This is a genomic window from Pseudomonas sp. S11P7, assembly GCF_023195435.1.
GTDB lineage: Bacteria > Pseudomonadota > Gammaproteobacteria > Pseudomonadales > Pseudomonadaceae > Aquipseudomonas > Aquipseudomonas fluorescens_G.
Genome location: NZ_JALPKS020000002.1, coordinates 2,556,901 through 2,614,571, shown reverse-complemented (window position 1 = coordinate 2,614,571; position 57,671 = coordinate 2,556,901). Strand labels below are relative to the sequence as shown.

Genomic DNA, 57,671 nt, shown 5'->3' with positions numbered 1-57,671 from the left:
CGCACTGATGTTGCCGGCCAACACGCTCGGTATCTGGGATATCCAGGAAACCGTGCGCAAGAGCTACGTGCTGATTTTCTGATTATTTGATCCTTTGATTGCCTGCCAACAAGAAAGACAACCCACACAGGAATCGATCCATGATCCGCAAGACCCTCGCTCTGGCACCGCTGATGCTCGCCGTTTCCCTTGCTCAGGCCGCGGAAACGGTCAAGGTTTACAACTGGTCTGACTACATCGCGCCGGACACCACCAAGAACTTTGAAAAAGCCACCGGCATCGGCGTGACGTACGACGTCTACGACAGCAACGAAACCCTCGACGGCAAGTTGATGACCGGGAAATCCGGTTACGACGTGGTGTTTCCGTCCAACCACTTCCTGGCCCGGCAGATTCAGGGCGGGGCGCTGAAGAAGCTCGACAAGAGCCAGTTGCCGAACTGGAAGAATCTCAACCCGGTGCTGCTCAAGGCGCTGCAGACCAATGACCCGGGCAACGAACACGGTTTTCCGTATCTGTGGGGCAGCACGGGCATCGGCTATAACATCGCCAAGGTCAAAGCGGTGCTGGGCGACAATGCACCGGTGGACTCCTGGGATCTGATCTTCAAGCCCGAGAACATGGAGAAACTGCAGAAGTGTGGGGTGGCGATTCTCGACAACGGTCCGGAATTGCTGCCGGCGGCGCTCAATTATCTGGGGCTGCCGCACCACAGCAAGAATCCCGAGGACTATAAAAAAGCCGAAGCGTTGCTGATGAAGGTCCGGCCGTATGTGAGCTATTTCCATTCGTCGAAATACACCAGTGATCTGGCCAATAGCGATATCTGCGTGGCGGTGGGGTTCTCCGGGGACATTTTGCAGGCGGAGAACCGCGCGAAAGAGGCGAAGAACGGCGTCGAGATTGGTTATGCGATTCCCAAGGAGGGCGCGGCGATCTGGTTTGACATGGTCGCCATGCCGGCTGATGCGCCGGATGAGAAGGCCGGGTATGCGTTCATGAATTATCTGTTGCGGCCGGAGGTGATGGCCGGGATCAGCAATTACGTGCATTACGCCAATGGCAATGAGCAGGCGGATGGGTTGATTGATCCGGCGATCAGGAACGATACCAAGGTTTATCCGAGTCCGGAGATGATGGGCAAGCTGTTTGCGCTGGAGGCGATGCCGTTGAATATTGACCGGATTCGTACGCGGGTTTGGAACAAGATTCGTACCGGGAGTTGATCAGCTGGCCGGGCACGCAGCCCGGCCAGCTTGCTTTTGGAGGTATTGGAATAACGTAATCTGTTTTTATACCTGTCATATCTGACAGGTTTCAGCTGGATCATTTTCCTTTCTAATGAAAAAACGAAGATCGCACCGGTCTTCGAAAAGAAAAGGAAAAGGAAAATGTCTAAGCTCGAAATTTTTTCTGAATCACCCGTTAGCCATGAAGGCCAAAAAGGAGAGGTTTCAGGCACGATCAAGGGGAAGGTGAAAAACCTGAAGACGGGAAACGTTCACGACTTCAAGGATCCTTGGATTTGGCGTGATACACAGCAAGGTACATTGCGCTTTCATGGCGTCGTGGGCGATCCAGAAGCGCCAGGCGAACAGGTCGCGATCGGGTTACAGCTTTCGAGCGCTTCGCAACCGGGTGGTGATTTCAAGGTGGGCGATCCGGAAATCCTCCATCTCAGCTATACCAAATATGGTAATCCGGACGTTTATTTTCGCGCTGAGTCAGGTTTGGTGAAGCTCCAGAGACAAGCAAATGATCGTATCAATGGCTCGCTCAAGTTCGAAACGATCACCATTGGCGCAAACCAATATGCTGTTGATGTGATCTACGACATCGGCGCGCCTTGATCGATTTGTCCGAACGAAAAAACCGTGGGAGTGAGCTGCTCGCGCAGTCGGTCTGTGATTCAGCATCAATGTTGTTTGATCTGACGCCTTCGCGAGCGAGATCACTCCCACAATGCTTTTAAGCGTTTAACTGGTTGATATCAATACACTGGCATCGCACAAGTCAAATGCAGGAAAGTGAGACGCGCCTAACAAAAAACAACTTACCCTTATTTAATATTCAAATAGAAAATCGTCAGACAATTAGGCAGAAGCTCCGCAACTAAAACATTCTTTTGACCCCGCACGCTTTGTTTACGGCAGTTTTGCGAAACAGCCCGATTTGATCTCAAAAAAATCCTTTACGGCAGATTTCAAATTGTGTCAGGTTTCTTACGCCTTCATTGGGCGAGTGATAGGACGATCTCGCCAGGGATCGTCCTATCGGACAAAAACTGTTCCATTGCTTAACAAGGAAGTGTGTTTATGTCGAAAGTCAAAACCAATGCTGTTGATGCCGCCGAGCAGGCATTTCAGTTGGCCGCCTTCAGTTCGGCGTACAACCAGATCAACAGCTTCAGCCATCAATACGATCGTGGCGGTAATCTCACGGTCAATGGCAAACCCTCCTTTTCCGTCGACCAGGCCGCTACGCAGTTACTGCGTGACGGTGCGGCCTATCAGGACAAGGACGGCAGCGGCAAGATCGAGCTGACCTATACGTTCCTGACCTCGGCCTCGTTCAGTACGATGAACAAGCACGGGATCAGCGGTTTCAGTCAGTTCAGTGCGCAGCAGCAGGCTCAGGCCAAGCTGGCCATGCAGTCCTGGGCCGATGTCGCCAACGTCACCTTCACCGAGAAAGCCTCGGGCGGTGACGGGCACATGACCTTTGGCAATTACAGCGGTGGTCAGGATGGCGCTGCGGCGTTCGCTTATTTGCCGGGGACCGGTGCCGGTTATGACGGTACTTCGTGGTACTTGATCAACAGCGGCTATACGCAGAACAAAAACCCGGACCTGAACAACTACGGCCGTCAGACCCTGACCCACGAGATCGGTCACACCCTCGGTCTTGCGCACCCCGGTGACTACAACGCCGGCAACGGCAACCCGACCTACAACGATGCGACCTACGGGCAAGACACCCGCGGTTACAGCGTCATGAGTTACTGGAGCGAAAGCAATACCAGTCAGAACTTCAGCAAGGGCGGGGTGGAAGCGTATTCTTCCGGGCCGCTGATGGACGATATCGCCGCCATCCAGAAGCTCTACGGCGCCAACATGAACACCCGTACCGGTGACAGCACTTACGGGTTCAACTCCAACACCGGGCGCGATTTCCTCAGCGCTTCGTCGTCCAGCGACAAAGTGGTGTTCTCCGTCTGGGATGCGGGCGGTAAAGACACGCTGGATTTCTCCGGCTTCACGCAGAACCAGAAAATCAACCTCAATGACGCCTCGTTCTCCGACGTTGGCGGTCTGGTCGGCAACGTGTCGATTGCCAAAGGCGCGATCATCGAGAATGCCATTGGCGGTTCCGGCAGTGATTTGCTGATCGGCAACAGTGTGGCCAACGAGCTCAAGGGCGGTGCCGGTAACGACATCCTCTATGGCGCGGGCGGTGCCGACAAACTGTGGGGCGGTTCGGGTTCCGACACGTTTGTGTTCGCGGCCAGTTCCGATTCCAAGCCGGGGGCGATCGATCAGATCCTCGATTTCGTCAGCGGTCTGGACAAGATCGACCTGACCGGCATCACCAACGGCGCAGGCCTGCACTTCGTCAACAGCTTCACCGGTGCGGCCGGCGATGCGGTGCTGACCTCGTCGGGCGGCAACAGCCTGTTGTCGGTGGACTTTTCCGGGCACGGCGTGGCTGACTTCATCGTCAGCACCGTTGGCCAGGCAGCCACCAGCGACATCGTGGCGTGATGTAAAAGGGCAAAGCGGCGCGTCATGCGCCGCTTTGTCCGCTTGCATCGTGCCGGACTGTAAGCAAGGCTACACGCCGGAGCGATTATTCCCATGATCAGTAAAGCTTTTACCTACAAGGCAGGGGGCGTGGCTAACGGCGGCGTTCATCATGGTTTCAGGAGAAACGAGCATGGCAAGCAGCCTCAGACTGGAAGAGCCGGCGGTATTTGCCGGGCAGTGGCAAGCGACATTGTCCGCGGCAGGCGATGATCGGCAAGCGCAAAAGCAACAGGACAAACCTTCGAACACCTGCACGGTGGAGTTGCGCACGAACCAGACGTTGGGTGAAGGCGCCGACTGTCTCGGCGCGTGGCTGGAACAAACGCCGATCGGCTGGTTTACGGACCCTGACGGCCTGTCGATTACCGGCAAAGAAGGCTCAAGAATCCAGTTCTTCAGCCGACAACGTGAAGGGCTTTATCTGAGTACTTTGAAATCAGGCCTGATCATTACCCTTGAGCGCACAGCGCCTTGAGCGAAATGATCCAGCCAAAAGCGAAGTTTGAATATAAAGCGCTGCATCGGCGTTATAAGCGACCTTCAATTGGCAACTGCACCGTAGTTCAAGGCGCTAGTTGTTATGAAAGTGTAAGCGCCAGGCAAAAAGGCAAGTTCCGCCAGGGTGCGGATTATCAATTCGAATTTCGCCAATGAATGGCGAGAGATAGTTTTCAGGAATACTCAATGAAGATGGCGAAGGCCCCAGCCACCGCTCCCTTGTTCAAGGCTTTGGCTGACTATAAAAGCATTCTGATCAGTGTCGGTTGCTTCACGGCGCTGATTAACGTGCTGATGCTGGTGCCCTCCATCTACATGCTGCAGGTCTATGACCGGGTGCTGTCGTCGCAGAACGAAACGACCCTGGCGATGCTGTCGCTGATGGTGGTCGGGTTCTTCGCCTTTATCGGCCTGCTGGAAGTGGTGCGCAGTTTTATCGTCATCCGCATCGGCAGTCAGCTGGAACGCCGTTTCAACCTGCGGGTTTATCAGGCCGCGTTCGAACGCAACCTGTTCAAGGGCGAGGGCAATGCCGGGCAATCGCTGGGCGACCTGACCCATATTCGCCAGTTCGTCACCGGCCCGGCGTTATTCGCGTTTTTCGATGCGCCGTGGTTCCCGGTCTATCTGTTCGTGATCTATCTGTTTAACGTCTGGCTGGGCGTGCTCGCAACCGCCGGTGCGCTGTTGCTGATCGCACTGGCATGCCTGAACGAGTACATGACCAAAAAGCCGTTGGGCGAAGCCGCCGGTTTTTCGCAGAAATCCAGCCAGTTGGCCACCAGCCATTTGCACAACGCCGAAACCATTCAGGCGATGGGCATGCTCGGTTCGCTGCGCAAGCGCTGGTTCCAGGTGCACTCGCGCTTTCTCGGTTTACAGAATCAGGCCAGTGACACCGGCGCGGTGATCAGCTCGCTGAGCAAAACCCTGCGTCTGTGCCTGCAATCGCTGGTGCTGGGCCTCGGCGCCTTGCTGGTGATCAAGGGCGACATGACCGCCGGGATGATGATCGCAGGTTCGATTCTGATGGGTCGTGTGCTCAGCCCTATCGACCAGTTAATTGCGGTGTGGAAACAGTGGAGCGGGGCGAAGCTGGCTTACCGTCGTCTTGACGCGCTGCTGCAAGCGTTCCCGCCGAGTGACGACGCCATGGCGCTGCCGGCGCCGAAAGGCCAGATCACCTTCGAACAGGTCAGCGCCGGCCCGCCGGGCCAGCGTAACGCGACCTTGCACATGGTCAATTTCAACCTTGCCGCTGGCGAAGTGCTTGGTGTGCTCGGCGCTTCCGGCTCGGGTAAATCGACCTTGGCGCGGGTACTGGTCGGCGTGTGGCCGACGCTGGGCGGCACCGTGCGCCTGGATGGCGCGGATATTCATCGCTGGAACCGCGATCAGCTCGGCCCGTACATCGGCTATCTGCCGCAGGACATCGAACTGTTCAGCGGCAGCATCGCCGAGAACATCGCGCGTTTCAGCCAGGCCGACCCGCAGCAAGTGGTGGCGGCGGCGCAGCAGGCCGGCGTCCACGAGATGATCCTGCGTCTGCCGCAAGGCTACGACACGCAACTGGGCGAGGACGGCAGTGGCTTGTCCGGCGGCCAGAAACAGCGCGTTGCTCTGGCACGCGCAATGTACGGCTCGCCGACGCTGGTGGTGCTCGATGAACCCAATTCCAACCTCGACACCGTCGGCGAAGCAGCGCTGGCCAGTGCGATTGCCGCGCTCAAGGCGCAGGGCACCACGGTGGTGCTGGTGACGCATCGGTCTTCGGTGCTGGCCCAGGCCGACAAGTTGCTGGTGCTCAACGATGGTCGGCTGCAAGCCTTCGGCCCAAGCCAGGACGTGCTCAAGGCGCTCTCCGGCAACCCTGAACAGCAACGTGAAAAAGCCGCACAGGCACCGGGCGGGCTCAGCATGAGCCGACAGTATCAGCCCTCGACGAGGAATTCGGGTGTATGAGCAGCGCAAGCATGAACACTGAAAACGAAGCGAACATGGAACACGCCTACCTCAGCGAGCGCCCGGAGCGCGACGCAAAATTCTTTGCGCGCATGGGCTGGATTCTGGCAATCGTCGGCGCTGGCAGTTTCTTCACCTGGGCGGCACTGGCGCCGCTCGATCAAGGCATTCCGGTGCAGGGCACCGTTGTGGTGTCCGGCAAGCGCAAAGCCGTGCAGTCGATGAGCAGCGGCGTGGTCAGCCGGATTCTGGTGCGCGAAGGCGAAATCGTGAAGCAGGGCCAGCCACTGTTCCGTCTCGACCAGACCCAGGTCGCCGCCGACGTGCAGTCGCTGCAAGCGCAATACCGGATGGCCTGGGCCAGCCTCGCACGCTGGCAGGCCGAGCGTGACAACCTCAAGCAAGTGGCTTTCCCGGCGGAGCTGAGCAGCGACCCGGACCCACGCCTGGCGCTGGTCCTGGAAGGTCAGCGGCAACTGTTCAGCAGCCGTCGCGAGGCGTTTTATCGCGAGCAGGCCGGATTGCGCGCGAGCATCGAAGGCGCCACCGCGCAACTGGCCGGCATGCGCCGCGCCCGCACTGACCTGAACGCGCAAGCCGATTCGCTGCAACAGCAACTGAGCAACCTGCAGCCACTGGCCGACAACGGTTACATCCCGCGCAACCGCTTGATGGAATATCAGCGGCAACTGTCGCAAGTGCAGCAGCAACTGGCCGAGAACACCGGCGAGAGCGGCCGGGTCGAGCAGGGCATCCTCGAAACGCGCCTGAAGCTGCAACAGCACAGCGAGGAGTACCAGAAGGAAGTGCGCACACAACTGGCCGATGCGCAGTTGAAAAGCGTAACGCTGTCGGAGCAACTGACCTCGGCCGGTTTCGACCTGCAACACAGCGAGATTGTCGCCACCGCCGACGGCGTCGCGGTCAACCTCGGCGTGCACACCGAAGGCGCGGTAGTGCGCCAGGGCGAAACCTTGCTGGAGATTGTGCCGCAGGGCACTTCGCTGGAAGTCGAAGGCCACTTGCCGATCAGCCTGATCGACAAGGTTGGCACGCATTTGCCGGTGGATATTCTGTTCACCGCGTTCAACCAAAGCAAAACCCCGCGCGTACCCGGCGAAGTCAGCCTGATTTCCGCCGACCAGATGGTCGATGAGAAAACCGGCGTGCCGTACTACGTGCTGCGCAGCAGTGTCAGCGATCAGGCCATGGACAAACTCAACGGTCTGGTGATCAAACCCGGCATGCCGGCGGAAATGTTCGTGCGCACCGGTGAACGTTCACTCCTCAATTACCTGTTCAAACCGCTGCTCGATCGGGCCGGTTCCGCGTTGACCGAGGAATAAGGATGTTCGGCTGTATGACCAAGTTTTCAATGCTGGCGGCGCTGACGTTGCTCGCGAGCCAATCCGCAGTGGCGGCCATGGGGCCGTTTGAGATCTACGAACAGGCGTTGCGCAATGACCCGGTGTTCCTCGGCGCGATCAAGGAACGCGATGCGGGCCTGGAAAATCGCGCCATCGGCCGCGCCGGGCTGTTGCCACGCATCGGTTACACCTACAACAAGGGCCGCAACTCGTCGAAAGCCACCTCCCTCGACGCGCGCGCTCGCAATAACACCGACGAGCGCAACTACAGCAGTTACGGCTCGGCACTGACTCTGCAACAACCATTGCTTGATTACGAGGCGTACGCGGCGTATCGCAAAGGCGTGGCGCAGTCGCTGTTCGCCGATGAAGCCTTCCGTGGCAAGAGCCAGGAATTACTGGTGCGTGTGCTCGACAACTACACCAAGGCGCTGTTTGCCCAGGACCAGATCGACATCGCACTGGCGAAGAAAAAGGCCTACGAGCAGCAGTTCCAGCAGAACGAACACATGTTCAAGCAGGGCGAGGGCACCCGCACCGACATCCTCGAAGCCGAGTCGCGCTACGAACTGGCGACGGCCGAGGAAATCGAAGCGCGCAACGAGCAGGACGCCGCGCTGCGTGAGCTGGGCGCACTGGTCGGCGCGCCGGCGGTGGATATCGGTGATCTGGCGCCGCTCAATCAGAACTTTCAGACCTTTGCCTTGCAACCGGCCAATTACGACACCTGGCACGAGCTGGCAGTGAGCAACAACCCCAACCTCGCGTCGCAACGCCAAGCCGTGGAAGTCGCGCGTTACGAAGTGGAGCGCAACCGCGCCGGGCACTTGCCGAAAGTCAGCGCCTACGCCTCGATGCGCCAGAACGAATCGGAAAGCGGCAACACTTACAACCAGCGTTATGAAACCAACACCATTGGTTTTGAAGTCAGCGTGCCGTTGTATGCCGGCGGCGGCGTATCCGCCTCGACCCGTCAGGCCAGCCGCACGATGGAGCAGGCCGAATACGAACTCGACGGCAAGACCCGCGAGACGCTGATTGAACTGCGTCGTCAGTTCAGCGCTTGCCTGTCCGGGGTGAGCAAACTGCGCGCCTATCAGAAAGCCCTGAGTTCGGCCGAAGCGCTGGTGGTGTCGACCAAGCAAAGCATTCTCGGCGGTGAGCGGACCAACCTCGATGCGTTGAACGCCGAACAGCAACTGTTCACCACCCGCCGCGATCTGGCGCAGGCGCGGTATGACTACTTGATGGCCTGGACCAAGTTGCATTTTTACGCCGGGACCTTGAACGAGCAGGATCTGGCGCGGGTGGATGAGGCGTTTGTGGTCGCCGGGCAGCCCTCACCCTAACCCTCTCCCAGAGGGAGAGGGGACCGACCGAGGCGCTTGCGATATATGCATCGACCTGAACGACCGCGTCGCACGCGATATTTGAATCAATGAAGATCGGCTCCCTCTCCTGGGGGAGAGGGCTGGGGTGAGGGGAAGCAGGCGACACCGTAAAAAAGCCTGCACAAAAAACAATAAAAGCGAGAACTGAACATGGACGTACGCATCAAGCCGGTTTCGGTCGGCACCCTGCTGTTTGCAATCTCGACAACAGCGGCCCACGCCGCTTACCTCGAAGCCGGCCAACCCGGTGATCCAGCCAGTTGGCGCAGCGCCGAATTCGTTCGCGATTGGGGCCTGAGTCGCCTGCAAGCCGAGTACGCCTATGCCGCCGGCATCACCGGCCAAGGCGTGAAAATCGGCGCCCTCGATTCCGGCTTCGATGCCGCCCACCCCGAATTCAGCCGCGACCGCTACCACCCGGTACTGGCCAGCGGCACTTACCTCGACGGTTCAGCGTTCAACGTCGACGGCACGCTCAACCCCAACAACGATTCCCACGGCACCCACGTGGTCGGCACCATGGGCGCCGCGCGCGATGGTAGCGGCATGCACGGCGTGGCGTACAACGCGCAGATCTACGTCGGCAACACCAACCAGAACGACAGTTTCCTGTTCGGCCCGAGCCCCGATCCACGCTATTTCAAAGCGGTGTATGACGCGTTGGCCGATGCCGGCGTGCGCGCGATCAACAACAGTTGGGGCAGCCAGCCGCCGGATGTCAGCTATCGCACACTGGCCGACCTGCACGCCGCTTATGCCCAGCACTGGAACCAAGGCACCTGGCTGGACGCGGCGGCGGACGTTTCGCGCCGTGGCGTGATCAACGTGTTCAGCGCCGGCAACAGCGGTTACCCGAACGCCAGCGTGCGCTCGGCGTTGCCGTACTTTCAGCCGGATCTGGAAGGCCACTGGCTGGCGGTGTCCGGGCTGGATCAAAGCAATCAGCAAAAGTACAACCAGTGCGGCATCGCCAAATACTGGTGCATCACCACCCCCGGCGCGAAGATCGACAGCACCATTCCTGGCGGCGGTTATGCGATCAAGTCCGGCACCTCGATGGCCGCGCCACACGCCACCGCCGCACTGGCGCTGGTGATGGAACGCTATCCGTACATGAACAACCAGCAGGCGCTGCAAGTGCTGCTGACCACCGCGACGCAACTGGATGGTTCGGTCACCGATGCGCCAAGCGAACGAGTCGGTTGGGGCGTGGCCAATCTGAACCGGGCGATGCACGGACCGGGGCAGTTGCTCGGCGCGTTTGACGCCAGTCTTGGGGCTGGGCAGAGCGATGTCTGGAGCAATGACATCTCCGACAAGGCGCTGATCCAACGGCAAAACGAAGACCTCGCCGAGCACAGCGCCTGGCAGCAGACCCTGCAAGACAAGGGCTGGCAGAACGGCGTTCCAGTCGGTGCCAGTCAGCAGGATCAGACCGATTACGCTGTGGGCACGGCACGCGATGCGGCGGCAGCGGGGCGCGTGTATCAGGGCAGCCTGAGCAAATCCGGCGCCGGGCATCTAATCCTCAGTGGCGACAACACCTATCGCGGGCCGACCACGGTCAACGGCGGACTGCTGACGGTCAACGGCTCGCTGACGTCAGCGGTCACGGTCAACGACAGCGGCAGCCTCGGCGGCTCTGGACGCATTGCCGCGCTGTCGGTGAAGAACGGCGGGAGGGTGGCGCCGGGCAATTCCATCGGCACCTTGAACGTCGCCGGTGACGTGACGCTGGCCCCCGGCTCGACTTATGCGGTGGAGCTGTCGCCCACCGGCAGCGATCGCATCGTCGCCGGCGGTACGGCGACTGTCAGTGGTGCCACCGTCAGCCTTTCACTGGAAAACAGCCCGACGCTGCTCAGCACTGCCGAAGCGCAAAGCCTGCTCGGCCGCCAGTACAACATTCTGCAAGCAGCTGGCGGCATTCAGGGCCAGTTCGGCGCAGTAGTGCCGAATTACCTGTTCATCGGCGGCAGCCTCGATTACGCGGCCAATGGCATTCAACTGAACATCGAACGCAACGCGACGTCGTTCGCCAGCGTTGGCCAGACGCCAAACCAACGCTCGGTGGCCGCTGCCGTCGAAGGGCTGGGCGCCGGTAACGCGGTGTTCGAAAGCCTGCTGCGTGCGCCAGACGCGCCCACTGCGCAACAAGCGTTCCAGCAGTTGAGCGGCGAAATCTACCCCGCGCTCGGCACGATGCTGATCAATGACAGCCGCCAGATTCGCGACACGGTGGGCGAGCGCCTGCGTGACAGTAATGCGGGGCAAAGCAACGGCTGGATCAAAGCCCTCGGCGCGTGGGGCTCGACGGATTCGAGCCACGATACGGCGGGCTACAACACCTCGATCGGTGGCCTGCTGGCGGGTGTCGATGGCGCACTGGATGAGCAGACCCGCATCGGTCTGGTGACGGGCTACAGCGACAGTTCGCTGAGCATGGGAGCGGGCACGCACTCTTCGGCCAAGGTCGACAGCTATCACCTCGGCGCCTACGCCGGGCACGAAATCGGCGCTTGGCGCTTGAGCACTGGCGCGGCCTACAGCTGGCATCGCGCCGATGTGCAGCGCGATCTGCATTACGGCGACGTCAGCGGTAAACAGAAAGCCAAGGTCGACGCGGCAACCACACAAATGTTCGGCGAGGCGGCCTACCGAGTCGACCTGCAACCGTTGGCGCTGGAGCCGTTTGCCAACCTGGCCTATGTGCATCTGGACACTGAAGGTTTTACCGAGAAGGGCGATGCGGCAGCGTTGAAAAGCTCGGGCGATCAGCGCGACGCGCTGCTCAGCACCCTCGGTGTACGGGCGCGCAAGACCTTCAATATCTCGAGCGGGCAAGCACTGGACGTGAGCGGCAGCCTCGGCTGGCAGCACAGCCTCAGCGACATCGATTCCGAGCAGCGCCTGCGCTTTGCCAGCGGCGGCACGCCATACGCGGTGGAGAGTTCAGCGCTGGTTCGCGACGCCGCGCTGCTCGGCGTACAGGCCAGCCTGGCATTGAGCAAGGACGTGCGGGTCAACCTCGATTACCACGGACAACTGGCCAGTCGCGAAAAACTGCACGGCGTCGGCCTGAGCCTGAACTGGCAGTTCTAATCGCTACGGGCGTTGATCGTTCCCACGCTCCTGCGTGGGAATGCAGCCCGTGACGCTCCGCGTCACTGGACGCGGAGCGTCCCTTGAGGCATTCCCACGCGGAGCGTGGGAACGATCAACACGTGCGGATTGACACGGATTTTTCGCAACAACACTAAGGAAGGTCGCTGGATGAACAACAACAATACCCCCGCGCAAACGGGTGGCCGCTTTGCCCTGAAAACCCTGACGCTCGCCGTGCTTTGCGCCCTCGGCACCGCCCACGCTGCGCCTTACGTGGAGAACGGACGCGCGGGCGATCCGTCGAGCTGGCGCAGTAGCGAATTCCAGGCCGACTGGGGCCTGCGCGCGATCGGGGCCGATTACGCCTACGCCGCCGGCTACACCGGCAAAGGCGTGAAACTGGGTATCTTCGACCAGCCGGTTTACGCCGCGCACCCGGAGTTCTCCGGCAGCAACAAAGTCGTCACCCTGGTCACCCGTGGGATCCGCGAATACACCGACCCGTACATCCCGGTCAAAGCCGGGGACGCGTTCCTCTATGACGGCTCGCCCACGGTCGGCTCCAACGGCAAACTCGGCGCTCACGGCACGCACGTCGGCGGTATCGCCGCTGGCAGCCGCGACGGTGGCGTGATGCACGGCGTGGCGTTCGGCGCGCAGATCATCAGCGCCGACAACGGCGACCCCGGCCCTGAAGACGGCATCGTGCGCGGCAACGACGGCGCGGTGTACAAGGCCGGTTGGGATGCGCTGATCGCCAGCGGCGCGCGAATCATCAATAACAGCTGGGGCATCGGCATCACCGACCGCTTCGATCTGGGTGGCCGCGATCCGGCGTATCCGCACTTCACCGTCAACGACGCGCAGTTGCAGTTCAACGAGATCCGCACGCTGCTCGGCACCAAACCCGGCGGCGCCTATGACGGCGCCATCGCCGCCGCGCGCAGCGGCATCGTCACGATTTTTGCCGCAGGCAACGACTACAACCTGAACAACCCCGACGCGATCGCCGGCCTCGGCTATTTCGTTCCGGACATCGCGCCGAACTGGATCACCGTCGCCGCCCTGCAACAGAACCCGGATCTGGCCAGCAGTAATCCGTACATCATGAGCACGTTCTCCTCGCGCTGCGGCTACACCGCGAGTTTCTGCGTGGCCGCGCCGGGCACGAAAATCTACAGCTCGATCATCGAAGGCACCAGCCTCGACAACCTGACCACCAGCTACGCCAACTACAACGGCACCTCGATGGCCGCGCCGCATGTGGCCGGTTCGGTGGCGGTGTTGATGGAGCGCTTTCCATACATGACCGGCGATCAGGTCGCTACCGTTCTGCGTACCACCGCGACCGACCTTGGCGCACCGGGCATCGACGCCTTGTACGGCTGGGGCATGATCAACCTGCGCAAGGCCATCGACGGGCCGTCGATGTTCGTCACGGAGCAGGACATTCCCGCTGAGTTCCGTATCGACGGCGCTTACGGTTCCGGCCAGTTTGTCGCCGATCTGCCGGGCATCGGCGCAATCATCGATAAGGGCAAACCGACCGAGCGCGTGTGCACCGACATCACCTGCGGCCTCGACACCTGGCGCAACGATATTTCCGGTCACGGTGGTTTGACCAAACAGGGCATCGGCACCCTGGTGCTGACCGGCAATAACACCTACAGCGGCCCGACCCTGGTCAATCAGGGCCGGCTGGCCATCAACGGTTCTCTGCAATCGGCTGTCACCGTGAATGATGGCGGTATCCTCGGTGGCAACGGTCGCATCGGCGCACTGGCGGTCAACAGCGGCGGTACGGTGGCGCCGGGCAACTCCATCGGCACGCTGAATGTCGCCGGCGATGTGACCTTCGCTCCGGGCTCGACCTACGCCGTCGAGCTGTCGCCGACCAGCAGCGACCAGATCGTTGCCGGCGGCAAAGCCGTCATCGAAGGCGCCACCGTGAGCATGTCGCTGGAAAACAGCCCGACCTTGCTGTCCACCAGTGAAGTGCAAAGTCTGCTCGGTACGCGCTACAACATCCTGCAAGCGGCCGGCGGCATTGAAGGACGCTTCGGCCAGGTGTTGCCGGATTACGCCTTCCTCGGCGGCACGCTGGCGTACTCGGCGGATGGCATTCAACTGGCGGTGGGGCGCAACGACGCTTCGTTTGCCAGCGTCGGCCTGACGCCGAATCAGCGCGCGGTGGGTGCGGCGGCTGAGCGTCTGGGCGCCGGCAATGCCTTGTTCGAAACCCTGTTGCTGTCGCCAAACGCGGCGTCGGCGCAGCAAGCGTTCCAGCAACTCTCCGGCGAGATCCATCCGGCGATCGGCACGCTGCTGATCAACGACAGCCGCTACCTGCGCGAAGCCGTGGGCGAGCGTCTGCGTGAGCGCGATCTGTTCAACGCTGACGCGCCGACTGACGATCGCAGCAATGCCTGGGTCAAGGTGCTGGGGTCGTGGGGCAAGAGCGATGGCGGCCACGAGAATGCCGATTCCACCAGCTCGATCGGTGGCTTGCTGGCCGGTGTCGACGGCTTGATTGCTGAAGATACGCGCCTGGGTTTCGTCACCGGTTATAGCGACAGCTCGTTGAGCATGGGCAGCGGCACGCATTCCTCGGCGTCGGTCGACAGCTACCACTTGGGTGCATATCTGGGGCATGAAATCGATGCGCTGCGCCTGACTGTTGGCGGGGCTTATAGCTGGCACCGCATCGACGCCAAACGTGATCTGCAATTTGCCGGTGTCAGCGGCCAGCAGAAAACCAAGCGCGATGCGACCACGGCGCAGCTGTTCACCGAAGCCGCTTACGACCTGCGCCTGCAGCCGATGAATCTGGAGCCGTTCGCCAACCTGTCCTACGTGCACCTCAACACCGACAGCTTCACCGAAAAGGGTGACGCGGCGGCGCTCAAGGGCGGCGAGGACAACCGTGACGTGGTGCTGTCGACCCTCGGCGTGCGCGCCAAGCGCAGCTTCGCCTTGTCCGATCAGCATCAGCTGGAACTGGGCGCGAGCCTCGGCTGGCAGCACAACCTGAGCAGTGTCGACGCCGACAGCCACCTCGCATTCGCCAACGGCAACAGCGCCTTCACCGTGCAGAGCGTGTCGATGGATCGCGACGCGGCGGTGGTCGGCGTGCGCGCCGGTCTGGCGCTCAACCGTGACGTGCGGGTCAATCTGGATTACAACGGTCTGGTCGGTTCGAACGAAAAAGACCACGGTGTGGGGCTGACGCTGGATTGGCAGTTCTAAGCCGAAGTTTCTGAGGGTACCGGCAGCGCTCAAGGGCGCTGCCGTTTTGAAGGAAGAGAGGGCACGACATGGGATTGTTCGATTACAGAGATGCCGATGGCAAAGCGTTGTACAGCGACGCCATCGCACTGACGCTGTATGCCTATGCACCGACTGGCAAGCCTTTGCCAGCGACGGCCTGGGCGCCCGTCGCGGCGACGGCGCTGGGTTATCAGGGCAAGGTCGGCGCGCAGGGCACGTTCTTCGGTGAGCAGGAGGGCTACACCAGCGCCGAGGCCGAAGTGCTCGGCAAATACGATGCCGCCGGCAAGCTGATCGGCATCGGCATCGCCTTTCGTGGCACCGGCGGGCTCGGTTACAGCGACACCTACGGCGACATGAAAAACAACCTGCTGGCCGCCTTCGGGCCGTCGGATTACGCCAGCAACTACGCGAAGAATGCCTTCGATAATCTGCTCAAGGCTGTCGCCGCCTTCGCCATTACCAACGGCATCGCCGCCAAGGACGTGTTGATCAGCGGCCACAGCCTCGGCGGGCTCGGGGTCAACAGTGTGGCCGAGCTGAGCGCCAGCCACTGGGGCGGGTTCTTCAAGGATGCCAGTTACATCGCCTTTGCCTCACCGACCCAGAGCAGCACCGGCAGCAACGTGCTGAACATCGGTTATGAAAATGACCCGGTGTTCCGCGTACTCGACGGCACGACCTTCAGCAGCGGTTCGCTCGGCAAACACGACGGCGCGCACGATTCGACCACTGACAACATCGTCAACTTCACCGACAACTACGCGTCTACCGCGCAGAACCTGGTGCCGTTCAGTATCGTCAATCCGCTCAACTGGTCGGCCCACAGTTCGCTGGGTTATGCCGATGGCTTGAATAGAGTGATCGACTCGCAGTTCTACCCGCTGACCCATAAGGACTCGACGATCATCGTTTCCAATCTGGAGGAGGGCTCGCGCGGCAAGACCTGGGTTGAAGACCTGGGCCGCAGCGGCGAGCCGCATGTGGGCAGCACGTTCATCATCGGCACGCACAGCAGCGACTGGCTCAAGGGCGGTAGCGGTAATGATTTTCTGGAAGGCCTGGGCGGTGACGATCGTTTCCGCGATGACGGCGGTTTCAATATTTTGCTCGGCGGTCAGGGGCACAACACCTTCGAGCTGCAAAAGCCGCTGCAGAACTTCAGCTTCGCCAACGACGGCGACGGCACCCTGTACGTGCGCGACGCTTACGGCGGCATCAGCCTGACCCGTGATATCGGTGCGCTGGTCAGCCAAGAGGCGGGGTCGTGGTGGGGCAGCAAGGAGATCACCTGGGGTGTCACGGCCAACGGTTTGAGCAATGGCAGTGAGCTGACCCAGTACAACCACTCACTCAGCGGCGACGGTTACGGCAATGCGCTGCACGCCAGCGCGGACGGTGACTGGCTATTCGGCCTCGGTGGCGACGACCGCCTGATCAGCGATAAGGCGCATGTGACCTTCGTCGGTGGCGCTGGCAACGACGTGATGACCGCGGTGGGCGGCAACAACACTTTCCTGTTCAGTGGTGCCTTCGGTTTAGATGCCATCAACGGTTACCAGGGCAGTGACAAACTGGTGTTCATGGGCGTTGAGGGCGCGGGGCAGGGCTACGACTACAAACAGCATGCCTCGCAGTCCGGTGGCGATACCGTGCTGAAGATTGGCGACTATGCCGTGACCCTGATCGGGGTCGGAGTGGCTAACCTGTCGGACTCGGCGTTCGTTTTCACCTGATGGCACCAGTGCAGGAGATCCAAATGTGGGAGCGAGCCTGCTCGCGAAAGCGCTGTGTCAGCAGACCCGATATTGACTGACAGATCCCATTCGCGAGCAGGCTCGCTCCCACAATGAAAAATCAAAAGCAGTAGTGACAATGCTCCGGTGCGCTTCGCGAGGAGCGCTCTGGCTGTGAGCTATCTCTGAACAATTCCAACAACAAGAGAGGCAATGGCAATGGGTGTGTATGACTACAAGAACCTCGGTACGGCCGATTCCAAAGCGTTGTTCAGCGACGCCATGGCGATCACGCTGTATTCCTACCACAACCTCGATAACGGCTTCGCCAGCGGTTATCAGCACAACGGTTTCGGCCTCGGCCTGCCGGCCACGCTGGTCACTGCATTGATTGGCGGCACCGATTCGCAAGGCGTAATCCCTGGCATTCCGTGGAACCCCGACTCGGAAAAGCTCGCCCTTGAAGCGGTGCAAAAGGCCGGATGGACGCCGATCAGCGCCACGCAATTGGGCTATGACGGCAAGACCGATGCACGCGGGACGTTCTTCGGCGAGAAACCCGGCTACACCAGCGCGCAAGTGGAAATCCTCGGCAAATACGACGCCCAGGGCCATCTCACCGAGCTGGGCATTGCCTTTCGTGGCACCAGCGGTCCACGGGAAATCCTCATCGGCGATTCGATTGGCGACGTGATCAGCGATCTGCTCGCCGCGTTCGGCCCGGCCGATTATGCGAAAAACTACGTCGGCGAAGCGTTCGGCAATCTGCTCGACGATGTCATGGCGTTCGCCAGGGCCAACGGCCTCACCGGCAAGGACATTCTGGTCAGCGGCCACAGCCTTGGCGGGCTGGCGGTCAACAGCATGGCGGATTTGAGCAGCGGCAAGTGGGGCGGGTTCTTCGCTGATGCCAACTACATCGCCTACGCCTCGCCGACCCAAAGCAGCACCGACAAGGTGCTCAACATCGGCTATGAAAACGACCCGGTGTTCCGCGCCCTCGACGGCTCGACCTTCACCGGCGCTTCGGTCGGCGTGCACGATGCACCGCACACCTCGACCACCGACAACATCGTCAGCTTCAACGACCATTACGCCTCCAGCGCCTGGAACGTGCTGCCGTTCTCGATCCTCAACATTCCCACCTGGATCTCGCACCTGCCCACCGGTTACGGCGACGGCATGACGCGGGTGCTGGATTCGCAGTTTTACGACCTGACCAGCCGCGATTCGACGATCATCGTCGCCAACCTCTCAGACCCGGCGCGAGCCAACACCTGGGTGCAAGACCTCAACCGTAACGCCGAGACCCACAAGGGCAGCACGTTCATCATCGGCAGTGATGCCAACGACCTGATTCAGGGCGGCAGCGGCAATGATTATCTGGAGGGTCGCGCCGGCAACGACAGCTTCCGCGACAGCGGCGGCTACAACATCATTCTTGGCGGGCAGGGCAGCAACAGCCTCGACCTGCAAGGCTCAGTGAAAAACTTCGATTTCGCCAACGACGGCGCCGGCAACCTGTACGTGCGCGATGCCAACGGCGGGATCAGCATCACCCGCGACATCGGCAGCATCGTCACCAGGGAGCCGGGCTTTCTCTGGGGGCTGTTCAAGGACGACGTGGTGCACAGCGTCACGGCCAGCGGCTTGAAGGCTGGCAGCAACGTCAGCGCTTACGAGTCCAGCGTAAAGGGCAGCAGCGGCGCCGATACCCTCAAGGCCCATGCCGGCGGCGACTGGTTGTTCGGGCTCGACGGCAACGACCATCTGATTGGCGGCATTGGTAACGATGTGTTTGTCGGCGGGGCGGGCAATGATCTGCTGGAGTCGGGCGGTGGTGCCGATACGTTCCTGTTCAGCGGCGCGTTCGGCCAGGACCGGGTGACCGGTTACACGGCCAACGACAAGCTGGTTTTTCTCGGCGTGCAGGGCGTTTTGCCTGCGGATGATTTCCGTGCGCATGCCAGCAGCGTCGGACAGGACACCGTGCTGACGTTTGGCAATGACTCGGTGACGTTGGTGGGGGTCTCGCTCAATAGCCTGAGTGCGGAGGGTATCGTGATCGCCTGACGTTGATGGGGCGCCGGCAAGCGCCCCATCGCAGGCAGGCGGGTTCCCCTTCAGTCTTCTTCGCGAACGGTGGCAACCTCATCCGCGCGAACCTTCACCTTGGCCCCGGAAATGTCGTCGAACTCATAGAAACCATCTTCGGTTTTGGTCTTCGGCATATCCTTGGTCAGATACTGGGTGCCGTTCTGCAAAGTCACCACGGTTGCGGTCGAGCAACCGCCCAGAGCCAGGGCTGCAGCGATGGCCAAAGGAATGCCCAGTGTCTTGATTTTCATACCCACCTCATGTGCCTCATTCATATGCTGCCGAGCATTGTCGGCTTCTAACGCGGTTGGTGCCACCCGTGCGGGAAAAGTTCGATGGCCCGCTAAAAAAATGCCATTGATCATTTTCCGTTTGCGCCGGGCGGGGCAGAGCTGATATCTGTACGCATAACCAGTATCCGCTTTGCCATGGCCCCGAATCCCGTGACTGCCAACCCCCTCGACGACCCGTTCTATTACCTTAACAACTTCCGCCAAGTGCTTGATTGGCTTGAACTTCGTTATGCCGACGTGATGAGTGAAAGCGAGCATGCCTTCATTCGTGACTTCCAGGCCTTGCCGCGGCCGTCGCAGGGCTTGCTGGTGCGGATGGTCATGCGCAAGGGGGTGCATTTTCGCGCCGGCAAACTCAATTACCTGGAAATCGGCGACATCGTTGAGGCGGCGCAACCGTTACTGAACCATGGCTGGCTCGCAGAACACACGCCGCTGACGCTCGCCGAGTTGTTCGATGTGCTGCTCAAGGCCGAGCTGCTGCAAGCATTCGGCGCCGTCATCCAGCAGCCCAAGGGGCGCAAGGATGACTGGCTGACGCTGCTCGCCGAGCCGTTCAGCGAACCGCGCAGCCTGCGCGACTGGGCGCCGCAGCTGCAAGACCGCCTGTTCAGTCTGACCCTGATGGACCTGTGCGACCGCTTGCGCCTGATGTTCTTCGGCAATCTGTACCAGGACTGGTCGGAATTCGTCCTCGCCGACCTCGGCATCTTTACCTACGAAAAAGTCGAGTTCTGCGCCGATTCGCGCGGCCTGCGCAGTCGTGACGACGTCGACGCCTGCCTCTTCCTGCACCAATGCCAATTGCGCTTTGAAGCCGGTGAGCCGCTTGAGGCCATCGTCGCGCAGGTCAGTGCCTTGCACTTCGACAACCCGTGGCTGCAACGGCGGCGCGGCAAGGTGTTGTTCCAGATCGGCCAGTATTGCGAGCGCATCAGCGAATTCGCCCTGGCCCTGAGCATTTACCGCGACTGCGGCTATCCGGGCGCACGCTTGCGCATGCTCCGTGTGCTGGAGCGCAGTGGCGAATACCCACTGGCGCTGGAACTGGCGAGCCTCGCGCAGCAGGCCCCGGAAAGCGCCGCCGAGCAACAGGGGTTGCAGCGTATCGTGCCGCGCTTGCGGCGCAAGCTCGGTGGGCCGCCGCTCAAACGCGCAGCCGCGAGAGCGGTCGAGCGTCTGGATCTGCATTTACCCAGAGTCGATCCGACGTTGTCCGTCGAGTATTACGTACAGGCGCACCTGCACGACGACGAAGGCCCGGTGCATTACGTGGAAAACAGCCTGATCAATTCGCTGTTCGGCCTGCTGTGCTGGCCAGCGATTTTCGCGCCACTGCCCGGTGCGTTCTTTCACCCGTTCCAGCGCGGCCCGGTGGATTTGCTCAATGAAGACTTCCAGCAGCGCCGCGCCGAGCTGTTTCAGGCCTGCCTGAGCGAACTCGACGATGGCCGTTACATCGCGACCATCCGCGAACGCTTCGTTGCCAAGTGGGGCATTCAGTCGCCGTTCGTGTTCTGGGGCGCATTGAACGAGCAACTGCTGGAGCAGGCGCTGGCCTGTCTGCCCGCCGAACATCTGAAGCACTGGTTCAACCGCTTGCTGCTCGACATCAAGGCCAACCGTGCCGGCATGCCCGATCTGATCCAGTTCTGGCCGCAGCGCAAGACCTATCGAATGATCGAAGTCAAAGGCCCCGGCGATCGCTTGCAGGACAACCAGCTGCGTTGGCTGGAGTTCTGCCACGAACACCAGATGCCAGTGGCGGTGTGTTACGTGCAATGGGCGGAGCAGAGCGCTTGAGCTACAGCATTGCCGTGCGCGCACTGTGCGAATTCACTGCCAAGAGCGGTGACCTCGACTTGCGTTTCACCCCGTCACCCACGGCGCTGGAAGGCATCGCCGGGCATCGCACCGTCGCGTCGCGGCGCAGCGAGAAGTACCAGAGCGAGGTGGCGCTCGAAGGCGAGTTTCGCCAGTTGAAGGTCAAGGGCAGGGCGGACGGCTACGACCCGGCGGCCAACTGCCTGGAAGAAGTCAAAACCTACCGCGGCGACCTGAGCAAACAGCCCGCCAACCACCGCCAGTTGCATTGGGCGCAGGCGAAGATCTATGGCTGGTTGATGTGCTGCAAGCTCGAGCTCCAGCAAATCAATCTGGCGCTGGTGTATTTCGACATCGTCAGCGAGAAGGAAACCTGCCTGGTCGAGTCGTTCGACGCCGAGTCGCTTGAAAACTTCTTCGAGCAGCAGTGCGGCGTGTTCCTGCTCTGGGCCGAGCAGGAAATGGCCCATCGCGAAGCGCGCAATCAAGCGGCGCAGCAATTGGCGTTTCCCCATACGGATTTTCGCCCCGGCCAACGGCATCTGGCCGAATCGGTGTTCAAAGCGGTCAGCACCGGTCGCTGCCTGATGGCGCAGGCGCCAACCGGCATCGGCAAGACCCTCGGCACGCTGTTCCCGATGCTCAAGGCGCTGGCGCCGCAGCAACTGGACAAGGTGTTCTTCCTCACCGCGAAAACCCCGGGGCGCAAACTGGCGCTGGATGCCAGCCAGGTGTTGTTCAAACAGTCGCCGGCCTTGCCCTTGCGGGTGCTGGAAATGGTCGCGCGGGACAAGGCCTGCGAGCACCCGGACAAAGCCTGTCACGGCGACTCCTGCCCGCTGGCACAGGGCTTTTACGATCGCCTGCCAGCGGCGCGCGAGGCGGCCAGTCGTCTGCGCTTGCTTGATCAAGCGGCGATGCGCGAGGTCGCCGCGCAACATGCGGTGTGTCCGTATTACCTGAGCCAGGAAATGGCGCGCTGGGCCGACGTGGTGGTGGCCGACTACAACTATTACTTCGACTTCAGCGCGCTGCTGTTCGGCCTTGCTCAGCTCAATCAATGGAAGGTCGCGGTGCTCGCCGACGAGGCGCACAACCTCGTCGAGCGCGGCCGGCAGATGTACAGCGCCAGCCTTGATCAGTTCGTGCTGGGCAGCGTGCGCAAAACCGCCCCCGCACCGCTGAAGAACAGCCTGCAACGCCTCAACCGCGAATGGAACGCCCTGCACGCGCCGCAAACCCTGGCGTATCAGGCCTACGACAAGGCGCCGGAAAAACTTCTGCAGGCGATCTCGCTGTGTTGTGCCGCCATTGGCGACTACCTCAATGAACACCCGCAAGGCCTCGACAGCGGCTTGCAGAACTTCTATTTCGACCTGCTGCAGTTTGCCCGCGTGGCGGAGCTGTACGACGCGCATTACCTGTTCGATATCAGCAAACGCGACCTCGATCGCAAAAAGCCGCTGTCGCAGCTGTGCCTGCGCAACGTGGTGCCGGCGGCGTTCATTGGTCCACGGCTGACGGCGGCGCGCAGCAGTGTGCTGTTTTCCGCCACGCTCAGCCCGCGCAACTATTACGCCGACTTGCTCGGCACACCCGCCGACACCGTGTGGATTGACGTGGAATCACCGTTCCACGCCGAACAGCTGAACGTGCAGATCATCAGCCGCATCTCCACCCGGTTCAACCATCGTCAGGCGTCGCTGGAGCCGATCGTCGAGCTGATCGCGCGCCAGTTCAGCGAGCGCCCCGGCAACTATCTGGCGTTCTTCAGCAGTTTCGACTATCTGCAACAGGTGGCGGCGCTGATGGCCGAGCGTTATCCGCAGATCACCCTCTGGCAGCAATCACGGGGCATGGTCGAAGGCGCGCGGCAGGCGTTTCTCGATCAATTCACCGCGCACAGTCAGGGCATCGGCTTTGCTGTGCTCGGCGGTGCGTTCGGCGAGGGCATCGATCTGCCCGGCGCGCGCTTGATCGGCGCGTTCATCGCCACACTGGGGCTGGCCCAGCTCAACCCGGTCAATGAACAGCTGAAACGGCGCATGGCGGCGATTTTCGGTGCCGGTTATGACTACACCTATTTGTACCCCGGCCTGCAGAAAGTCGTGCAGGCCGCTGGCCGGGTCATCCGCACCCGTGAGGATCGCGGCGTGGTCATGCTGATCGATGACCGCTTCGCCGAACGCCGGATCAAGCAGCTGCTGCCGCGCTGGTGGGCGATCAAACATGAAACCACGGCTTCCCAAATCGACGGATTGCCGCATAATTTCGCTCATGACAACGGCCGGTGAGCAAGATGAGCGAAAACCCTAAAAGCGCTGAGATCGAGAACATGCGTTTTCGCCTGCTGATCGATTCGGTGATCGATTACGCGATCTACATGATCGATCCGGACGGCATCATCACCAGTTGGAACTCCGGGGCCAAACGCTTCAAGGGCTACGAAGAGGCGGAAATCCTCGGCGAACACTTTTCACGCTTCTACACCGCTGAAGACCGCGCCGCCGGTTTGCCGCAACGCGCGCTGAACACGGCGATCAACGAAGGGCGCTTTGAAGGCGAGGGCTGGCGAGTACGCAAGGACGGCACCAACTTCTGGTCGCACGTGGTGATCGACCCGATCATCGACCCGGATGGCCGTTTGCTCGGTTTCGCCAAGATCACCCGTGACCTCACCGACCGCAAAATGGCCGAGGAAACCCTCAAGCAAAGCGAACAGCAGTTCCGCCTGCTGGTACAGGGCGTTACCGATTACGCCATCTACATGCTCAGCCCCGAAGGCCGGGTCAGTAACTGGAACCAGGGCGCACAGCGGATCAAAGGCTATCTGCCAGAAGAAATCATCGGTCAGCATTTCTCGATCTTCTACACCCCCGAAGACCGCGAACTCGGCGAGCCGCAACGCTCGCTGGAAATCGCCACCCGCGAGGGCCGCTTCGAGAACAAGAGCTGGCGCATGCGCAAGGACGGCACACGCTTTCTGGCGCATGTGGTGGTCGATGCGATTCGCGGCGATACCGGCATTCTGCTCGGTTTTGCCAAGATCACCCGCGATATCACCGAAGCCCATCAATCCCGCCAGGCGCTGGAAAAAACCCGTGAAGCGCTGTTTCAGGCGCAGAAGATGCAGGCCATCGGTCAACTCAGCGGCGGCATTGCCCATGACTTCAATAACCTGTTGACGGTGATCCTCGGTAATCTGGAGATCGTGCAAAAGCGCATGGGCGCCGACCCGAAAATCAGCCGTCTGCTGGAAAACGCCACCCAGGGCGCCCTGCGTGGCGTGTCGTTGACCCAGCGCATGCTGGCATTCGCGCGCCGCCAGGAACTCAAGACCGAATCGGTCGACATTGCCCAGTTGGTGCAGGGCATCACCGGTTTGCTGCGCAGCTCGCTGGGGCCGGGCATCCGCATCGAAACGCGCTTTCCCGACGATCTGCAGCCAGTGCTGGCCGACAGCAATCAACTCGAACTGGCCTTGCTCAATCTGGCGACCAACGCCCGCGATGCCATGCCCGACGGCGGCACGGTGATCATCACCGCACAGCCGCAAGTGGCGCTGGAGCTGGGTGATTCGCAGTTGCCGGCCGGACACTACGTGTGCCTGAGTCTGATCGACACCGGGGAGGGCATGGATGCCAACACGCTGGCGTCGGCGCGCGACCCGTTTTTCACCACCAAGGGGCTGGGCAAGGGCACCGGGCTGGGCCTGTCGATGGTCCATGGTTTTATTGAACAGCTCGGTGGCCGCTTCATCCTTAAAAGCGAAAAGGGCCAGGGCACCACGGCAGAGCTGTGGATTCCGGTGGCGCTTGAGGGCGTCGCGAGCAAGCCGCAGGTTTCCTCGGCGCCGCCGGTTTCGGTGCCACGCCTCAGCGTGCTGGTGGTCGATGACGACTCGCTGGTATTGACCAGCACTAGCCTGCTGCTGGAAGACCTCGGCCACCGCGTCCTCGGCGCAACGTCCGGTGAGCAAGCGTTGCGCCTGTTTGATCAATGCGAAGTCATCGACCTGATGATCACCGACATGGCCATGCCGAAAATGAGCGGTGCGCAACTGGCCCACGCTGTGCGTATGCTCAAACCGGACCTACCGATCATCCTCGCCACCGGTTATGCCGAGCGCCTGGAGGGTTTCGCCGCCGAGCTGCCGCGTCTGCCCAAGCCGTTCACGCAGATGGGGCTGGTGGCGATCATTGCGCAATCGATGAAGTGAGGCACTGGTCAATTCGCCTGAACTTGTCCGTCACCGAGGCTTTCGAAAGGTTTTTAACCACCTCGGAGCGCGTTTGTTTTGTCTCGCATATTGACCCATCCCACTGCTGAAGAAGAGGCGCTGACCGAACACAACGCCAAGATGTTCGGCTCGCCCAAGGAACGTCTGGATTTCTATCGGCGCGAAATCCAGTACGAAACCAGCATCCTTGCCAACCGCACCGACGCCTATCTGGCGGCGCAGTCGTTTCTGGTAATCGCTTTTGCTTCGTGCATGGCCAACCTCAACCCTGAGTGGGGCAAGTTGTTCACTTTGGTTGTGCCGCCATTTCTGGCCTTGCTCGGCGTCCTCAGCTCCTTGAATGCCTGGCCAGGCATTCGTGCGGCGTACGAAATCATCGATCACTGGCATTTCAAGCAGAGCCAGTTATTGCAGGCTGAACCGGTGATGGGGCTGGCGTATGACGAATCGCCGCTGTTCAGCGAAGTCGAGTCGAGCCACAAGGGCTATCGCAAGTCGCTGTTGTTTTCGCTGCGCACACCGTGGATCTTCGCGACGTTCTGGATATTGCTGGGGGGTATGCGGTGTTTATCCAGGTGACGAATCCGGGGGATGATGGCTGGATTGAAAAAAGCCCGATTTTATGGTTTCGGGCTTTTTTGTTCGCTTGGATTTTGTAGTTCACTTCAGATCGTACCCCCTCACCCCAGCCCTCTCCCCAAGGGGGCGAGGGAAAGGGAGCAGATCTTCGCAGGATTCAAATTTGGCGTTCACTCGGTATTTCAGGTCGACGCAATTCAAATAGTCACTGCGGTCGGTTCCCTCTCCTTCTGGGAGAGGGCTAGGGTGAGGGGCTTTTCAGGCTCAACTCGCCACTTCAAGCTCACGCTCAACCGCCTGGGAGCGCTGCGACGCCTGTGGAATCGGCGGAAAATCCTCATTCAACACGCATAAATGATCAATCGCATCCTCAAACAGCAAATCGGCCTTCTTGCGTAACGCCCGGTAATGCTCGAACTGCTCCATATCCAGGTTCTCCACCTCCAGCATCGCGTTGGCCGCGCGGTTGAGGGTGTGGGCGTTATCGAACAATTGGCGGTTGCGTTCCAGAGCCAATGCTCTGCAAGCCTTGATTTGCGCAGGAGTCGAACGTTCTTTCATGACCGTAACCTTTTTCTTCGGGATTCCGTTTCATAGGCGTCGCGCCGCAGGGGAATCGAACCTGCCGGGCCGCCGCTTGATGCACTCAGCGACGGTTATGGTTGTGACCGCTGGCAGCGAAGCGGGGATCCATTTTTTTGCAGAAAAAACTTCGATCAATTAACCGTTAAAGCGCCGGATAAAAAATCAGCTTTTTTGTTTTTTGTACTGCTCGTAGCGGGCCAGGATTGGCTGAGTGCTGATGCCGTGCACGAGGATACTCAGCGCCACCACCGATAACGTCAGGTCGGTACACAGGGTGGCGACATTGCTGGTCAGCCCATGATTCAAGGCGAAGAACAGGTAGAACAGACTGCCGATCCCGCGAATGCCGAACCAGCCGATCAACAGCCGCTGGCGGCCTTCGAGCAGCGAACCCCAAGGCATCAGCGCGACGCAGGCCGGGCGAATCAGGCAGAACAGCACAGCGCCCACCAGCAGCGCCCGCCAGTCCCAGTGCGCCAACAGCACCACGCCGAGCAGGGTTACTAGAAACACCTCCATGGCGCGTTCGACCAGCCCGCCGAACGCGAGCATGTCGCCCATCATGATGCCGGCCGCCAACTGGCTGCTTTCAAGCTCATGGGGATCGCCGCGTACGGCGTGTTGCGGTTCGACGTTCTGGTGGCCGACTACCGGTTGCACCAGATGCTCGGCCGGCGGTTGGCTGACGCCGGTGGACTTCACTTCGACCTGACGCAAGCCGAGGCCGGCGGCGAATACCGACAGAAAGCCGTAGCCGCCGATGGCTTCGGCGACCACGTAAGCCAGAGCGATCAGCGCCAAAGCGAGGTAATCATTGGGGCTCAAGGTGCTGTCTTCATTGTGGATACGCAGCAACACCGTGACGCGACCGATACCGCGACCCATCCAGTAACCGGTCAACAGCCCCGCCGGCACTGCCCACAACACGCTTTGCAGCAGCCAGCCTTGCAGCTCGCCGCTGACGTTGTCGCTGTGAATCAGCAGCAACCCGAGAATCACGAACGGGAAGGCGATGCCGTCATTCAAACCGGCCTCGCCGGACAGGCCAAAGCGCACGCTGTCGACATCCCGCGCATCGTTGACCTGCACCAGCGCTGCGAGCACCGGGTCGGTCGGCGCCAGAATCGCGCCGATCAGCAGCGACGGTCCCCACGGCAACTGCAGGCCCCAGTGCAGCAGCAGGCAGACCCCGGCAATCGTCAGCACCATAACCGGGCCAGCCAGGCCGAAGGCGATGCGCCAGGGTTTGTCGGTCAGCGGCAGACGCAGCTTCAGGCCGCACACGAACAGGGAAAACAGCACCGCCACCTCGGTCAGGTGCTCCATCCACAGCGAGGCGTTTTCCAGCGACAGTTTCAGCAGATTGAGGCCGCTCGGGCCGATGGCAATGCCCAGCAACAGGCACACGGCCGAGGTAGTCACTGGCATCCAGCGCAAGTACGACGAAGTCAGCGCCAGTGTCAGCAGAACCGCGCCAAGCACGGCAACCCACACCGTGAAACTCACGAACGGCCGCCATCGAACAGCAAGGTATAGACATTCATGGACTCAACCCGTGGTCGTGCGCAGGTACTCAGGGATGAGCACGTTGAACCACAGCAGAATCATCGATACCAGCAGCGTCACCAGCACCAGCAGGCCGACGCCCCACACCGAGGCGGAGTAGAGCAGGCCTTGCTCCTTGCGCTCGTGCATGAACGTCGGCAGCCCGACAAACAACAGAAACGTCGAATAAATTGACGCCGCGCCGAGCACCAGAATCGCCAGCCAGCGGCTCGGGTACAGCCCGGCAATCCCGGCGACGAAGAAAGGCGTCACGGTGTAAGCGGCAAAACCGATGCATTGGTTGAGCGTCGGCCGCGCGTCAAAGGTGCGCGACATCCAGCGAATGAAACCGCCCATGATCACCACGCCGACGACGATGGTCAGGTACAGCAGAATGCACAGTTGCAAGGCGCTGGCGGTGCTCAATCGCACGTTCTCACCGACCGCCAGACTCCAGCCGACATAGGTGGTGCCAATGAACAGGCACACCGCCGGAATCAGCGCCAGTATCAGCAGGTGCGCGAGGTAGTGTCGGGGGTGGGCTTCTTCTTCGCGGCGGATATCGGTCCAGGCGAAGTTGGGGCGGGTGAACAGCTTGACGATAGGTGCGGACATGACGACCTCCTGATCCTGTTAGCCCGTCGGGCTCTACAGTTATGGAGAGGGCGCCATGCCGCTGGGTTCAGTTTTTCTCGCGGGCGGTCAGAGCATCGGTTTGCCGCCGGTCACGCCGTAGCGCTGGCCGGTGATGTAACTGGCTTTGTCCGAGGCCAGCAGCACATAGATCGGCGCCACTTCCACCGGTTGACCGGGGCGACCAAGCGGCGTGCTGCCACCGAAGTTCTGCACTTCTTCGTCAGGCATGGTCGAGACGATCAATGGCGTCCAGATCGGCCCCGGCGCGACGCTGTTGACGCGGATTTCTTTCGGGCCAAGCATCTGCGCCAGGCCACCAGTGAAGTTGGCAATCGCCCCTTTGGTGGTCGCGTAGGCGAGCAGGGTCGGTTTAGGCATGTCCGAATTGACCGAACTGGTGTTGATGATCGATGAACCAGGGCGCATGTGTTTGATCGCCGCCTGACAGATGCGGAACATGGCGGTGATGTTCACATCGAAGGTCATCAGCCATTCTTCGTCGGGAATTTCTTCGAAGTTTTCGTGGGTCATCTGGAACGCAGCGTTATTGACCAGCACATCGATACGGCCAAAGCGTTCGACGGTCTTGTCGACCAGTGCCTGACACTGGGCTTTTTCGGCGATATCGCCCGGCAACAACAGACACTGACGCCCGGCCTGTTCAACCCAGCGCGCGGTTTCCTTGGCGTCTTCGTGCTCATCCAGATACGCCACGGCCACGTCGGCACCTTCACGCGCAAAGGCAATCGCCACGGCGCGACCGATGCCACTGTCAGCACCAGTGATCAAGGCAATCTTGCCCGCCAGCCGGCCCGAACCGACATAGCTTTGCTCGCCGCAATCGGGATACGGCTCCATCTTGCGCTGCGAGCCAGGCACGGGCTGGGCTTGTTTGGGGAAGGGTGGTTTTGGATAGTTGCTCATCGCAGGGTCTCCTTCGTTTTCAAGGCAAGTGTCTCGGGTTGACCCGGGGCATTTGCCGTGAGTTCGATCGGATTTGCGCTGGCGTCTCTCGAACAAGATGCAAAACCAATGTGGGAGCTTGCGGGCAAGCTGCCACAGGGATCGCGTGCACCACCAGGCCAGCAACCGAAAATCAAAAGCCCCTCACCTAGCCCTCTCCCGGAGGGAGAGGGGACTGACCGGGGTGGATGTGAGAGATACGCCGACTGACATACCGAGTCGAACTCAGATTCTGAAAAGCCCAAAGATCGGCTCCCTCTCCAGGGGGAGAGGGCTGGGGTGAGGGGCAGCCACACCACCAATCCCAAGCCAACCACCTGCTTCTAACCACTCTTTACAATGAGCGAAGCTCGAGTGCTTTTGCCTAACCGGCGACATCGGAAGGCTGAGCGCAGGGATTGATCCGGGCGTGGGAGCGCAGCGACCGTCTGGCGCAGCCAGACACAGCGGAAGGAGGTGCAGCGCAGCAAACCGTAGCCGCTGCGCCCGGATCAGTCCCGGAGCGAAGGGACCCGAGCCTGCGAGGGCCGTACGTAGGAGCAAGCCTTTTTGGGTACTTTTTCGGCGTTTGGAAAAAGTGCCTCGCCGTAAGGGCGAAACCGCCAGCAGCCGTGACCGCAGCAACGGATGTGTACCCAAAACTCAGCGTCTGAAAGCAAGCCATCGCTTGCAGGCAAGCTCCCACAGGGAATCACTTAAAAAGGGAAATCAAGCACTGCGCTGCGCCAGCGCACGCTCCATCCGGCTGATGCCTTCTTCGAGCAACGACCGCGGGCAGCCAAAATTCAAGCGCACAAACTGCCGATGTTGATCACCAAAATCCAGCCCCGCACTCAGCCCGACCTTACCCTGCTCGAGGAAGAACCGCTGCGGATCCGGCAGACCCAGCGCCGAACAATCCAGCCACGCCAGATAAGTCCCCTGCGGCACATTGATCGTCACCCCCGGCAAACGACTGCGCACGGCGTCAACCAGCCAGTCGCGATTGCCCTGCAGATAAACCTTCAACTCGGCCAACCAGGGCGCGCCTTCGCTGTACGCCACGCGAGTGGCCTCCATGCCCAGCGGATTGACGCTGTCGACCATACCGCAACGAGCATGATTGACGCGCTCACGCAGCGCAGCGTTCTGAATGATCATGAACGACGTCTTCAGGCCGGCAATGTTGTAAGCCTTGCTCGCCGACATCAGCGTAATGGTGCGCTGGGCGATCTCGGGGCTCAGCGATGCCGTCGGAACATGCACGCGACCGTCGAAGCACAGCTCGGCGTGGATTTCATCAGAAATGATCCAGGCATCCTGAGCCATGCAGATATCAGCCACATCACGCAGCTCCTGAGCAGCGAACACCTTGCCGAGCGGATTGTGCGGATTGCTCAACAGCAGTGCGCCGCCGCCCACCAGCGCATCACGCAGCCCCGCCAGTGGCGTTGCATAGCTGCCATCCGCCTGAGCGACGAATTCCAGCTCGACCTTGTTCAACCCCCAATGGCCCGGCGCATGACGCAACGGCGGGTAGTTCGGCACCTGCACCACAACGTTCTGCTGCGGCTGCACCAATGCCTTGAGCGCCATGTTGAAACCGGACTCGACACCCGGCAGGAAGATCAGCTCCTGCGGCTTGACCTGCCAGGCGTACTTGGCCCAGAGGTCGGCAATGATCGCCTCACGCAAATTGTCCTGCGCGACGCTGTAGCCCACCAGCGGGTGCAGCAAACGCTGCTGCAAGGCCTCGATCACCACCGGCGGCGCGGCGAAATCCATGTCCGCGACCCACATCGGCAGGACATCCGCCGGGTAACGGCTCCACTTGGTGCTGCCGGTGTGGTGGCGGTCGAATACCTGATCAAAATCGAAAGTCATGCGCGGTCTCGTGAAGGCGGGTTGTTCAGGGGCGTCATGATAAGCCGCATACCCTGCGTGAGCACACAAATCCTCGCGGCCACCTGCAACCTTTGTGGGAGCTGGCTTGCCAGCGATTGCGGTGGATCAGGCACCATCAATATTGAATGCGCCGACGCCATCGCTGGCAAGCCAGCTCCCACAGAGTTTGTACAAAGCCATCAAATCGCGCAGCAAAACACCCGACGGTCGGTTTTCACCCAGGCGCTGCGCTGATTGTCTACAGTGAAAAAGTCGACGCCAAGGCGTCGCAACCGTGATTGTCCAGATAAAACCCGGCACCAGTACCGGGTTCCACCTGATCAGGAGTGCACGATGGATCTCAGCCGTCGTCAGTTCTTCAAGGTCGCCGGTATCGGCCTTGCAGGCTCAAGCCTGGGCGCGTTGGGCATGGCCCCGACGCCAGCCTTCGCCGAGCAGGTGCGCCACTTCAAGCTCGCCCACACCCATGAAACCCGCAACACCTGCCCGTATTGCTCGGTCGGCTGCGGTTTGATCATGTACAGCCAGGGCGATGCCGGGAAAAACGTGGCGCAGAACATCATTCACATCGAGGGCGACGCCGACCACCCGGTCAATCGCGGCACCCTCTGCCCGAAAGGCGCCGGCCTGCTCGACTTCATTCACAGCCCCGGCCGCTTGCAATACCCGCAAGTGCGCAAGCCCGGCAGCAGCGAATGGACGCGAATCAGCTGGGACGAGGCGCTCGATCGCATCGCCGACCTGATGAAAGCCGACCGCGATGCCAATTTCATCGAAAAGAATGCCAACGGGCAAACGGTGAATCGTTGGCTGAGCACCGGGTTCCTCGCGGCCTCGGCGGCGTCCAACGAAGCCGGCTACATCACCCAAAAGGTGATTCGCAGCCTCGGCATGCTGGGGTTCGATAACCAGGCGCGTGTCTGACACGGCCCGACGGTGGCAAGTCTTGCCCCGACGTACGGCCGTGGTGCCATGACCAATACCTGGACCGATATCGCCAACGCGAATCTGATCCTGGTGATGGGTGGCAACGCAGCAGAAGCGCATCCGTGCGGCTTCAAATGGGTGACCGAGGCCAAGGCGCATAACGCTGCGCGGCTGATTGTGGTCGATCCGCGTTTTACCCGGACCGCTTCGGTGGCCGACTATTACGCGCCGATCCGCACCGGTACCGACATCGCCTTCATGGGCGGGCTGATCAATTACCTGCTGACCACTGACAAGATTCAGCACGAATACGTGCGCAACTACACCGACGTGTCGTTCATCGTCAAAGCCGGTTATGGTTTCGAGGACGGCATTTTCAGTGGCTATGACGCGGAAAAGCGCAGCTACACCGACAAGTCCGGCTGGGGCTACGAGTTCGCCGAGGACGGCTTCGTCCGCGTCGACCCGACCCTGCAGGACCCACGCTGCGTCTATCAACTGATGAAGCAGCATTACAGCCGCTACAACATCGAGTTGGCGAGCCAGATCTGCGGCATGCCGGTCGACGCCATGCAGAAGATCTGGGACGAGATTGCCACCTGCTCGACGCCGGGCAAGACCATGACGATTCTCTACGCCCTCGGCTGGACCCAGCACTCGATCGGCGCGCAGATCATCCGCAGCGCGGCGATGGTGCAATTGCTGCTGGGCAACGTCGGCATGCCTGGTGGCGGGGTGAATGCCTTGCGCGGGCACTCGAACATTCAGGGCCTGACCGACCTCGGTCTGCTGTCCAACGCGCTGCCCGGTTACCTGACGCTGGCCAGCGACAGCGAGCAGGATTACGCCCAGTTCATTCACAAACGCACGCAAGTGCCGCTGCGGCCGGGGCAGCTCTCGTACTGGCAGAACTACAGCAAATTCCACGTCAGCCTGATGAAATCCTGGTACGGCGCCAACGCCACCGCCGAGAACAATTGGCTGTTCGATCATTTGCCGAAACTGGACATTCCCAACTACGACGTCCTGAAAATGTTTGACCTGATGAGTCAGGGCAAAGTGAACGGCTACATGTGCCAGGGCTTCAACCCGATCGCCGCACTGCCGGACAAGAACCGCGTGATGGCCGCACTGGCCAAGCTGAAATGGCTGGTGGTGATGGACCCGCTGGCCACCGAAACCTCGGAGTTCTGGAATAACGTCGGGCCGTACAACGACGTGAAAACCGCCGAGATCCAGACCGAAGTCATCCGCCTGCCGACCACCTGTTTCGCCGAGGAAGACGGCTCGCTGGTCAACAGCAGCCGCTGGCTGCAATGGCACTGGAAGGGCGCCGATGGCCCCGGCGAAGCGCAGACCGACATTCGCATCATGAGCGAACTGTTCCTGCGCCTGCGCAAGCGCTATCAGACCGAGGGCGGCAAATTCCCCGATCCGCTGCTGAAACTGTCCTGGCCGTACAAGATCGCCGACGAACCATCGCCGGAAGAACTGGCCAAGGAAATCAACGGCAGCGCGGTGACCGACTTCACCGATGCCACTGGCGCCATGGTCAAGGCCGGTACGCAACTGGCCGGGTTCGGCTTGCTCAAGGACGACGGCAGCACCGCGTCGGGTTGCTGGATCTTCGCCGGCAGCTGGACCGAGGCCGGCAACCAAATGGCCCGCCGCGACAATGCCGACCCGTACGGCATGCACCAGCATCAAGGCTGGGCCTGGGCGTGGCCGGCCAACCGGCGGATTCTTTACAACCGCGCGTCGGCCGACCTTGCGGGCAAACCGTGGGACCCGAAAAAACGTCTGGTCTGGTGGAACGGCAAAACCTGGGGCGGCACCGACGTACCGGATTACAAGGCCGACGTACCGCCGGAAGCCGGGATGAACCCGTTCATCATGAACCCCGAAGGCGTGGCGCGCTTCTTCGCCGTCGACAAGATGAACGAAGGGCCATTCCCCGAGCACTACGAGCCGTTCGAAACGCCGATCGGCATCAACCCGCTGCACCCGCAAAACAAGAAAGCCACCAGTAACCCGGCAGCGCGGATCTTCGATTCGGTGTGGGAAAGCCTCGGCGAGGCCAAGGACTTCCCCTACGCCGGCACCAGTTACCGGCTGACCGAGCATTTCCACTTCTGGAGCAAGCACTGCAAGTTGAACGCGATCGCGCAACCCGAGCAATTCGTCGAAATCGGCGAAGTGCTGGCGAAAGAGAAGGGCATCGCCGCCGGTGATCGCGTGCGGGTCAGTTGCAAGCGCGGCTTTATCGAAGCGGTGGCGGTGGTGACCAAGCGGATTCGGCCGTTGCAGGTCAACGGCCAGGTCGTGCATCAGATCGGCATTCCGCTGCACTGGGGCTTCACCGGCCTGACGCGCCACGGTTACCTGACCAACACGCTGGTGCCGTTCCTCGGCGATGGCAACACCCAGACCCCGGAATCCAAGTCATTCCTGGTCAACGTGGAGAAGCTCTAGTGGAGACCTTATAAATGGCCAGCCAAGACATCATTGCCCGCTCGGCCACCACCACGGTGCCGCCGTCGGTGCGCAATCAGGACGCCGTCGCCAAGCTGATCGACACCACCAAATGCATCGGGTGCAAGGCCTGCCAGGTCGCCTGCTCGGAATGGAACGAGTTGCGCGACGAGGTCGGCCACAACCACGGCACCTACGACAACCCGCAGGACCTGACCGCGGACACATGGACGCTGATGCGCTTCACCGAGCATGAAACCGACGCCGGCAACCTGGAATGGTTGATCCGCAAGGACGGCTGCATGCATTGCGCCGAGCCCGGTTGCCTGGCCGCGTGCCCGAGCCCCGGCGCGATCATCCAGCACGCCAACGGCATCGTCGATTTCAATCAGGATCACTGCATCGGCTGCGGCTACTGCATCACCGGTTGCCCGTTCAACATTCCACGCATCTCGCAAAAGGACCACAAGGCCTACAAGTGCACCTTGTGCTCCGATCGCGTGGCGGTGGGTCTGGAACCGGCCTGCGTGAAAACCTGCCCGACCGGCGCCATCGTCTTCGGCACCAAGGAAGACATGAAGGAGCACGCCGCGGAACGCATCGTCGACCTGAAAAGCCGCGGCTTCGACAACGCCGGTCTGTACGACCCTCAAGGCGTCGGCGGCACCCACGTCATGTATGTGTTGCACCACGCCGACACGCCGAAACTCTACGCCGGTTTGCCCGATCATCCGGCGATCAGTCCGCTGGTGGAGTTGTGGAAAGGTGTCAGCAAACCCTTGGCGCTGCTGGCGATGGGCGCGGCGGTGATTGCCGGGTTCTTCCACTATGTACGCGTCGGTCCCAATCGCGTCGAAGAGGATGAACAGCCGACGCCGCCCGACACCTCGGTGCACGTCGTCGACCCGGCGGTGCACACCTACGATCCACGCGGGGAGGAGCGGCCATGAGCCACAAGACGATCCTGCGTTACAGCGCCAACCAGCGCACCAATCACTGGCTGGTGGCGATCCTGTTTTTCATGGCCGGGCTGTCCGGGCTGGCGCTGTTTCACCCGGCGCTGTTCTGGCTGAGCAACCTGTTCGGCGGCGGCACCTGGACGCGGATTCTGCACCCGTACATGGGCATCGCCATGTTCGTGTTGTTTCTCGGCCTGGTGTTCAGCTTTTGGCGCACGAACTTTTTCATCGCCAACGATCGGCAATGGCTGCGGCGGATCAACCGGGTCATGGTCAACGACGAAGACAGCGTGCCGCCGGTGGGCAAATACAACGCCGGGCAGAAACTGCTGTTCTGGACTTTACTGCTGTGCATGTTGGCTTTGCTGTTCACCGGACTGGTGATCTGGCGCGCGTGGTTCAGCGTGTATTTCGGCATCAGCGTGATCCGCTGGGCGATGCTGTTGCATGCGCTGGCCGGGTTCATTCTGGTGCTGAGCATCATCGTGCACATTTACGCCGGGCTGTGGATCAAGGGCTCGGTCGACGCCATGTTGCACGGCTGGGTCAGCCGCGCCTGGGCGAAAAAACATCACGCGCTGTGGTACCGCGACATGACCCGCGATGAACGTCCTGTGGACGTGCCGGAGCGACCCATCAGTAAAAAGGGCTGACGTTTGCCGACTATTCTGGAACCCGGGGAAATCGAAGCGGCGGCCAGTTCGCCGCCGTTCTTGTATATGCCGCCGCGCAACCTGTTTGCCTTGCGCGCGCAACGGCTCGAGCATCTGGCCGAGGGGCATGCGCTGGCCGAGTATCTGCGTTTGATCGCCGGGTTGTGCCGGGTTCAGCAGCAGGTGTTTGATGATCCGCCGCTGACGGCGCCATTTGATCAGCAGCGCATCGAGGCGTGCCAGCAGCATGGCTTGCCGCCGTTCGCTGCTGACACGCTGGTGCGCGAGGAGGGCTGGCAGGCTTACCTTTCGGCGCTGTTGCAGCGTTATACGCCGTCTGAGCAACCTGCCGTTATCGAGGCAGTGACGACGTTGCGGGTCGCCAGCGCCGGTCAATGGCGTTCCTGGGCTGTCGCTCTGGTCAGCGGCCAGTATTCGCTGGTGCCGGCGCAACTGGTGCCGTTCCTCGGCGCGGCGCTGCAAGTGGCGTGGAGTCACTGGTTGCTCAGCGCCGCCCATCTGCAACTGAAACCCGGCGACAGCCTCAGCCAATGCCCGGCGTGCGGTTCACCAGCGATGGCCGGGGTCATTCGCCATCGCGGCAAACACAACGGCTTGCGCTATCTGGCGTGCTCGCTGTGCGCCTGCGAATGGCATGTGGTGCGGGTCAAGTGCGTGTATTGCGAATCGAGCAAAGGCCTCGACTATCTGAGCCTTGAGGACGATCGCCACGCCGCCAATCAGGCACCGCTGCGCGCGGAGGTGTGCCCCGGCTGCAACAGCTATCTGAAACTGATCTATCTGGAAAACGATGCCGACGCTGAGGCGTTGTCGGCGGATCTCGGCAGTTTGCTGCTCGACATGCGCCTGGCGCAGGACGGCTTTCAGCGCCTGGCGCCGAATCTGTTGCTGGCGCCGGGAGACGAATGACCGGCAGCGTCTACACTCTTGGGCGATAGCGATTGACTCCAGGAGTGGCGGATGTCCCTGCGGTTACCTTCCATTGATGGGCTTTTGCGCCATCCGGCGTGTGGGCCTTTGCTTGAGCGTCACGGCCGCGAGTCGTTGCTGGCGAGCCTTCGGCAATTGCTCGATGAATTGCGAAGCGACGTGTTGAACGGGCAAGTCTCGGCGATTGAAATCAGCCCCGAAGTGCTCGCCGGCAGGGTTGGCGAACGCCTGACCCAGCAGCAGCGCAGTCAGGTGCGCCGCGTGTTCAACCTGACCGGCACGGTGCTGCACACCAATCTTGGACGCGCCTTGTTGCCGGACGAAGCCATCGCTGCGGTGGAGAACGCCGCACGTTATCCGCTGAATCTGGAATTCGATCTGGCCAGCGGCAAACGCGGCGATCGCGACGATTTGATCGAAGGGCTGATCCGCGAACTGACCGGCGCCGAAGCCGTCACCGTGGTCAACAACAATGCCGCGGCCGTGCTGCTGACCCTCAACAGCCTCGGCGCACGCAAGGAAGGCATCATCTCGCGCGGCGAGCTGATCGAAATCGGCGGCGCCTTTCGCATTCCCGACATCATGGCCCGCGCCGGCGTGCGTCTGCACGAAGTCGGCACCACCAACCGCACCCACGCCCGTGACTACGAAGCAGCGATCAGCCCGCGCAGCGGTTTGATCATGCGCGTGCACGCGAGCAACTACAGCATTGAAGGTTTTACCGCTCGCGTGCCGACCGCTGAACTCGCGGCGTTGGCTCACCGGCATGGCTTGCCGTTGCTGGAGGACCTGGGCAGTGGCAGCCTGTTGGATTTGACGCGTTGGGGTTTGCCGGCGGAGCCGACGGTGCGCCAGGCGCTGCTCGATGGCGCCGATATCGTCACCTTCAGCGGCGACAAATTGCTCGGCGGGCCCCAGGCCGGGTTGATCGTCGGCCGTAAAGAACTGATCGCCAAAATCAAAAAGAACCCGCTGAAACGTGCGTTGCGCGTCGACAAGTTGACCCTGGCCGCGCTGGAGGCAGTGCTCGGGTTGTATCGCGATCCTGATCGGCTGGCCGAGCGCTTGCCGAGTTTGCGTCTGTTGACTCGCCCGCAATCGGAAATCTTCGCCCAGGCCTCGCGTTTGCAGCCATTAATGGCGCAGGTATTGGACGAAGTCTGGGCCGTCAGTGCGGTCGAAGCGCTGGGCATGATCGGCAGCGGCAGCCAACCGGTGGCGCGTTTGCCGAGTGCGGCGCTGTGCATGCGCCCGCAGGTGTCCAGCGCCTGCGCGGGCGCTATCTGCTGAATCTTGAAGCCGCGTTGCGCGCCTTGCCGATCCCGGTGCTCGGGCGCCTCGACGACGATGCACTGTGGCTCGACCTGCGTCAGCTCGACGATGAACCGGCGTGGCGTGCGCAACTGCCGCAGTTGCAGGCCGCGCCGTGATCGTCGGCACGGCGGGGCACATCGACCACGGCAAGACGTCGCTGCTGCAAGCGCTGACCGGGCAAACCGGCGACCGGCGCCCGCAGGAACGCGAGCGCGGCATGACCATCGACCTCGGTTATCTCTACGCCGAACTGCAGCCCGGCGCTGGCCTGAGCGGGTTTATCGACGTGCCCGGCCACGAGAAATTCACCCACAACATGCTCGCCGGCGCGCAAGGCATCGATCTGGTGTTGCTGGTGGTTGCCGCCGATGACGGCGTGATGCCGCAAACCCGCGAGCATCTGGCGATTGTCGAACTGCTCGGCATTCCCCGCGCCGTGGTGGCGATCACCAAGTGCGACCGGGTCGAGGCGGGCAGGGTGGAAGAGGTGCAGCGCCAGGTGCTGGATCTGCTCGCACCGGGGCCGTTTGCCGACGCGCCGGTCTTTACCGTGTCGAGCGTCAGCGGGCGGGGCGTGGATGAATTGCGCGCGGCGTTGTTGCAGGCGCAAAACGAGGTGCAGGCGCGTAGTAGCGCAGGTGGATTTCGTCTGGCGATTGATCGAGCGTTCAGCGTGGCCGGCGCCGGGATCGTCGTCACCGGCACGGCGCTGTCGGGCACCGTGTCGGTCGGCGACAAACTCACCCTCGCGCCGTCCGGCAAAACCGTCCGCGTGCGCGGCCTGCATGCGCAGAACCAACCGGCCGAACAGGCGTTCGCCGGGCAACGGGTGGCGCTGAACCTGAGCGGCGAGCGTCTGGAACTGGCGCAGCTCCATCGCGGCCAATGGCTGCTGAGCGAGTGGCTGCACGCGCCGACGCAACGGGTCGATATCGACTTTCAACTGCTGCCCGGCGAACGCACCTTTGAACACTTTCACCCGGTGCATGTACACCTCGGCACCCAAGACGTCATCGCCCGTGTCGCCTTGCTCGAAGGCCCACGGTTGAGCCCCGGCGAACGCATGTTCGCGCAGCTGCTGATCAACGCGCCGGTGCACGCGGTCAAGGGCGACCGGCTGATCCTGCGTGACGCCAGTGCGCAACGCACCTTGGGCGGCGGCACGGTACTCGATCCGTTCGCCCCGGCCCGGCAACGCCGCAGCCCGGAGCGTCTGGCGCAACTGCAAACCCTGGCCAGCAGCGACAGCCTCGAACAGGTCTTGCCGGTGCTGCTCAACCACAGCGCCGGCGGCCTCGATCCGCAACGCCTCGAACGCCAGTTCAATCGCCCGCGCGCATCCTGGTCGTTAGCGCAAAACATCCGCCTGATCGACACCCGCCAAGGCCCGCTGCTGTTCAACGTGCAGCGCTGGGCGCAACTGAAATTCAACCTGCTGCAACGCCTCACGCAATTCCATGAACAAGAACCCGACCAGATGGGCCCCGACCGCGACCGCCTGCGGCGTTTCAGCGGTCTGGCGCTGGAGCGTTCAACATTCATCAGCCTGCTCGACGAGCTGCTCAGCGCCGGCGCGATCCACACCAGCGGCCCCTGGCTGCACCTGCCCGAACATCAGGTGCGCCTGAATGCCGAGGACGAAGCCCTGTGGCAACAACTGCAACCGCTGTTCGACAACGCCGAATACGACCCACCGTGGGTCCGCGACGTCGCCAAAATGCTCGGCCACGACGATGCCGCGGTACGCCTGCTGCTGCGCAAACGAGCGCGGCTCGGATTGATGCATCAAGTGGTGCGCGATCTGTTCTTGAGCGACGAACACCTGCGCCGCATGGCCGGGGTGTTGCTAACACTGGCCGCGGAAAATCCACAGATCCAGGTGACAACCTTCCGCGATGCGCTAGGCTTGGGACGCAAACGCTGTATTCAGTATCTGGAGTATTTCGACCGACTGGGCCTGACCCGGCGCATCGGCGAATCACGGCAGATCCGTTACGACAACGCGCTGGCCAATGCCAACGCGCAATGAGTCAAAGGAAGGCAATCGCGCCCGGTGGCGCGGCCGGGCTTCAAACCCGGTTGGGGACGGCATCCGTTCCCGGGCAGGTTCGACTCCGGCTGCCTTCCGCCAGTTTTCTCAAGGCAGTGGCGGTTTAATGTGGGAGCGAGCCTGCTCGCTCCCACAGGTTTTGAGTGTAGACACACAGTTTGTGATCGACACCAATCCCTGTGGGAGCGGGCTTGCCCGCGAAGACGTCAGCAGCCACAGCGCTTACTCAGGGCTTGTTACTGCGGCAACTCCAGATTATCCAGCACCCGACTCACTGCCAGCTCGCCGAGCATGATCAGTTGGGCAATCCCCAGCAGCGTTCTGCGCTGCGACGCGGGTATGAGGTGGGCGAAGTCATGGGCGATGGTTCTGGCGGAGGCGAGGGTTTCGCTGGCATCGGCCAGCAGTTCCTCGTTTTTGAAGTCTGCGGTGACGGCATACATCCGGCGGGTTTTACGCGGTGGTGGCGTGGAGCCGGGTGCGCAGAGGTAGTGATCGAGGGCGCGGTCGGCGGCTTCGTGGAGTTTGGTGGAGTCGAGGGATTCGTAGGGGGAGGTGGCGTCGGTTTCCGGCGGGTTTGGCGTTAGTTTGGTCATGATGGAGCTCCTTGAGATGTGGAGCCGTTAACCTTCGCTGCTAAACGAAGAGGGTGGCGGCTGTACGCGGGTTAGCAGACCAGGCTCAAGGATCCCGGCGCACCGAAGTGCCCCACGCAAAGCCGCCATAACGTACTGGCGGGACCGCGTGCCTTGAAATTGCCGAGCTGCTAAACCCGATCGCTGATTCGTCAGCGACCGGACCACAATAGAACCCGACCCCAAAGCGCACAAGCCGGCGGATTCTGGCTAGGCTGTAGGCAATGGCGCAAGGATTTGTAGCCTTGGAGGTGTGTCTGGAGGTGTATTTTAAACGGCTTCGTTTAAATGGCGATTTGCCCTGACTCACTGACCCCTTCGCGAGCAGGCTCGCTCCCACATTACGCGTTTCCCTGTGGCAGCGAGCTTGCTCGCGAAAGGGCCACCCCGGTCAGCAGAAACTTCGATGAAGTCCCGCTGCCCATATCGCTGGTTGAATAAATCCGTCCCTTTTCTCCATTGGCTGACTCGTCGCGGTCGCGAACACGCTCCCCCAAGCAGATAGTTTACTTACTGCTGTTATTTAACAATAAGCAGCTTGGCTGTTTTCACGGGATGAATTGAAAATTATCCAGGTGTACCTCTTGCGCGCTTAATACTCCTTCGATTCGTAATCTGAATATTCGTGGAGTCGAAAATCGTACAAAAACACTCTTTCCAAACTCCACTTGAAAGAATTGCGTATCTAAGGCGCTCCCGGATTTGTCATACGTTGTCAAATTAAAATCTGCAGCTGAAATCCCCACAATATAGAAGTTGATGCTGGAGTAGGGTGATCTGAACTGGTAATCCACTATACTGTTGTCGCGTATGATTAATCTTGATCCTTGCAATGTGCCGCCTGGACCGCCTACAGAATGTCGGTCAACCTTTACGCTACCTGTCCCGCTGACCCATGTTAGTTGTCCGCTACGAATCTCATGATATGGCACGCCTTTAGGCTTTACTTCGAAATTATCCGAACGAAAATCCTCGCTTATTGAAAGCTCTATTGGACGCACACCCTTTTCATCAGATATCAATCCATTATGTAAATCCTTGGCCCGAAAATAAAATACAGCATGCCCGTAAAGGTCCGTGACCGATTTTTCCCAGTAACCGGTTGTCGCATTGGTAGGAACTTCACCTAAGGACGAACCAACGCCATTGAGTACTTCGACGATCGACCCTTTTGTGGCGTAGCCGCTTAGTTTGACCGCTCTTTCTAATGTGAAGCGATTTAGTCCCGGGATTTCGATACCGCTCGGTAGGCCTTTTATTGAGGTGATCGTTGGACGGATTTGCTCCGCAATCTTAACGGTGTAAGTGCGTAGCGGAAAGTTCACCGCCTGATCAATATCTGACAATTTTTCAAAGTTAACCTTAAATGTAATCTTCAGAGAGCTTCCATCTTTTAGCTCTCGTAACCACGCGATCTGCGCTTCCGTCACTAACCCTGCCGCCTGCTGATGCGCTGCGCCCGCCCAAAATACTTTTTCGACGGCGTTACCGTTCTTGTCGGTCCCGTTGAAACGGAGCCAGATGCACTGGCCCTGAGTCTGCAACAACCATTTTTCGATTCGCAGTTTTGCGCCTTCAGCCAGTTGACTCACGTCCAGACCATTACCCACCGCACCATCTATGGTTGGCGTCGGCAATCTGCTGTCTCCATCAGCTATCGCCAGCACGTTCAGAGACAGTTCTTTGGAGTCCTGCGGCACTCCGTTGCGGATGACCGTGTAACTCACCTTCACCGTTTTGCCCAAATTAAACGCCACCACTGTATTGGGCAGGGTTATTTCCTTATCCATCTGAGCGGTCACGCTAACCGGCCCTACCGTGACGCTGCCTTCGCCCGGCGTACCCGACCAGGTGACGCTAACTTGGGTGCCGATCATGTCGTTGTAAGCTGGTACTTTCGCGGTCAACGTGTCTTTGGCCGCGAACGGATCAAGGCTGGTGCCCGAAGCTTGTTTAATCGTCGGCGGGGCCAGATCGGGCGCCGCCTCACCAATGATGTCAGCCGTGGCCGTCCTGGATGTGCCGATGACGTTGCCCTTCGGGCGTTCAACCTCAAAACGCACCTGCAAGTTTTTGCCGGAAACGAGCTGATCATTGGGTATATGAACAATGCACGGATCCAGTCCGCCAAAATCACCAGCCGGGAACGCACCCCCTTCTGTCGCCTTTTCTACTGAATCGCCCAACTGGTAATACGCCGTCACCCAGTCGCCTAGCTGGTACAGCGAATGGTTTGGTAGCACCACCACTAACAGTGGGCCGCCATCCAGTTTCTTGAGATCCACTATGTTTGGATCATCCGTGTTATCGGCGGCTTTTTCGCGCAGCAACGGCATAGGCAAGAACACCCGCTCAAGATCAATGTTCGCAAAAATTAACGTTGACCAGCGGCGGTTGTGGGTGGCATTGAGCAGTTGATCGACCACGGTGTAGGAAAACGGGCAATTTTCCAGGCTGCCAATCATTTCGAACTTGGCGCGGTCGATCAGCACCGAGACAGGCTTGTCGACTTCATCGGGTTTGACCGTGTAGGTGAAACGTTCGCGGTTGATCTCGTAGGTGATGGTGTCGTGAGCTTTGCGGTACGGGTAATCGAAGGTGAGCAGGACGCCCTTGTCGACTTCGTCCTTGTCGATGCTCGGCGGGTTGCCCAGTTCGGCGGGCAGGCTGATCGCCAGTGCCGGGTGGTCCCCGGTTCCCGGGACGTTGTTGCCACCGGGCAGGGTGGCGCTGTACAGCGCCCAGAGTTCCGTGGATTCGCTGATATTGCCGGCGTGGTTTTTAAGTTTGTACTGAATGACGTTGATAGCACCGTCGCCCAGGTCAGATTGAAACAGGTCGAAGGTCATGATCTCGTCGACGACGCTCTGCGCCGGACCGTACTGGACACCGTTGAGCCACAGCGTGATTTCTACGTACTGACCGGTGTCCAGAGGCGGGTCGACGAGCACCTTGACGGCGGCGGCGAATGGGTCGTTTGCCCGAGTCACCTCCTTGAAAATCCCCAGTGGCACCCCTTGCACCGGCACGCCGGCCGGCGGCGCAGGGTCGCTGATGACACCGTTGGTGGCCAACGCGATCGTGGCGGGATAAAGGACGAGCGCTTCGTCGTTTCGAGCAATTGCCATGGGACACCTTCCTGGGTGAATGGCCAGAATGAGCGCTGGCCTCGTACAGCGATCAAACACCGGGCGGGGAAGGTTGGCTACTGTCAACTCTGACAGGTGGCGACGAATGGTAAGGGGTGAAATCGCAGTCTTGGGCTGTTCCTGCGCGGCAGCCGAAGACTGCGATCTGCCACTTAGCGCATCAAACCCGCAAACGAATCTGCCGCCCCAACACATCCATCACATCACACCCGTCACGCAGCAACATCGCTGCCGCGTGCGCCAATTGCTGCACGTCGGCGCCTTTGGCCGAGGCGATATCCAGACTGGCCAGGCTTTCCATCATTTGCGTGACTGCGAGAAAACGGCTGGCGGCGCTGCTGTGCAGGACGTCGAGCGGGGCTTGGGTGGAAACCAGCAGAACGGGGATGCTGTGTTCGTTGTGGGTCATCGACAGGTGCGAATTCATGCGTCACCCCTGGCCTGAGCGGCTTGCTGACCGTTGATGGAGGCCACGATCAAAGCGCGCGCGTTGGCGAGCATTTGCTGGCTGGCCCAGCGCAAGGAGCTGCTGTGGTCCGGGCGAGCGACGTTGGGGGCTTGATGGGCGAGGACTTCGGCGCAGTTGAGGTAGACTGATCTGGCTTAATGATTCTGGACACCCCTAAAGGGCGGTAATCTACGCCCAGCGACGAGGTGTGATTTGACCAGACGATATTTTTCGACAGATTTTAAACGGGATGCGGCTTGCCTGGTTTTGGATAAAGACTATTCGGTGAGTGAAGCCTGCGAGGCAATGGGTGTGGGCCCTACAGCTCTGCGCCGCTGGGTTGAGCAACTGCGTGCGGAGCGCAGCGGCAAGACACCTGAGAAGTCCAAGGCCATGACTTCTGACCAACAACGCATCCAGGAACTGGAAGCAAAAATTCGACGGATTGAGCGCGAGAAGGAAATTTTAAAAAAGGCTACAGCTCTCTTGATGTCGGATTCCCTCGATCGGTAAGGCTGATCGAGGAGTTAAGCGAGCAATATCCAAGATCCGAGTTGTGTGGCGTATTTGGTATCAACCGCAGCAGTTATTACGAGCGTCTGAAACAGCGGACAAAAGTGGACGTCGAGCGCGATCGCCTCAAGATCAAGGCTGCTGAATTACATGAGCAAAGTCGTGGATCAATGGGCGCGCGCAGCCTGGCAAAGGCGCTGTGTAACGAAAAGGAGTCGGTAGGTCGTTACATGGCTCGTAGCCTGATGCGCGAGCTCGGGTTGAAGAGCCAGCAACGGCGCAGACATCGTTACAAACCAAGCGGTGCGGAAGCGCAATACGCCCCCAATCATTTGGAGCGTAAGTTCAACGTCGAGGCCCCCAATCAAGTGTGGTGTGGCGACGTAACTTACATTTGGGCCGGTACTTACTGGGTTTATCTGGCTGCTGTGCTCGATCTGCATGCCCGACGCATCGTCGGCTGGGCGATGTCCAGAAGTCCTGATTCGGCTCTGACTTGTAAAGCGTTGAAGTTGGCTTTCGAGTCGCGAGGACGCCCTGAAAACTTGATGTTCCATTCGGATCAGGGTTGCCATTACAGCAGCAAAATGTTCCGTGAAACGCTATCGGAGATGCGCATAAAACAGAGCATGAGTCGACGAGGAAACTGCTGGGATAACGCCCCGATGGAACGTTTCTTTGGCAGCTTGAAATCTGAATGGATACCCAAGGCTGGCTACCGAAACGAAGACGAGGCCAGTACCGATGTGTTGCGCTACCTGACCCATTATTACAATCGGATCAGGCTACACAGTTACAACGGCTATCGAACTCCGGTAGCCATGGAAGCGTTGGCAGCATGAGAAATGACCTAAACCCTATAACCGTGTCCAGTATCGTTTGACCAGATCAGTAGACGGCTGCGTGTTCGAGGGCGTCGAGGAGGGGGAGGTCGGGGCGGACGGTGAAAGGGTGGTGTGTGAATTGGTCGCAAGGAGTCGAGGTTGTGGTTGCTTGCTTCATAAGTGAGGTATCTCTTTCAAAATTGAAGAGAGCTGCCACTTGATCGCCGTCAAACGAATGGGTGGCAACTGTGCGCAGGTTGACGGACCGGTCCTCACAAACCCGGCGCATCCGAGGATGCCCCACACAAGTCACCATATGCAATGAGCGGGCACAAAAGTGCACGAGCAGAGAAAGGCTATGCGCGTAGTGAGAAGTCCAGGCCGTCAAACCCGGTCACGAATGAGTCGTGACAGGGCGCGAGGATAGGGAGTGAGGCCAACCCCGTCAACCGCCGCCAACCTTGCGAACTTGCCTCATCCTTTTGTAGGAGTGAGCCTGCTCGCGATAGCGGTTGTTCAGTCACAAATATCGTGTCTGACCTGCCGCCATCGCCAGCAGGCTGGCCCACAGGTTGATTGCATTTCAAGTCGGTTTGAGCGCGCGCCGCCAACCTCCCGCGATGCGCCAGGCTTGCGGCGCAGACGCTGTATTGAGTTTCTGGAGTATTTTTTACCGACTGGGCCTGACCAGGCGCATCGGCGAATCACGGCAGATTCGTTACGACAACGCGCTGGCCACTGCCAACGCGCAATGAGTCAAAGGAAGGCAATCGCGCCCGGTGGCGCGGCCGGGCTTCAAACCCGGTTGGGGATGGCATCCGTTCCCGGGCAGGTTCGACTCCAGCTGCATTCCGCCAGATTTGGCGAAGTAAAAAAGCGGCCTGTTTTTACGCTCTTTTTAGTTAGGATTTGTCTTGAAGGTGATCGTTCGTTTGTTCCTATAGCGCTTCATCCGTTGATTATGAGACGAATATTTTGGATTTCCTTTGAGTGTGGGCCGCTCATGTGGCGGGAACCCAAGAGATCTTAATTAAACTAAAGCCGAGATCGTTTGGAGTTGGCTCGGCGCCAGGTGTAACTTCCAGCGTGGTAAAGGGCTCTCCCTTTGAAATGTATCTGAAAACTCCTTGACCATCGCCATAGGAGGGAGGCTACCCGATTCGATAACAGAGCCATTGGGCCGTAAGACACGGAATGTATTGTTCACACCATTTACATATCTATAGTGGAAAGTGAAGTTTTTTGTGTTGCCACCAAATGTAAAGTGCAGGAGGGAATTGCGTACGACGAAGAGAACCATCTCGGGCGATTGTATGTCTACGGATGTATAAGCAGTATAACCATTATAAGAAGCTCCGTCGTTGCGCACGGCTGTCAGGGTCATTCCGCTAGTGTATCTTTGAGGTACTTGCGTTGGTATCCTGCCAATCGGAATTCCAGTCCAGGTATGTGAAAATTCGAGACTAAGTGTGCGTGGGGCCGAAACTGGGTTGTTTCCATAAAGTCCTTTGACAGTAAAGCTGTGTGCCCCAGTCAGATTCACATTGGTAAGCGACCATGAACCTGTGTTTGCATCGGCAACGATGCAACTTAATGAATTTTCATAATCCAAGACTTCAACCTTTTGACCGAGTGCAGCAAATCCGCTCAGATTCGCCATTTTTTCGTTGGTTACATCTTTGTCTGGAATTTCGTTGCCACTCGGGGAGCCTTTGACTGACGTCAACGTTGGTGCTGTGGCGGCTGTAACGGTCAATGTTCTGGCCGTGGAGGATTCCTCCTCGCCGTACAACGCCTTGGCGGTAAAACTGTGCGGAGCGACAGTCAGGCCGGTGACGGTCAATGTCCAGATCCCGGTTACCGGATCGGCGGTGGGTTCGCCTTTGGATGTCGTGCCGTCAAGCACCCTGACTTTCTGGCCCTCGGCAGCGATGCCGGTCAGGGTTACGGCTGTTTCGACAATGATTGCACCCTCGGGAATATCATCACCGCTAGGCGAGCCTTTTGCCGAAGTTATCGTCGGTGCAACATCTTCTGTCACCGTCAAATTCCTAACATTCGAATACAACGGATTGCTCGGATAACAAGCCTCGGCGTACAAGCGCCGGGCGCCGAGTGGCACGGTGATCGAGAGCTCCCAGATACCTGTCGTTCTGTCGGCGGTCGCCGTTCCCTTTGTTGCAGCCCCTGAACCAGTGCCGTCAAAGATCTCGACTTGCTGACCCAGGCTTGCGGTGCCTTTGAGTTTCAGTTCGGTGCTGACCGTCGTGGCGCCTTCTGGCACTTCCATATTGCTGGCATCCAATACATTGCTCAGCGTCGGTACAACGATTGCTGTAACGATCAATGTTCTGGCCGTGGAGGATCCCTCGGAGCCGTACAACGCCTTGGCGGTAAAACTGTGCGGGGCGACGGTCAGACCGGTGACGGTCAATGTCCAGATTCCGGTTCCCGGATCGGCGGTGGGTTCGCCTTTGGAAGTCGTGCCGTCAAGCACCCTGACTTTCTGGCCCTTGGCAGCGATGCCGGTCAGGGTTACGGCTGTTTCGACGATAATCGCGCCCTCGGGAATATCGTTACCGCTGGGCGACCCGCTCATCGAAGTGATGGTCGGCACCACATCCTCAACAGCCTTGATCGTATAAGTACGTACCGGAAACGTCTGCGCAGTGGCTTCAGTCGTATCTTTATCGAACGTAACCTTGAACTCGATCTTCAACTCCGAGCCATCCTTTAATCCCCGTAAATCAACGACTGGCGCATAGGGGTACATGCCATTGGGTAGGCCGGCGGAGGGTACGGGCGTCGCGTTATAGGTCTGCGAACTGTACGGCGAGTTATCGGCTTTGGTGCCGACATAACGCATCCAGAGTTTCTGCCCGAGCGCGATAAGCGGCCATTTAGCGATCCGCGTACTGGCGGTATCGACCAATGCGTGGACATCCACCACCTCACCCGGCATACCGTCGATTTCAGGGCGGGGTAAATCCTTCTGTTGCAGTGTCTGCACCGTCAGCGTTAATGACAGCGACGGCACCGGCTCATCGCTGCCACGGCTCACGGTGTAACTCACCGTCACCGGTTTGCCAAGGTTGAAGGCCACCACTGATTGCAGCAGTGGGATCTCCTGCGGCCCGACCGTCGCCACCGGCCACGGCTCAGTAGTATGCGAGCCATCCGCGGGGGTGCCTGCAGCTGCGGCCCAGGTCACCGTGATTTTGTCGTCGACGAGCATGCCAACATAATCGATCACGGCTGTCAGCGCGTTCTGCGCATTCAGCGGATCAAGGCTCGCGCCCGAAGCTTGTTTAATCGTCGGCGGGGCCAGATCGGGCGCCGCCTCACCAATGATGTCAGCCGTGGCCGTCCTGGATGTGCCGATGACGTTGCCCTTCGGTCGTTCAACCTCAAAACGCACCTGCAAGCTTTTGCCGGAAACGAGCTGATCATTGGGTATATAAACAACGCACGGATCCAGGCCGCCGAAATCAGCAGCCGGAAAAGCACCAGCTTCGGTGGCCTTTTCTACTGAATCGCCCAACTGGTAATACGCTGTCACCCAGTCGCCTAGCTGATACAACGAATGGTTTGGGAGAACCACCACTAACAGTGGGCCGCCATCCAGCTTCTTGAGATCCACTATGTTTGGATCATCCGTGTTATCGGCGGCTTTTTCGCGCAGCAGCGGCATCGGCAAGAACACCCGCTCAAGATCAACGTTGGCAAAGATGAACGTTGACCAGCGGCGGTTGTGGGTGGCATTGAGCAGTTGATCGACCACGGTGTAGGAAAACGGGCAGTTTTCCAGGCTGCCAATCATTTCGAACTTGGCGCGATCAATCAGCACCGAAACAGGTTTGTCGAGTTCATCGGGTTTGACCGTGTAGGTGAAACGTTCGCGGTTGATCTCGTAGGTGATCGTGTCGTGAGCTTTGCGGTAAGGGTAATCGAAGGTGAGCAGGACGCCCTTGTCGACTTCGTCCTTGCCGATGCTCGCCGGGTTGCCGAGTTCGGCAGGCAGGCTGATCGCCAGCGCTGGATGTTCGCCGGTTCCCGGTACATTGTTGCCACCGGGCAACGTGGCGCTGTACAGCGCCCAGAGTTCTGTGGATTCGCTGATGTTGCCGGCGTGGTTTTTTAGTTTGTACTGAATGACGTTGATGACATTGTCACGCAGATCAGATTGAAACAGGTCGAAGGTCATGATCTCGTCGACGACGCTCTGCGCCGGACCGTTCTGTACACCGTTGAGCCACAGCGTGATTTCTACGTACTGACCGGTGTCCAGAGGCGGGTCGACGAGCACTTTGACGGCGGAGGCGAGTGTGCCGTTGGCCCGTGTCACCTCCTTGAAAATCCCCAGTGGCGCCCCTTGCACCGGCACGCCCGCCGGTGGCGCGGGATCGCTGATCACACCGTTGGTGGCCAATGCGATCGTGGCGGGATATAGGACTAGCGCTTCGTCGTCTGCACGAGCAATTGCCATGGGACACCTTCCTGGGTGAATGGCCAGAATGAGCGCTGGCCTCGTACAGCGATCAAACACCGGGTGGGGAAGGTTGGCTACTGTCAACTCTGACAGGTGGCGACGAATGGTAAAGGGGGAACGACGAAAATCGCAGCTTTGGGCTATTCCAGCGTCATGCGAACTTGCCTCGTTCTTTTGTAGGAGTGAGCCTGCTCGCGATGGCGGTTGGTCAGCCACAAATGTTTGACTGATCTGCCGCCATCGCCAGCAGGCTGGCTCCCACAGGTCGATGGCATTTCAAGTCAAGCCGCCGTCAGAAACCCAACGGATACTCAATCACCACATAAACCCGGTCAATATCATCCCCGGCCTGCGCCTCATTCGCCCGGTGGGTGACGTGCGACAGCTGCACCGACAGATCCTTTGCCGCGCCGGACTGGACGACGTATTTCAAGTCGATATCGCGTTCCCAGTGTTTGCCGCCATCGCCTTGCTGTGGCTGGTATTGGCCGCTGTCGGCGTCGAACGGGTTGTAGGCGCCGCCTCTGGGCGCGTGGGTGCCGTCGATGTGGCTGCCGGTGACGTAGCGGGTCATGAATTTCAGGCCGGGGATGCCGAAGGCGCCGAGGTCGAGGTCGTAGCGGGCTTGCCAGGAGCGTTCGTTGGCGCCGTTGAAGTCGGCGTATTTGATCGAGTTGGCGAGGTAGATCGAGTCGCCGCCGACGAAATCGAACGGGGTGTCGCCGTTGATGCGTTGCCAGCCGAGCATGACGGCATGTGGGCCGAAGCTGTATTTGCCGGACAGGCTGAACGCGGTGTTGTCGATCTCGCCGGCCAGCGCGCGGCCGGTGTCGCGGGTGTGGTAGAGGTTGGCGTCGAGCAGCAGCCCGGATTGTTTGAAGTGCAAGTTGCCGTAGTACTGGTGCCAGGTGTCGCTGAGCTCCGAGGCGTACAGCGCGCCGCCCAGCGGATTGTCGCTGAACAGGTCGGCGCCGATAAAGCTGATGCCGCCGGCTTCGGTGTTGGCGCCGTAACCGTAGAAATCGCCGTGGCCGGAGGAGCTGTCCTGATTCTTGAACGCCGTGAAGTGGCCCGCGACCAGGTTGAGGTTGTCGAACTCGGCGCTGTTGAGCAGAAAACCTGTGGCGTATTCCGGTTGCAGGCGTTTGTCGGAGGTGTCGAACACCGGAGTCTCGACGGTCATTTCACCGAAGGCGAGGGTGGTGCGGGAAGCCTTCAGTTTCAGCGCGCCGCCGGCGCTGGAGTAGTCGTTTTCGCTGCGGCCGTTGCTGTCGACGGGCAGCAGACCGGTGCCGGAATGGCCTCTGCCGCCGTCCAGTTTCAGACCGGCGAAGGCGTGGGCATCGATGCCGAAGCCGACGCTGCCTTCGGTGAAACCGGATGAGAAGGTGCCGATAAAGCCCTGAGCCCATTCCTGTTTGTAGTTTTTGCCGGAGGGCGTGGGCGAGCGGTAGTCGTTGCTCAGGTAGAAGTTGCGGCTCAGTACCTGGCTTTTGGCATCGTCGAAGAAACCGCTGGCATGGGCGGTGGCATTCAGACCACAGAGCAGCGCAAGCAGGGTGAGGCGCGATGGGGCGCGGTCGATCATGGTCAGTGTGCCAGCGGTAGTGGAGATGGCTGGGATGATCGGGGAAATGGGTGCGAAGGGATTGCGCGGATGTGCTCAGTTTTCGCCGTGACACAGAACCTTGTAGGAGTGAGCCTGCTCGCGATGGCGGTGTGTCAGTCAATTTCATCCAAGCTGACACACCGCCATCGCGAGCAGGCTCACTCCTACAGTTGATCGGGTGTCGGCTTGAGGACAGTGGTGAATTGGCTGGCGTCATCGCTGGCGAGCCAGCTCCCACAGGGATGTTGGGGATGCTTGATTATTGAGCCGTTACACAAAACCTGTGGGAGCTGGCTCGCCAGCGATAGCGGTTGAACATTCAACCTTTCACTGACTGAAAGTCAGCTATCGCCAGCAGTCTCGCTCCCACAAGGATTGCATTTCAGACAAAGGTCTTCACTGCCCCTTGGCCGACAACGGCGGTGTGCGCGGGGGATCTGGCGTTTGTTGCCGGTGGATTCGAAGGCGGCGGCCAGGCGCAGCAGGCTGGAGTCGTCGTAGGCGCGGCCGGCGAAGGTCAGGCCGACCGGCATGCCGATGTCGGCCATGATGCCCATGGGCACGGTGACGGTCGGGACGCCGAGGTGGCGGATCGCGAGGTTGCCGTTGGCCACCCAGATGCCATTGCTCCAGGCGATGTCGGCCGAGGCCGGGTTAACGTCCGCGTCCGCCGGGCCGACGTCGGCGACGGTGGGAAACAGCACGGCGTCGAGGCCGAGGTTGTCCATCCAGTCTTCGAGGTCCAGGCGGCGGGTCTGTTCGAGGCCGCGCAGGCCATCGGCCACCGTAGGAATTTCATTCCACGGCGTAATGCCGCGCTCAGCCATGCGTACGTATTCGTCCATGCCGGCGGCCAGATCGCCTTCACGGTTGGGCAGGGTGCCTGGATCGTGCGGGAAGATCTTCGGCCCGTCGACGTCAACCAGACGATTGAGTTTCGGGTCACCGTTGGCCTGCAGGAAGTCGTCAAAGGCCCAGGCGGTCAGGTCCCACAGTTCATGATGCAGAAACTCTTTCGACACCAGCCCACGGTTGAATACGGTCGGCGCGCCGGGGCGATCACCTTCGCAATTGGAGACGAGCGGGAAATCGGTTTCGATCACTTCAGCGCCGGCCGCTTCCAGCGCCTGACGCGCCTGCTGCCACAGCTCGATCACCGAGGCGCGGGTGTTGATGCGCTGACCGGTCGGGCCACCGATGCCCGGGGCTTCGCTGGTGCCGGCTTCGGGATCGGCATTGATATACATGCGTGGGATGGCGAACCGTTTGCCGGCCAGCGCGGCACGGTCAGCCGCCAGTTCGGCGTAAGACGCCGGGCGCACTTCGTCGACGCGCGGGATCGGCACCCACGGTTGCAGGCGCCAGAGGTCGCCACGGGTGTCCGGGTCTTCGGCGACCACCACGTCGAGCACTTCGAGCAAGTCGGCCATGGTCCGCGCGAACGGTACGACCACGTCCATGGTCGGGGTCAGCGGCCAGTTGCCGCGTACCGAGATCACCCCGCGCGACGGCGTGTAGGCGCACAAACCGTTGTTGGACGCCGGGCCGCGACCGCTCGACCAGGTTTCTTCAGCCAGACCGAACGCGGCGAAACTGGCGGCGGTGGCGGTGCCGGCACCGTTCGACGAGCCGGAAGCGAACGGCGCGGTCAGGTAGGCCGCGTTATACGGGCTTTCAGCACGCCCATACACGCCGCGTTGCATGCCACCATTGGCCATCGGCGGCATGTTGGTCTTGCCCAGGCAAATCGCCCCGGCGGCGCGCAGGCGTTCGATGGTGAAGGCGTCGCGATGGGCGACCAGATCGGCGAAGGCCGGGCTGCCCGACGCAGCCGTCAGGCCTTTGACCAGATAACTGTCCTTGGCGGTGTAAGGGATGCCGTCGAGCGGGCCGAGTGTTTCGCCTTTGGCCCGGCGAGCATCAGACGCTCGGGCCTCGTTCAAGGCTTCAGGGTTGCGCACCACCACAGCGTTCAGCGCGGTCGGCGTATCGGCGCCGTCGTAGGCGTCGATGCGCGCCAGATAGGCCTCGACCAGCGCTACCGCTGTGGTCTGGCCGGATTCAAGCGCGGCGCGCAATTGCGCAATGGAGACTTCGGTGACTTCAATCATGCGCTCACCGCCGTTTGCGGTTGGGCGTTATAGCAATAGCTGTTCATGGCAGTTCTCGTTGCACGGCTTTACGCGACAAGGTTAAGACTGGCGCCTATTTAACACCAAGCGGCGCGCGGAGTAATCGACGGGATTGATCTCCCACCTGTTTCAACCTGACTGACGCCATCGCGAGCAGGCTCACCCCTACAGGAGAACGCATTCCAAATGCAGGCGTGAGCCTGCTCGCGATAGCGGTAGTCCGACCGCCATATTCCTTCAGTCGATCACAGAACGCCGTACTCCTGCGCAGTACGATCCACCGCAATCCGCGTCTTGTCGATCAACTCATCCAGCTCCGTACGGGTGGCAATCAACGCCGGCGCCATGATCATCCGCCCGAGTGTCGAGCGAATGATCACACCTTCCTCGAAGCCGATCGTGCGGCAACGCCAGGCGATGTCATTTTCGTTGGCAAAGCGCTTGCGACTGGCCTTGTCTTCAGCGAACTGCAGCGCCGCCACCAGGCCCACCCCTGAATCTCACCGACCAGTGGGTGATTGCCAAACACCTCGCGCAGGCAGTTTTGCAAGTACGGGCCGGTATCGCTTTTCACCCGACTCACCACACCTTCATCGCGCAATGCCTTGAGGTTGGCAATCGCCACTGCCGCTGCAACCGGGTGCCCGGAATACGTCAGGCCGTGGGCAAACACGCCACCTTTTTCCACCAGCGCCTCGGCCATGCGCCGCGACAGGATCAAGCCACCCATGGGGATGTAACCCGAAGTCAGGCCTTTGGCGATCGACAGCGTGTCCGGCTGAAAACCGAAGGCTTCATGAGCAAACCATTCACCGGTGCGACCGAAGCCGCCAATCACTTCATCGGCGCACAGCAGCACATCGTATTGCCGGCAGATACGCTGAATCTCCGGCCAGTAAGTGGCCGGCGGGATGATCATGCCGCCCGCGCCCTGGAAGGGTTCAGCGACGAATGCCGCGACCTTGTCGGCGCCCAGCTCAAGGATTTTCTCTTCCAGTTGCCGCGCTGCACGCAGGCCGAATTCCTCGGGGGTCAAGTGACCTTCGTGAGCGAACCAGTACGGCTCATCAATGTGCGCGACGTCGGGAATGCTGCCGCCCATCTCGTGCATGAATTTCATCCCGCCCAACGCCGTCGCCGCCAGGGTCGAGCCGTGGTAACCGTTCCAGCGGCCGATCATGATTTTCTTCTCGGGCTGGCCCATCACCTGCCAGAACTTGCGCACGGTGCGGATCAGCACTTCATTGGCCTCTGAGCCGGAGTTGGTGTAGATCGCGTGGCTGTAGTGTGTGGGCAGCAGGCTGAACAACAGCTCCGAGAGTTCAATTACCGCCGGGTGGGTGGTGTGGAAAAACATGTTGTAGTAGGGCAGTTGCTCAAGCTGCTTCGCCGCCGCCGCGGCCAGATCCTTGCGCCCGTAACCGAGGTTGGTGCACCACAGGCCGGACATGCCGTCCAGATAACGCTTGCCATCGTTGTCCCACAGGGCCAGCCGATCGCCGCTGACCATCACGCGCGGGCCTTCTTCGTTGAGCGCTTTCTGGTCGACGAAGGCGTGAATGTGGTGCGCGGCGTCGGCAGCCTGATAGTCGCGGGTCGAACGGTCGGATTCAGCGGACATGGCGGATCTCCAGAGGAATGGGCGAGGGCGGGCGCTCGCATCAGCGCTGCCTGGCTAAAGTTTTGTCACCTTAAAATATTTTTGTAAAGAAAATATTTGTCGGTGAAAAACTATCGCCGTAGGCTGGGCGCCATTGGCACGGATCATCAGAGGCAACATGAGCGGACTCAGAGAACGGCAAAAGGAACAGCGCAGGGAAGTCATCGCCGCAGCGGCACTTGAATTGTTCATCAGCAACGGTTTCGCCTCGACGACGCTGGACCAGATCGCCGTGCAGGCAGGCGTTTCCGCCCCGACCGTGGTGAATTACTTCGGTGGCAAACAGGAGATTCTGCTGGCCTTGCTCAAGCAGCCCGACGAGCAGGCCATGCGCGAGTCGCGGGCGAATCTGGACGATGACAGCGATCCGCTGGAGGCGTTGTGCGAGTTCGAAGGTTTGATGACCGATTACCAGTTGCAAGCGATGCCGGCGTCGCTGTGGCGTGAGTTGGCGCCGTTTCTGCTGACCGGCGAACTGGCCGAGGCGATGAGCCCCTGGAACGCGGCCGTGATCGAAGAAACCAAAGCGCTGCTGCTGCACTTTCAGAAGCGGGGAAAGTGCGCGAATCGATCGATCTCGACGTGGTCGCGACCCTGTTCAACCAATACGCGAACATGGCCTTCATCCGCCTCGCCACCCAGCAAACGCCGGACCGCACCGCGCACGCTTCGCACATGCGCGCCGTGCTCAGCCTGTTATGTCACGGCATGCTCGCGAACTGAGCAACGTCCATGGTTCGTTAAGTTGATGAGCGACACTCAAGTTACCGTTTGTGGACCCGGCTCACGGCGAATCTGACAACCGTTCATCGCTCGACTACGCTGGCTTACGTATCCCTCACTGACACTTGGGCGTAAGGAAACAGGCGCATGCGAAGCAGGCTGCTGGCGGTTGGGATGGTGCTGTTGGCAATGGTCTGGAGCAGTGTCGGCTGGGCGCTGGATGTCGCGCCGAAAACGACCGACGAAGCGGTCGAATTGAAGGTCGCCAACCGCAGCATCATGCTGTTTCGCGCGACCATTCTCGGCGAGGCGCCGGCATCGCGGGTCAAGCGCGCAAAAATGGTTATCAACGAAGCGCTTAACGAAGACGCCGAACTGAGGGTCAGCA

The 57,671-nt window shown here is 60.4% G+C and carries 35 protein-coding genes, 2 tRNA genes and 5 pseudogenes (2 of these 42 only partly in view); 29 read left to right on the top strand and 13 right to left on the bottom strand.

Annotated elements, in window-relative coordinates; translation table 11 throughout:
• From M0746_RS12080 to M0746_RS12025, 12 genes are all read left to right on the top strand, one after another.
• A protein-coding gene (locus tag M0746_RS12080; protein WP_141125572.1) for a cupin domain-containing protein crosses the window boundary here: on the top strand, positions 1-82 show its final stretch. 263 nt of this gene lie to the left of the window's left edge; only the last 82 of its 345 coding nucleotides appear in the window; its start codon lies beyond the left edge, outside the window; its stop codon occupies positions 80-82.
• Between the two features lie 58 nt (positions 83-140).
• Positions 141-1,226: a polyamine ABC transporter substrate-binding protein gene (locus M0746_RS12075; RefSeq protein ID WP_258449337.1), complete on the top strand. Its 1,086-nt coding sequence runs from the start codon at positions 141-143 to the stop codon at positions 1,224-1,226.
• A 165-nt stretch (positions 1,227-1,391) separates the two neighbouring features.
• Positions 1,392-1,850, top strand: a complete 459-nt coding sequence (locus M0746_RS12070) for a hypothetical protein (RefSeq protein WP_208937502.1) — start codon at positions 1,392-1,394, stop codon at positions 1,848-1,850.
• Positions 1,851-2,315: 465 nt separating this feature from the next.
• Positions 2,316-3,761 carry a serralysin family metalloprotease gene (locus M0746_RS12065; protein WP_258449336.1) on the top strand — a complete coding sequence of 482 codons (1,446 nt, stop codon included), beginning with the start codon at positions 2,316-2,318 and terminating at the stop codon, positions 3,759-3,761.
• A gap of 172 nt (positions 3,762-3,933) precedes the next feature.
• Positions 3,934-4,278, top strand: coding sequence for a protease inhibitor Inh/omp19 family protein (locus tag M0746_RS12060; protein WP_258449335.1), 345 nt, complete (start codon positions 3,934-3,936; stop codon positions 4,276-4,278).
• Positions 4,279-4,487: 209 nt separating this feature from the next.
• Complete coding sequence (locus M0746_RS12055) at positions 4,488-6,263, top strand: type I secretion system permease/ATPase (RefSeq protein ID WP_258449334.1); 1,776 nt, start codon at positions 4,488-4,490, stop codon at positions 6,261-6,263.
• Complete coding sequence (locus M0746_RS12050) at positions 6,260-7,609, top strand: HlyD family type I secretion periplasmic adaptor subunit (protein ID WP_258449333.1); 1,350 nt, start codon at positions 6,260-6,262, stop codon at positions 7,607-7,609. The genes M0746_RS12055 and M0746_RS12050 overlap by 4 nt, the downstream gene beginning before the upstream one ends.
• Before the next feature lie 2 nt (positions 7,610-7,611).
• Positions 7,612-8,979 carry a TolC family outer membrane protein gene (locus M0746_RS12045; protein ID WP_258449332.1) on the top strand — a complete coding sequence of 456 codons (1,368 nt, stop codon included), beginning with the start codon at positions 7,612-7,614 and terminating at the stop codon, positions 8,977-8,979.
• 192 nt (positions 8,980-9,171) lie between these two features.
• The gene (eprS, locus tag M0746_RS12040; RefSeq protein ID WP_258449331.1) at positions 9,172-12,123 is read left to right on the top strand and encodes an autotransporter serine peptidase EprS; all 2,952 of its coding nucleotides are present in this window, start codon (positions 9,172-9,174) and stop codon (positions 12,121-12,123) included.
• Positions 12,124-12,294: 171 nt separating this feature from the next.
• Positions 12,295-15,372: an autotransporter serine protease gene (locus tag M0746_RS12035; protein ID WP_258449330.1), complete on the top strand. Its 3,078-nt coding sequence runs from the start codon at positions 12,295-12,297 to the stop codon at positions 15,370-15,372.
• A 68-nt stretch (positions 15,373-15,440) separates the two neighbouring features.
• A complete protein-coding gene (locus tag M0746_RS12030; RefSeq protein WP_258449329.1) occupies positions 15,441-17,129 on the top strand; it encodes a polyurethane esterase in 1,689 nt (562 codons plus the stop codon).
• A 219-nt stretch (positions 17,130-17,348) separates the two neighbouring features.
• A complete protein-coding gene (locus tag M0746_RS12025) occupies positions 17,349-19,202 on the top strand; it encodes a polyurethane esterase (RefSeq protein ID WP_258451475.1) in 1,854 nt (617 codons plus the stop codon).
• 50 nt (positions 19,203-19,252) lie between these two features.
• Here M0746_RS12025 and M0746_RS12020 read toward each other — a convergent pair whose 3' ends face one another.
• The gene (locus M0746_RS12020) at positions 19,253-19,477 is read right to left on the bottom strand and encodes a YgdI/YgdR family lipoprotein (RefSeq protein ID WP_258449328.1); all 225 of its coding nucleotides are present in this window, start codon (positions 19,475-19,477) and stop codon (positions 19,253-19,255) included.
• 177 nt (positions 19,478-19,654) lie between these two features.
• Here M0746_RS12020 and M0746_RS12015 point away from each other — a divergent pair, with 177 nt between their 5' ends.
• The 4 genes and pseudogenes from M0746_RS12015 to M0746_RS12000 form a co-directional block, all read left to right on the top strand.
• The gene (locus M0746_RS12015; protein ID WP_258449327.1) at positions 19,655-21,322 is read left to right on the top strand and encodes a VRR-NUC domain-containing protein; all 1,668 of its coding nucleotides are present in this window, start codon (positions 19,655-19,657) and stop codon (positions 21,320-21,322) included.
• Positions 21,319-23,637: an ATP-dependent DNA helicase gene (locus M0746_RS12010; protein WP_258449326.1), complete on the top strand. Its 2,319-nt coding sequence runs from the start codon at positions 21,319-21,321 to the stop codon at positions 23,635-23,637. Before M0746_RS12015 ends, M0746_RS12010 begins: the two co-directional genes overlap by 4 nt.
• 5 nt (positions 23,638-23,642) lie before the next feature.
• Positions 23,643-25,562, top strand: coding sequence for a hybrid sensor histidine kinase/response regulator (locus tag M0746_RS12005; RefSeq protein WP_258449325.1), 1,920 nt, complete (start codon positions 23,643-23,645; stop codon positions 25,560-25,562).
• Between the two features lie 78 nt (positions 25,563-25,640).
• Positions 25,641-26,173 (top strand): annotated as a pseudogene (locus tag M0746_RS12000) (hypothetical protein); the annotation flags it as partial.
• A 253-nt stretch (positions 26,174-26,426) separates the two neighbouring features.
• Here M0746_RS12000 and M0746_RS11995 read toward each other — a convergent pair.
• Positions 26,427-26,723 carry a hypothetical protein gene (locus M0746_RS11995; protein WP_258449324.1) on the bottom strand — a complete coding sequence of 99 codons (297 nt, stop codon included), beginning with the start codon at positions 26,721-26,723 and terminating at the stop codon, positions 26,427-26,429.
• Here M0746_RS11995 and M0746_RS11990 point away from each other — a divergent pair.
• Positions 26,722-26,886, top strand: coding sequence for a hypothetical protein (locus M0746_RS11990; protein WP_208937516.1), 165 nt, complete (start codon positions 26,722-26,724; stop codon positions 26,884-26,886). The two genes, M0746_RS11995 and M0746_RS11990, sit on opposite strands and share 2 nt — an antisense overlap.
• A 23-nt stretch (positions 26,887-26,909) precedes the next feature.
• On the opposite strand, the gene M0746_RS11985 is transcribed toward M0746_RS11990, so the two are convergent.
• The 4 genes from M0746_RS11985 to M0746_RS11970 all read right to left on the bottom strand — a co-directional run bounded on the left by M0746_RS11985 (position 26,910) and on the right by M0746_RS11970 (position 31,754).
• Positions 26,910-28,253, bottom strand: a complete 1,344-nt coding sequence (locus M0746_RS11985; RefSeq protein ID WP_258449323.1) for a cation:proton antiporter — start codon at positions 28,251-28,253, stop codon at positions 26,910-26,912.
• Positions 28,254-28,295: 42 nt separating this feature from the next.
• Positions 28,296-28,907, bottom strand: a complete 612-nt coding sequence (locus tag M0746_RS11980; protein ID WP_258449322.1) for a Yip1 family protein — start codon at positions 28,905-28,907, stop codon at positions 28,296-28,298.
• Between the two features lie 87 nt (positions 28,908-28,994).
• Positions 28,995-29,852 carry an SDR family oxidoreductase gene (locus M0746_RS11975; RefSeq protein ID WP_258449321.1) on the bottom strand — a complete coding sequence of 286 codons (858 nt, stop codon included), beginning with the start codon at positions 29,850-29,852 and terminating at the stop codon, positions 28,995-28,997.
• A gap of 747 nt (positions 29,853-30,599) precedes the next feature.
• Positions 30,600-31,754, bottom strand: coding sequence for a MalY/PatB family protein (locus M0746_RS11970; RefSeq protein WP_258449320.1), 1,155 nt, complete (start codon positions 31,752-31,754; stop codon positions 30,600-30,602).
• A gap of 354 nt (positions 31,755-32,108) precedes the next feature.
• On the opposite strand from M0746_RS11970, the gene fdnG reads away from it, so the two are divergent.
• The 7 genes and pseudogenes from fdnG (at position 32,109) to M0746_RS11935 (ending at position 41,182) form a co-directional block, all read left to right on the top strand.
• Positions 32,109-35,174, top strand: coding sequence for a formate dehydrogenase-N subunit alpha (gene fdnG / locus M0746_RS11965; RefSeq protein WP_258449319.1), 3,066 nt, complete (start codon positions 32,109-32,111; stop codon positions 35,172-35,174).
• Between the two features lie 14 nt (positions 35,175-35,188).
• Complete coding sequence (gene fdxH / locus M0746_RS11960) at positions 35,189-36,124, top strand: formate dehydrogenase subunit beta (protein ID WP_208937522.1); 936 nt, start codon at positions 35,189-35,191, stop codon at positions 36,122-36,124.
• A complete protein-coding gene (locus tag M0746_RS11955) occupies positions 36,121-36,786 on the top strand; it encodes a formate dehydrogenase subunit gamma (protein ID WP_258449318.1) in 666 nt (221 codons plus the stop codon). The genes fdxH and M0746_RS11955 overlap by 4 nt, the downstream gene beginning before the upstream one ends.
• Positions 36,787-36,789: 3 nt before the next feature.
• The gene (fdhE, locus tag M0746_RS11950; RefSeq protein ID WP_258449317.1) at positions 36,790-37,716 is read left to right on the top strand and encodes a formate dehydrogenase accessory protein FdhE; all 927 of its coding nucleotides are present in this window, start codon (positions 36,790-36,792) and stop codon (positions 37,714-37,716) included.
• Between the two features lie 51 nt (positions 37,717-37,767).
• Positions 37,768-39,167 (top strand): annotated as a pseudogene (gene selA, locus M0746_RS11945) (L-seryl-tRNA(Sec) selenium transferase).
• Positions 39,164-41,080 carry a selenocysteine-specific translation elongation factor gene (selB, locus tag M0746_RS11940; RefSeq protein WP_258451474.1) on the top strand — a complete coding sequence of 639 codons (1,917 nt, stop codon included), beginning with the start codon at positions 39,164-39,166 and terminating at the stop codon, positions 41,078-41,080. Before selA ends, selB begins: the two are co-directional and overlap by 4 nt.
• A 6-nt stretch (positions 41,081-41,086) precedes the next feature.
• Positions 41,087-41,182 (top strand) — tRNA-Sec (locus tag M0746_RS11935).
• Between the two features lie 155 nt (positions 41,183-41,337).
• Here the strand turns inward: M0746_RS11935 and M0746_RS11930 are convergent.
• From M0746_RS11930 to M0746_RS11920, 3 genes are all read right to left on the bottom strand, one after another.
• Positions 41,338-41,697: a DUF6124 family protein gene (locus M0746_RS11930; protein WP_258449316.1), complete on the bottom strand. Its 360-nt coding sequence runs from the start codon at positions 41,695-41,697 to the stop codon at positions 41,338-41,340.
• 587 nt (positions 41,698-42,284) lie between these two features.
• The gene (locus M0746_RS11925; protein ID WP_258449315.1) at positions 42,285-44,864 is read right to left on the bottom strand and encodes a hypothetical protein; all 2,580 of its coding nucleotides are present in this window, start codon (positions 44,862-44,864) and stop codon (positions 42,285-42,287) included.
• Between the two features lie 181 nt (positions 44,865-45,045).
• Positions 45,046-45,312, bottom strand: a complete 267-nt coding sequence (locus M0746_RS11920) for a short-chain dehydrogenase (RefSeq protein ID WP_258449314.1) — start codon at positions 45,310-45,312, stop codon at positions 45,046-45,048.
• 234 nt (positions 45,313-45,546) lie between these two features.
• Between M0746_RS11920 and M0746_RS11915 the strand changes: the two genes are divergently transcribed.
• The 3 genes and pseudogenes from M0746_RS11915 (at position 45,547) to M0746_RS11910 (ending at position 47,527) form a co-directional block, all read left to right on the top strand.
• Positions 45,547-46,688, top strand: a protein-coding gene (locus M0746_RS11915; RefSeq protein ID WP_446731262.1) for an IS3 family transposase whose coding sequence is annotated in 2 segments (ribosomal slippage) — positions 45,547-45,808 and positions 45,808-46,688 — 1,143 coding nt in all. Because the reading frame shifts where the segments join, the coding sequence is not laid out codon by codon here.
• Positions 46,689-47,280: 592 nt separating this feature from the next.
• A pseudogene (locus M0746_RS29450) lies at positions 47,281-47,425 on the top strand (SelB domain-containing protein); the annotation flags it as partial.
• Between the two features lie 6 nt (positions 47,426-47,431).
• Positions 47,432-47,527 (top strand) — tRNA-Sec (locus tag M0746_RS11910).
• 173 nt (positions 47,528-47,700) lie between these two features.
• On the opposite strand, the gene M0746_RS11905 is transcribed toward M0746_RS11910, so the two are convergent.
• From M0746_RS11905 to M0746_RS11890, 4 genes and pseudogenes are all read right to left on the bottom strand, one after another.
• On the bottom strand, positions 47,701-51,156 hold the full coding sequence (locus M0746_RS11905) for an Ig-like domain-containing protein (protein WP_258449313.1): 3,456 nt from the start codon (positions 51,154-51,156) through the stop codon (positions 47,701-47,703).
• 295 nt (positions 51,157-51,451) lie between these two features.
• Complete coding sequence (locus M0746_RS11900; protein WP_258449312.1) at positions 51,452-52,747, bottom strand: OprD family porin; 1,296 nt, start codon at positions 52,745-52,747, stop codon at positions 51,452-51,454.
• A 417-nt stretch (positions 52,748-53,164) separates the two neighbouring features.
• Positions 53,165-54,879: pseudogene (locus M0746_RS11895) on the bottom strand (amidase).
• A gap of 266 nt (positions 54,880-55,145) precedes the next feature.
• A pseudogene (locus M0746_RS11890) lies at positions 55,146-56,521 on the bottom strand (aspartate aminotransferase family protein).
• A gap of 157 nt (positions 56,522-56,678) precedes the next feature.
• On the opposite strand from M0746_RS11890, the gene M0746_RS11885 reads away from it, so the two are divergent.
• Both M0746_RS11885 and M0746_RS11880 read left to right on the top strand, forming a co-directional pair.
• Positions 56,679-57,359 carry a TetR/AcrR family transcriptional regulator gene (locus tag M0746_RS11885; protein ID WP_258449311.1) on the top strand — a complete coding sequence of 227 codons (681 nt, stop codon included), beginning with the start codon at positions 56,679-56,681 and terminating at the stop codon, positions 57,357-57,359.
• A 71-nt stretch (positions 57,360-57,430) separates the two neighbouring features.
• Positions 57,431-57,671, top strand: the 5' portion of a protein-coding gene (locus tag M0746_RS11880; protein WP_258449310.1) for a mechanosensitive ion channel family protein. 1,373 nt of this gene lie beyond the right edge of the window; only the first 241 of its 1,614 coding nucleotides appear in the window; its start codon is at positions 57,431-57,433; its stop codon lies beyond the right edge, outside the window.

What these genes read in the sequence shown, in the direction of transcription:
- M0746_RS12065 (WP_258449336.1), top strand. Translation starts at nt 2,316, where the DNA reads ATGTCGAAAGTCAAAACCAATGCTGTTGATGCCGCCGAGCAGGCATTT.
- M0746_RS11995 (WP_258449324.1), bottom strand. Translation starts at nt 26,723, where the DNA reads ATGAAAGAACGTTCGACTCCTGCGCAAATCAAGGCTTGCAGAGCATTG.
- M0746_RS11885 (WP_258449311.1), top strand. Translation starts at nt 56,679, where the DNA reads ATGAGCGGACTCAGAGAACGGCAAAAGGAACAGCGCAGGGAAGTCATC.
- M0746_RS11920 (WP_258449314.1), bottom strand. Translation starts at nt 45,312, where the DNA reads ATGAATTCGCACCTGTCGATGACCCACAACGAACACAGCATCCCCGTT.
- M0746_RS11990 (WP_208937516.1), top strand. Translation starts at nt 26,722, where the DNA reads ATGACCGTAACCTTTTTCTTCGGGATTCCGTTTCATAGGCGTCGCGCC.
- M0746_RS12045 (WP_258449332.1), top strand. Translation starts at nt 7,612, where the DNA reads ATGTTCGGCTGTATGACCAAGTTTTCAATGCTGGCGGCGCTGACGTTG.
- M0746_RS12015 (WP_258449327.1), top strand. Translation starts at nt 19,655, where the DNA reads ATGGCCCCGAATCCCGTGACTGCCAACCCCCTCGACGACCCGTTCTAT.
- M0746_RS11900 (WP_258449312.1), bottom strand. Translation starts at nt 52,747, where the DNA reads ATGATCGACCGCGCCCCATCGCGCCTCACCCTGCTTGCGCTGCTCTGT.
- M0746_RS12020 (WP_258449328.1), bottom strand. Translation starts at nt 19,477, where the DNA reads ATGAAAATCAAGACACTGGGCATTCCTTTGGCCATCGCTGCAGCCCTG.
- M0746_RS11970 (WP_258449320.1), bottom strand. Translation starts at nt 31,754, where the DNA reads ATGACTTTCGATTTTGATCAGGTATTCGACCGCCACCACACCGGCAGC.
- M0746_RS12060 (WP_258449335.1), top strand. Translation starts at nt 3,934, where the DNA reads ATGGCAAGCAGCCTCAGACTGGAAGAGCCGGCGGTATTTGCCGGGCAG.
- fdxH (WP_208937522.1), top strand. Translation starts at nt 35,189, where the DNA reads ATGGCCAGCCAAGACATCATTGCCCGCTCGGCCACCACCACGGTGCCG.
- M0746_RS12070 (WP_208937502.1), top strand. Translation starts at nt 1,392, where the DNA reads ATGTCTAAGCTCGAAATTTTTTCTGAATCACCCGTTAGCCATGAAGGC.
- M0746_RS12030 (WP_258449329.1), top strand. Translation starts at nt 15,441, where the DNA reads ATGGGATTGTTCGATTACAGAGATGCCGATGGCAAAGCGTTGTACAGC.
- M0746_RS11975 (WP_258449321.1), bottom strand. Translation starts at nt 29,852, where the DNA reads ATGAGCAACTATCCAAAACCACCCTTCCCCAAACAAGCCCAGCCCGTG.
- M0746_RS12005 (WP_258449325.1), top strand. Translation starts at nt 23,643, where the DNA reads ATGAGCGAAAACCCTAAAAGCGCTGAGATCGAGAACATGCGTTTTCGC.
- eprS (WP_258449331.1), top strand. Translation starts at nt 9,172, where the DNA reads ATGGACGTACGCATCAAGCCGGTTTCGGTCGGCACCCTGCTGTTTGCA.
- M0746_RS12025 (WP_258451475.1), top strand. Translation starts at nt 17,349, where the DNA reads ATGGGTGTGTATGACTACAAGAACCTCGGTACGGCCGATTCCAAAGCG.
- M0746_RS12035 (WP_258449330.1), top strand. Translation starts at nt 12,295, where the DNA reads ATGAACAACAACAATACCCCCGCGCAAACGGGTGGCCGCTTTGCCCTG.
- M0746_RS11925 (WP_258449315.1), bottom strand. Translation starts at nt 44,864, where the DNA reads ATGGCAATTGCTCGAAACGACGAAGCGCTCGTCCTTTATCCCGCCACG.
- M0746_RS11955 (WP_258449318.1), top strand. Translation starts at nt 36,121, where the DNA reads ATGAGCCACAAGACGATCCTGCGTTACAGCGCCAACCAGCGCACCAAT.
- M0746_RS12050 (WP_258449333.1), top strand. Translation starts at nt 6,260, where the DNA reads ATGAGCAGCGCAAGCATGAACACTGAAAACGAAGCGAACATGGAACAC.
- M0746_RS12055 (WP_258449334.1), top strand. Translation starts at nt 4,488, where the DNA reads ATGAAGATGGCGAAGGCCCCAGCCACCGCTCCCTTGTTCAAGGCTTTG.
- M0746_RS11905 (WP_258449313.1), bottom strand. Translation starts at nt 51,156, where the DNA reads ATGGCAATTGCTCGTGCAGACGACGAAGCGCTAGTCCTATATCCCGCC.
- M0746_RS11980 (WP_258449322.1), bottom strand. Translation starts at nt 28,907, where the DNA reads ATGTCCGCACCTATCGTCAAGCTGTTCACCCGCCCCAACTTCGCCTGG.
- M0746_RS12075 (WP_258449337.1), top strand. Translation starts at nt 141, where the DNA reads ATGATCCGCAAGACCCTCGCTCTGGCACCGCTGATGCTCGCCGTTTCC.
- M0746_RS11930 (WP_258449316.1), bottom strand. Translation starts at nt 41,697, where the DNA reads ATGACCAAACTAACGCCAAACCCGCCGGAAACCGACGCCACCTCCCCC.